This is a genomic window from Tropicimonas sp. IMCC6043, from assembly GCF_004146235.1.
Lineage (GTDB): Bacteria > Pseudomonadota > Alphaproteobacteria > Rhodobacterales > Rhodobacteraceae > Tropicimonas.
In genome coordinates this window covers 167,833-224,394 of sequence record NZ_SELO01000004.1, presented here as the reverse complement: position 1 = coordinate 224,394, position 56,562 = coordinate 167,833, and the positions used below count along the sequence as shown (strand labels likewise).

General features: G+C 67.1%; 51 protein-coding genes (2 of these 51 cut by a window edge). 24 read left to right on the top strand and 27 right to left on the bottom strand.

All coding sequences use genetic code 11. The annotated features are described in order from the left end of the window. From EU800_RS07020 to EU800_RS07000, 5 genes are all read right to left on the bottom strand, one after another. Positions 1-744 carry the 5' portion of an amidohydrolase family protein gene (locus EU800_RS07020; protein WP_129629965.1) on the bottom strand. Its footprint begins 528 nt before the window's first position, so 744 of the gene's 1,272 nt are visible here — the first part of the coding sequence; its start codon is at positions 742-744; its stop codon lies beyond the left edge, outside the window. Between the two features lie 139 nt (positions 745-883). Beyond that, positions 884-1,825 carry an ABC transporter permease gene (locus EU800_RS07015; protein WP_129630032.1) on the bottom strand — a complete coding sequence of 314 codons (942 nt, stop codon included), beginning with the start codon at positions 1,823-1,825 and terminating at the stop codon, positions 884-886. After that, entirely contained in the window at positions 1,825-2,892 is a 1,068-nt protein-coding gene (locus tag EU800_RS07010; RefSeq protein WP_371685590.1) for an ABC transporter permease, read from the bottom strand. The genes EU800_RS07015 and EU800_RS07010 overlap by 1 nt, the downstream gene beginning before the upstream one ends. After that, positions 2,892-4,412, bottom strand: a complete 1,521-nt coding sequence (locus EU800_RS07005) for an ABC transporter ATP-binding protein (RefSeq protein ID WP_129629961.1) — start codon at positions 4,410-4,412, stop codon at positions 2,892-2,894. Before EU800_RS07005 ends, EU800_RS07010 begins: the two co-directional genes overlap by 1 nt. A 137-nt stretch (positions 4,413-4,549) precedes the next feature. After that, complete coding sequence (locus EU800_RS07000; RefSeq protein WP_129629959.1) at positions 4,550-5,545, bottom strand: BMP family protein; 996 nt, start codon at positions 5,543-5,545, stop codon at positions 4,550-4,552. A 381-nt stretch (positions 5,546-5,926) separates the two neighbouring features. Here EU800_RS07000 and EU800_RS06995 point away from each other — a divergent pair, with 381 nt between their 5' ends. Continuing rightward, on the top strand, positions 5,927-6,229 hold the full coding sequence (locus EU800_RS06995; protein ID WP_129629957.1) for a carboxyltransferase domain-containing protein: 303 nt from the start codon (positions 5,927-5,929) through the stop codon (positions 6,227-6,229). Here the strand turns inward: EU800_RS06995 and rfbA are convergent. Genes rfbA through rfbC form a run of 4 tightly spaced genes read right to left on the bottom strand, consistent with a single transcriptional unit; the run spans position 6,215 to position 9,559 of the window. Then, entirely contained in the window at positions 6,215-7,081 is an 867-nt protein-coding gene (rfbA, locus tag EU800_RS06990; RefSeq protein WP_129629955.1) for a glucose-1-phosphate thymidylyltransferase RfbA, read from the bottom strand. The two genes, EU800_RS06995 and rfbA, sit on opposite strands and share 15 nt — an antisense overlap. An 11-nt stretch (positions 7,082-7,092) precedes the next feature. Next, a complete protein-coding gene (gene rfbD, locus EU800_RS06985; protein ID WP_129629953.1) occupies positions 7,093-7,950 on the bottom strand; it encodes a dTDP-4-dehydrorhamnose reductase in 858 nt (285 codons plus the stop codon). After that, complete coding sequence (gene rfbB, locus EU800_RS06980) at positions 7,947-8,987, bottom strand: dTDP-glucose 4,6-dehydratase (RefSeq protein ID WP_129629952.1); 1,041 nt, start codon at positions 8,985-8,987, stop codon at positions 7,947-7,949. The genes rfbD and rfbB overlap by 4 nt, the downstream gene beginning before the upstream one ends. Then, positions 8,984-9,559 (bottom strand): dTDP-4-dehydrorhamnose 3,5-epimerase, encoded by a 576-nt coding sequence (gene rfbC, locus EU800_RS06975; protein WP_129629949.1) that lies wholly within the window; start codon positions 9,557-9,559, stop codon positions 8,984-8,986. Before rfbC ends, rfbB begins: the two co-directional genes overlap by 4 nt. Positions 9,560-10,062: 503 nt before the next feature. Here rfbC and EU800_RS06970 point away from each other — a divergent pair. Together EU800_RS06970 and EU800_RS06965 are read left to right on the top strand one after the other, a co-directional pair. Next, complete coding sequence (locus EU800_RS06970; protein ID WP_129629947.1) at positions 10,063-10,989, top strand: glycosyltransferase family A protein; 927 nt, start codon at positions 10,063-10,065, stop codon at positions 10,987-10,989. Continuing rightward, a complete protein-coding gene (locus EU800_RS06965) occupies positions 10,986-12,932 on the top strand; it encodes a hypothetical protein (protein ID WP_129629945.1) in 1,947 nt (648 codons plus the stop codon). Before EU800_RS06970 ends, EU800_RS06965 begins: the two co-directional genes overlap by 4 nt. Here EU800_RS06965 and EU800_RS06960 read toward each other — a convergent pair. Continuing rightward, entirely contained in the window at positions 12,929-13,999 is a 1,071-nt protein-coding gene (locus EU800_RS06960) for a glycosyltransferase (RefSeq protein WP_129629943.1), read from the bottom strand. The two genes, EU800_RS06965 and EU800_RS06960, sit on opposite strands and share 4 nt — an antisense overlap. 342 nt (positions 14,000-14,341) lie before the next feature. On the opposite strand from EU800_RS06960, the gene EU800_RS06955 reads away from it, so the two are divergent. The 9 genes from EU800_RS06955 (at position 14,342) to EU800_RS06915 (ending at position 26,488) form a co-directional block, all read left to right on the top strand. Further along, positions 14,342-15,736 carry a serine/threonine-protein kinase gene (locus tag EU800_RS06955; RefSeq protein ID WP_129629941.1) on the top strand — a complete coding sequence of 465 codons (1,395 nt, stop codon included), beginning with the start codon at positions 14,342-14,344 and terminating at the stop codon, positions 15,734-15,736. A gap of 104 nt (positions 15,737-15,840) precedes the next feature. Then, positions 15,841-16,833: an FHA domain-containing protein gene (locus EU800_RS06950; RefSeq protein WP_242500427.1), complete on the top strand. Its 993-nt coding sequence runs from the start codon at positions 15,841-15,843 to the stop codon at positions 16,831-16,833. Next, positions 16,817-17,752 carry a PP2C family serine/threonine-protein phosphatase gene (locus EU800_RS06945; RefSeq protein WP_165354581.1) on the top strand — a complete coding sequence of 312 codons (936 nt, stop codon included), beginning with the start codon at positions 16,817-16,819 and terminating at the stop codon, positions 17,750-17,752. The genes EU800_RS06950 and EU800_RS06945 overlap by 17 nt, the downstream gene beginning before the upstream one ends. Continuing rightward, positions 17,749-18,909 carry a hypothetical protein gene (locus EU800_RS06940; RefSeq protein WP_129629937.1) on the top strand — a complete coding sequence of 387 codons (1,161 nt, stop codon included), beginning with the start codon at positions 17,749-17,751 and terminating at the stop codon, positions 18,907-18,909. The genes EU800_RS06945 and EU800_RS06940 overlap by 4 nt, the downstream gene beginning before the upstream one ends. A 114-nt stretch (positions 18,910-19,023) precedes the next feature. Then, on the top strand, positions 19,024-21,099 hold the full coding sequence (locus tag EU800_RS06935) for a dynamin family protein (RefSeq protein WP_129629935.1): 2,076 nt from the start codon (positions 19,024-19,026) through the stop codon (positions 21,097-21,099). A gap of 16 nt (positions 21,100-21,115) precedes the next feature. Next, the gene (locus EU800_RS06930; protein ID WP_242500426.1) at positions 21,116-22,126 is read left to right on the top strand and encodes a dynamin family protein; all 1,011 of its coding nucleotides are present in this window, start codon (positions 21,116-21,118) and stop codon (positions 22,124-22,126) included. 91 nt (positions 22,127-22,217) lie between these two features. Continuing rightward, positions 22,218-22,592, top strand: a complete 375-nt coding sequence (locus EU800_RS06925; RefSeq protein ID WP_129629933.1) for a hypothetical protein — start codon at positions 22,218-22,220, stop codon at positions 22,590-22,592. Continuing rightward, positions 22,585-23,427: a hypothetical protein gene (locus EU800_RS06920; protein WP_129629931.1), complete on the top strand. Its 843-nt coding sequence runs from the start codon at positions 22,585-22,587 to the stop codon at positions 23,425-23,427. The genes EU800_RS06925 and EU800_RS06920 overlap by 8 nt, the downstream gene beginning before the upstream one ends. Positions 23,428-23,539: 112 nt before the next feature. Beyond that, entirely contained in the window at positions 23,540-26,488 is a 2,949-nt protein-coding gene (locus tag EU800_RS06915; protein ID WP_129629930.1) for an error-prone DNA polymerase, read from the top strand. On the opposite strand, the gene EU800_RS06910 is transcribed toward EU800_RS06915, so the two are convergent. After that, entirely contained in the window at positions 26,466-28,130 is a 1,665-nt protein-coding gene (locus tag EU800_RS06910) for a sialate O-acetylesterase (protein WP_129629929.1), read from the bottom strand. The genes EU800_RS06915 and EU800_RS06910 overlap by 23 nt on opposite strands. A gap of 169 nt (positions 28,131-28,299) precedes the next feature. Beyond that, the gene (locus tag EU800_RS06905; protein WP_129629928.1) at positions 28,300-28,482 is read right to left on the bottom strand and encodes a hypothetical protein; all 183 of its coding nucleotides are present in this window, start codon (positions 28,480-28,482) and stop codon (positions 28,300-28,302) included. 546 nt (positions 28,483-29,028) lie between these two features. Here EU800_RS06905 and EU800_RS06900 point away from each other — a divergent pair. The 5 genes from EU800_RS06900 to EU800_RS06880 all read left to right on the top strand — a co-directional run bounded on the left by EU800_RS06900 (position 29,029) and on the right by EU800_RS06880 (position 33,732). Then, on the top strand, positions 29,029-30,204 hold the full coding sequence (locus EU800_RS06900; protein WP_129629927.1) for an acetyl-CoA C-acetyltransferase: 1,176 nt from the start codon (positions 29,029-29,031) through the stop codon (positions 30,202-30,204). A 168-nt stretch (positions 30,205-30,372) separates the two neighbouring features. Then, positions 30,373-31,095, top strand: a complete 723-nt coding sequence (phbB, locus tag EU800_RS06895) for an acetoacetyl-CoA reductase (RefSeq protein WP_129629926.1) — start codon at positions 30,373-30,375, stop codon at positions 31,093-31,095. A gap of 124 nt (positions 31,096-31,219) precedes the next feature. Next, positions 31,220-31,951, top strand: coding sequence for a molybdopterin-binding protein (locus tag EU800_RS06890; RefSeq protein ID WP_129629925.1), 732 nt, complete (start codon positions 31,220-31,222; stop codon positions 31,949-31,951). Further along, positions 31,948-32,691, top strand: a complete 744-nt coding sequence (locus EU800_RS06885; protein WP_129629922.1) for an N-acetyltransferase — start codon at positions 31,948-31,950, stop codon at positions 32,689-32,691. The genes EU800_RS06890 and EU800_RS06885 overlap by 4 nt, the downstream gene beginning before the upstream one ends. Before the next feature lie 6 nt (positions 32,692-32,697). Then, complete coding sequence (locus EU800_RS06880; RefSeq protein WP_129629920.1) at positions 32,698-33,732, top strand: OmpA family protein; 1,035 nt, start codon at positions 32,698-32,700, stop codon at positions 33,730-33,732. Positions 33,733-33,785: 53 nt separating this feature from the next. Here the strand turns inward: EU800_RS06880 and EU800_RS06875 are convergent, their stop codons facing one another. The 3 genes from EU800_RS06875 to EU800_RS06865 form a co-directional block, all read right to left on the bottom strand. Further along, on the bottom strand, positions 33,786-34,691 hold the full coding sequence (locus EU800_RS06875) for a LysR family transcriptional regulator (RefSeq protein ID WP_129629918.1): 906 nt from the start codon (positions 34,689-34,691) through the stop codon (positions 33,786-33,788). Between the two features lie 179 nt (positions 34,692-34,870). Further along, entirely contained in the window at positions 34,871-36,895 is a 2,025-nt protein-coding gene (locus EU800_RS06870) for an NADPH-dependent 2,4-dienoyl-CoA reductase (RefSeq protein ID WP_129629916.1), read from the bottom strand. A gap of 312 nt (positions 36,896-37,207) precedes the next feature. Further along, positions 37,208-37,852, bottom strand: a complete 645-nt coding sequence (locus tag EU800_RS06865; protein ID WP_129629914.1) for a hypothetical protein — start codon at positions 37,850-37,852, stop codon at positions 37,208-37,210. A 173-nt stretch (positions 37,853-38,025) separates the two neighbouring features. Between EU800_RS06865 and EU800_RS06860 the strand changes: the two genes are divergently transcribed. The 5 genes from EU800_RS06860 to EU800_RS06840 all read left to right on the top strand — a co-directional run bounded on the left by EU800_RS06860 (position 38,026) and on the right by EU800_RS06840 (position 43,999). Then, positions 38,026-38,916 carry a CPBP family intramembrane glutamic endopeptidase gene (locus tag EU800_RS06860; protein ID WP_129629912.1) on the top strand — a complete coding sequence of 297 codons (891 nt, stop codon included), beginning with the start codon at positions 38,026-38,028 and terminating at the stop codon, positions 38,914-38,916. 77 nt (positions 38,917-38,993) lie between these two features. Next, the gene (locus EU800_RS06855) at positions 38,994-39,914 is read left to right on the top strand and encodes a CPBP family intramembrane glutamic endopeptidase (RefSeq protein ID WP_129629910.1); all 921 of its coding nucleotides are present in this window, start codon (positions 38,994-38,996) and stop codon (positions 39,912-39,914) included. Between the two features lie 67 nt (positions 39,915-39,981). Continuing rightward, the gene (gene accD / locus EU800_RS06850) at positions 39,982-40,941 is read left to right on the top strand and encodes an acetyl-CoA carboxylase, carboxyltransferase subunit beta (protein WP_129629907.1); all 960 of its coding nucleotides are present in this window, start codon (positions 39,982-39,984) and stop codon (positions 40,939-40,941) included. Continuing rightward, positions 40,938-42,212 carry a folylpolyglutamate synthase/dihydrofolate synthase family protein gene (locus EU800_RS06845; protein ID WP_371685587.1) on the top strand — a complete coding sequence of 425 codons (1,275 nt, stop codon included), beginning with the start codon at positions 40,938-40,940 and terminating at the stop codon, positions 42,210-42,212. The genes accD and EU800_RS06845 overlap by 4 nt, the downstream gene beginning before the upstream one ends. Positions 42,213-42,319: 107 nt before the next feature. Further along, complete coding sequence (locus EU800_RS06840) at positions 42,320-43,999, top strand: alpha/beta-hydrolase family protein (RefSeq protein WP_129629905.1); 1,680 nt, start codon at positions 42,320-42,322, stop codon at positions 43,997-43,999. A gap of 25 nt (positions 44,000-44,024) precedes the next feature. Here EU800_RS06840 and zapE read toward each other — a convergent pair whose 3' ends face one another. The 6 genes from zapE to EU800_RS06810 all read right to left on the bottom strand — a co-directional run bounded on the left by zapE (position 44,025) and on the right by EU800_RS06810 (position 49,073). After that, on the bottom strand, positions 44,025-45,140 hold the full coding sequence (zapE, locus tag EU800_RS06835; RefSeq protein WP_129629903.1) for a cell division protein ZapE: 1,116 nt from the start codon (positions 45,138-45,140) through the stop codon (positions 44,025-44,027). Positions 45,141-45,239: 99 nt separating this feature from the next. Next, on the bottom strand, positions 45,240-46,142 hold the full coding sequence (locus EU800_RS06830; RefSeq protein WP_129629901.1) for an ornithine cyclodeaminase family protein: 903 nt from the start codon (positions 46,140-46,142) through the stop codon (positions 45,240-45,242). Next, positions 46,139-46,759, bottom strand: coding sequence for an HAD family phosphatase (locus tag EU800_RS06825; protein ID WP_129629899.1), 621 nt, complete (start codon positions 46,757-46,759; stop codon positions 46,139-46,141). The genes EU800_RS06830 and EU800_RS06825 overlap by 4 nt, the downstream gene beginning before the upstream one ends. A 54-nt stretch (positions 46,760-46,813) precedes the next feature. Further along, entirely contained in the window at positions 46,814-47,260 is a 447-nt protein-coding gene (locus EU800_RS06820) for a YaiI/YqxD family protein (RefSeq protein WP_129629897.1), read from the bottom strand. Next, the gene (gene fghA, locus EU800_RS06815; protein WP_129629895.1) at positions 47,257-48,090 is read right to left on the bottom strand and encodes an S-formylglutathione hydrolase; all 834 of its coding nucleotides are present in this window, start codon (positions 48,088-48,090) and stop codon (positions 47,257-47,259) included. Before fghA ends, EU800_RS06820 begins: the two co-directional genes overlap by 4 nt. 59 nt (positions 48,091-48,149) lie before the next feature. Then, a complete protein-coding gene (locus tag EU800_RS06810) occupies positions 48,150-49,073 on the bottom strand; it encodes an AEC family transporter (RefSeq protein ID WP_129629893.1) in 924 nt (307 codons plus the stop codon). 93 nt (positions 49,074-49,166) lie between these two features. Between EU800_RS06810 and EU800_RS06805 the strand changes: the two genes are divergently transcribed. Then, a complete protein-coding gene (locus EU800_RS06805) occupies positions 49,167-49,784 on the top strand; it encodes a TetR/AcrR family transcriptional regulator (RefSeq protein WP_129629891.1) in 618 nt (205 codons plus the stop codon). Between the two features lie 19 nt (positions 49,785-49,803). Here EU800_RS06805 and EU800_RS06800 read toward each other — a convergent pair whose 3' ends face one another. The 3 genes from EU800_RS06800 to EU800_RS06790 all read right to left on the bottom strand — a co-directional run bounded on the left by EU800_RS06800 (position 49,804) and on the right by EU800_RS06790 (position 52,972). Beyond that, positions 49,804-50,943: a hypothetical protein gene (locus EU800_RS06800; RefSeq protein WP_129629889.1), complete on the bottom strand. Its 1,140-nt coding sequence runs from the start codon at positions 50,941-50,943 to the stop codon at positions 49,804-49,806. A gap of 95 nt (positions 50,944-51,038) precedes the next feature. After that, a complete protein-coding gene (locus tag EU800_RS06795; protein WP_129629887.1) occupies positions 51,039-51,758 on the bottom strand; it encodes an NYN domain-containing protein in 720 nt (239 codons plus the stop codon). Between the two features lie 101 nt (positions 51,759-51,859). Next, positions 51,860-52,972, bottom strand: a complete 1,113-nt coding sequence (locus EU800_RS06790; protein ID WP_129629885.1) for an S-(hydroxymethyl)glutathione dehydrogenase/class III alcohol dehydrogenase — start codon at positions 52,970-52,972, stop codon at positions 51,860-51,862. A 73-nt stretch (positions 52,973-53,045) separates the two neighbouring features. Between EU800_RS06790 and EU800_RS06785 the strand changes: the two genes are divergently transcribed. Continuing rightward, complete coding sequence (locus tag EU800_RS06785) at positions 53,046-53,480, top strand: I78 family peptidase inhibitor (RefSeq protein WP_207209866.1); 435 nt, start codon at positions 53,046-53,048, stop codon at positions 53,478-53,480. A gap of 77 nt (positions 53,481-53,557) precedes the next feature. On the opposite strand, the gene EU800_RS06780 is transcribed toward EU800_RS06785, so the two are convergent. The 3 genes from EU800_RS06780 to rnr form a co-directional block, all read right to left on the bottom strand. Continuing rightward, on the bottom strand, positions 53,558-54,769 hold the full coding sequence (locus tag EU800_RS06780) for a GAK system CofD-like protein (protein WP_242500425.1): 1,212 nt from the start codon (positions 54,767-54,769) through the stop codon (positions 53,558-53,560). Between the two features lie 122 nt (positions 54,770-54,891). After that, positions 54,892-56,016 (bottom strand): lytic murein transglycosylase, encoded by a 1,125-nt coding sequence (locus EU800_RS06775; protein WP_242500424.1) that lies wholly within the window; start codon positions 56,014-56,016, stop codon positions 54,892-54,894. A gap of 8 nt (positions 56,017-56,024) precedes the next feature. Beyond that, on the bottom strand, positions 56,025-56,562 hold the 3' portion of the coding sequence (gene rnr / locus EU800_RS06770) for a ribonuclease R (protein ID WP_129629881.1). Its footprint extends 1,790 nt past the window's final position; 538 of the gene's 2,328 nt are visible here — the last part of the coding sequence; its start codon lies beyond the right edge, outside the window; its stop codon occupies positions 56,025-56,027.

The following is a 56,562-nucleotide window of genomic DNA, read 5'->3' as shown; positions in this document are numbered from 1 at the left end:
CGAGTGCATCGATGTGAGATGCGAACCGGCGACCCGCCCCTGGAGCCCGAGCCGCTGCGTCTCGTAGGCGAGCGCCTCGACATGGCGCGAATGCGGATCGTCGCTCTCGTCGCAATGCATGTCGACCATCAGCCCGCGCTCGGCGGCAATCTCACAAAGGCGGCGGACGGACTCCGTGCCGTCCGACATGGTGCGCTCGAAATGCGGAATGCCGCCGACCACGTCCACGCCCATGTCGAGGGCGCGGATTGTGTTCTCCATCGCCGTCTTGTCGCGCAGCACGCCGTCCTGCGGGAAAGCGACGAGTTGCAGGTCGAGATAGTCCTTCACCTTCTCGCGGACTTCGAGGAGGGCCTGCACGCCGGTCAGACGGTCGTCGCACGTGTCGACATGGGAGCGGATCGCACCGATCCCCATCGACACGGCAATGTCGCAATAGGCCAGCGCGCGCTCGACGATCTCCTCGACGGTCTGGATCTCCTTCAATTCACCCCAGAGGGCAATGCCTTCGAGCAGGGTCCCCGACTCGTTCATCCGAGGCCGTCCGAGCGAGAGCGTCGCGTCCATGTGGAAATGCGGGTCGATGAAGGGTGGCGAGACGAGGCGGCCGGTGGCGTCGATAGTGCGGGCGGCCTCGGCGGTGATTCCGGGCTCGATGGCAGTGATCGTGCCATTCGCGCAGGCGATATCGGTGCCGGTGGTTCCGTCAGGGAGCGTGGCGTGTTTGATCAGGAGGTCGAGCATAGGAGGCTCCCGGGGCGTGTTTGAGTGAGAAGGGCGGCGCCGGAACCGCGGGGTGGGCGAGAAGCGCCCTCCCGAGGGGAGGGGCGGGCGCGGCGCGGCCTTGCGGCCGGGCGATAGGGGATCGAACGGCGGCCCATTCCTACCGCTGCCCCTTGAACCAGGGTTGCAACAGCGCCCGCGGGTAATCGGCCTTCCGCGCCGCGAGAATCAGCGCGATGATCGAAAGCACATAGGGCACCATCAGGAAGACTTGCCCCGGCACGATGGCGCCGGCCATGGTCTGGAGCCTAACCTGCAACGCGTCGAACATGCCGAAAAGCAGTGCCCCGAGGAGCGCCTTACCCGGCTGCCAGGAAGCAAAGATCACCAGCGCGATACAGATCCAGCCGCGCCCGTTGACCATGCCGAAGAAGAAGGCGTCGAAGGCCGACATGGTGAGGAACGCACCGCCGAGCGCCATCAGCGCGGAGCCCGCCACCACCGCGCCGATGCGCAGGCGGTACACCGAGAGGCCCTGCGCATTCACCGCGTCCGGGTTGTCGCCCACCGCCTTGATCGCGACGCCAAGCGCGGAGCGATCCATCAGCCACCAGACGAGCGCGACCATCAGCAAGGCCAGCCAGGTCAGCGCGGTCTGCTGGAAGAGGACCGGGCCGAGGAAGGGCAGGTCCGACAGGACCGGAATGTCGAGCGCGCGGAAGGGCTCGATGCGCGGGGGCGTGGAGACCTGCGGGAAGGCGGTGCGATAGGTGAAGGACATGAGCGCAGTGGCGAACATGGTTATGCCAAGCCCCGAGACATGCTGCGAGAGGCCCAGGGGCACGGTGAGAATCGCGTGGAACAGCCCGAAGAACGCGCCTGCGAGCGCCGCGGCGATCACACCGAGCCAGAGCGAGCCGGTGAGGTAGGTCACCAGCCACCCCATCATCGCCCCGGCAACGAAGATCCCCTCGATACCGAGGTTCAGGACACCTGCGCGCTCGCACATGAGAGCGCCGAGTACGCCGAAAATGAGCGGCGTGGCGATGCGCAGCGACGCCGCCCAGAAGCTCTCGGAGAGGAAGATCTGCAGGAGGTCCATCATGCGTCGGCCTCCCGGCGGATACGGCGGATCCGGAACCGCGCGAAGAAGCCGCCAAGCAACACGCAGATCAGCGACATCGAGACGGTCAGATCGGCGAGGAAGGAGGAGACGCCCATTGCCCGACTCATGGAGTCGGTGCCGACGAAAACGGAGGCGATGAAGAGCGCCGCGAAGACAACACCAACTGGCGAGAGCCCGGCCAGCATCGCGACGACGATGCCGGTATAGCCGAAGCCCGGCGAAAGGTCGGCGGTGAGGTAGCCCTTGAGCCCGGCCACTTCGGAGACGCCGGCAAGCCCGGCCAGCGTTCCCGAGGCAAAGGCGACCGAGAGGAAGATGCGGCGCACCGGCATGCCCGCATGGCGCGCGGCGGCGGCGTTCTCGCCGACCGCGCGGATCTGCAGGCCCCATATCGTCATCGCCAGGATGACATGGGCGACGAGCGCCATCGCGATGGCGAGCAGGAACCCCGCATGCAGGCGCATCTTGGCGATGAGTTGCGGCAGGGCGGCGGCATCGATGATCGGCTCGGATTGCGGCCAGCCGAGCGACATCGGATCCTTCAGCGGCCCCTCGAGCATCATCTGGACGAAGATCAGGATGATGAAGTTGAGGAGCAGCGAGGTCACCACCTCGTCGGCACCGAAGCGCGTCTTGAGCCAGGCCGGGCCGAGCATCCCGAGCCCGCCCGCGACGGCGCCCGCGACCAGCACCAGCGGAATCATCAGCGCGGCCGGCCCGTCGACCGCGCCCGACCCGACCCACACCGCCGCCATCGCGCCGAGATAAAGCTGACCCTCGCCGCCGATGTTCCAGAGCCGCGCGCGAAAGGCGACGGCCGCGGCCAGGCCGGTGAAGATCAGCGGCGTGGCCCGGGTCAGCATCTCGGTAAAGGCGAAGAGCGAGCCGAAGACACCGGTGACCATCTGGCCGTAGGCCGCGAAGATCGGTGCGCCGGCGAAGGCCAGCGGGATCGCGGCCAGTAGGAGCGAGGCGACGGCGGCGATCACCGGAACGCCGGCGGTCAGCAGGCCGGAGGGGCGGTCCCTTGGAACAATCTCGATCATGCCGCGTGCCCCGCCATGAGCTGGCCGATGGACGCGCGGTCCCGGCTTTCGGTTTCGACAAGCGCGCCGGAATGCATCACCAGGATGCGGTCGGCGAGCGAGAGGATCTCGTCGAGATCCTCGGAGATCAGGATCACCCCGGCACCGCGGTCGCGCGCGGCGATCAGCCGGCGGCTAACCTCGGCGCTGGCGCGGAAGTCGAGCCCCCGCGTCGGCTGGTTGGCGAGGATCACGGCGGGGTCGGTTTCAAGCACCCGGGCGAGGATCAGTTTCTGAATGTTGCCGCCGGACAGAAGCGCGGCGCGGGAATGGATGCCAGGGCCGCGCACGTCATAGGCAGCGCTCAGCGCCTCGGCATTCTCCGCCATCGCGCCGCGCCGGAGGAAGCCCCGGCGCTGCACATCCGCGGAGCCGAGCCGCTCGATCACGAGATTCTCGGCCACGCTCATCGCGGCGACGATCCCGTCATGGTGGCGATCCTCGGGAATGCGCCCGACCCCGTGCGACAGCGCAAGGCGCGGCGTAAGCGCGGTCAGCCGTTCGCCGCCGACTTCGATCGCGCCGGAATCGGGGACAAGGAGGCCTGAGAGCACGCCCGCCAGCGCGCTCTGCCCGTTGCCCGAGACGCCGGCGATCCCGACGATCTCGCCGCGGCGCAGGTCGAGCTGCACCTCCTTCAGCCCGCGCGAGTCGCGCCCCGGCCGGATCGTGACAGTGTCGAGCCGCAGCACCGTTTCGCCGGGGGTGCCCGCCGTCCGTTCCGGCGCGTCATGCGCTTCGCCGATCATCATTCGGATGATCGCGTCGGCATCGGCCTCCGAGGTCACCATCTCGCCGGTCTTCCGTCCGTGCCGGAGCACCGCGATCCTGTCGGAAAAGGCAAGCACTTCCCGGAGCTTGTGGGAGATGAAGATGACCGACAGCCCCCTGCCCACCATGCCGCGGATCGCCGCGAAAAGCCCATCGGCCTCCTGTGGGGTGAGCACCGCGGTGGGTTCGTCGAGCACGAGGATGCGGACGTCGCGGTAGAGCGCCTTGAGGATCTCGACCCGCTGCCGCTCGCCGACCGAGAGTTCGCGGATGCGAGCGTCGAGCGGCGCGACAAGGCCGGATTCGGCCATCAGCGCCTCAAGCTTCTCGCGGGCGGCCCGGCGGTTGCGGCCCGGGCGCAGCAGCGGTTCGGTCCCAAGCAGGATATTGTCGATGACGGAGAGGTTCTCGGCCAGGGTGAAGTGCTGGTGGACCATGCCGATCCGCGCCTCGATCGCCGCCTGCGGCTGGCCGGGCGGAAGGACGTGCTCTCTTCCCTCCGCGTCCCAGACATGGACGCTGCCGGAATCAGCCGTGTACTGGCCGAAGAGCATGTTCATCAGCGTGGTCTTGCCGGCCCCGTTCTCGCCCAGAAGCGCCAGCACCTCGCCGCGGCCGAGTTCGAGGTCGATATGGTCGGCCGCGGTAACGGGGCCGAAGCGCTTGGTCATGCCACGGAGCGAGAGGACAGGGCGGGGAGTGTTCATTGCACGGCAGTCGCACGGCTCGAGGAGGGCAGCGCCCGTCCCGGGGTGGGTGTGAAGCGCCCGCCCATCGGGCGGGGCGGGCGCTGCCCGGCGTTGCCGCCGGGCGACACATCAGCGGCGTCAGCACCGCCATTCTCTCACATGTCCGAAACCGGCGCCTCGTCGTTCACCTCGACGGTGAAGTCACCGGACAGAATCGCCGCCTCTTTGGCCTTCACGGCGTCAAGCACCTCCGCCGGCACCAGCGTCTCGTCGACCACGACCGAGCCGCCGCCATATTCCATGTAGGAATAGACGCCGTAATCCGCGGCCTCGAAGGTTCCCGCGGCGACTTCGGCGATCGCCTTGTCGATGGTCGGCTCCATGTGCCAGATCGCCGAGGCGAGGATCGTTTTCGGGTAGTCCGCCGAGGTATCGATCACGTTGCCGACCGCCGTCACGCCGCGCTCCACAGCGGCGTCCGAAACGCCGAAACGCTCGGCATACATCACGTCGGCGCCCGCATCCATCATCGCGAAGGCGCTCTCCTTGGCCTTCGGCGGATCGTACCAGCTGTCGATGAAGTTCACCAGGAACTTCACGTCCGGGTTCACCTCCCGCGCACCTTCCATGAAGGCGTTCATCAGGCGGTTCACCTCGGGGATCGCGTAGCCGCCGACCATGCCGATCACGTTCGATTCGGTCGCCTCGCCCGCGATCATGCCGGTCAGATAGGACGGCTCGTGGATGTAGTTGTCGAAGACCGAGAAATTCGGCGCCTCGGGTCCGAAGGACGAGCCCATCAGGAAGGCGGTCTCGGGATAGTCCGCCGCCACACTACGCGCGGCGCGCTCCAACCCGAACACCTCGCCGACGATGAGCTGCTGTCCGGCCTCCGCATATTCCCGCATCACCCGCTCGTAATCGGTGTTCGCCACGTTCTCGGAGAAGAGGTAATCGATGTCGCCCCGCTCGGCGGCAGCGTTGAGCGCCTTGTGGATTCGGCTGATCCACTGCTGCTCCACCGGCAATGTGAAGATCGCCGCCACTTTCACCTTGTCCGCGGCAAGCGCGCCGCCGCTGGTGGTGACAAGTGTCAGGGCGGTCGCCCCGGCAAGCAGCGCCCGCCGTCCGATCCGTGTCGTTATTTTCATTCTGGGTACCTCCGTGTCCGCCGGGAACCTGCCCCGTGATCCGCTCGGGATCAGAACGGTCCGCACCGTCCTTGGCAATTCCTCGCTGCAACTTACCCGTATCCGGTCCGCATGGGAAATGGTCTCCGGTCAGGTTGCGCATCCATTGGGCGGAAATCGCCTCAAAATTGTGCAACGTCACGCAGAGCAGCCGCGGGCGCCGAAAGGCGGCGTCGCGCATTTGCCGGAGCCGCCCGGCGCATCAGTCCTGGATGACCTGTTGAGAGTTCCTGTAGCTCTGGTGGAGACCTTGCCCTGTGCGCCGTCCGCGGACAATCGCGTTGAAACTGCCGACGACTTCCGCCCCCTCATGACCGCGTCACCCGGCAACCGGAAACTCCAATGTCCGACGGATCCGCCCTCGATATTCCGCAGATCGCCCCTCTCGGGCTCAAAGGGATGCTCATGCGCTTTTCGAACCATTTTTCGGAAAGCACCAACCGGGCCGCGCTGGCGTTTCGAGCGGAAGCGGAAGCGCTGGACCTGCCCGGTCTCGAGGAAACCGCCTGTTCCCTGGGCGCCGTCTCCCTGCGCCTCGATCCCGCGAGATTGCCCCATGCCGAGCTCCGGTCTACGCTGGTCGTCTGCCGTCGCCTCTGTCGCAATCCGACTGCCTGGAGCGGCCAGAGACTATTCCAGAAGTGACTTCAGATAAGCCCCGTAGTTCGATTTCTTGTACTTCTCGGCGCGGACAGACAGGGCGTCGTCGTCGATCCAGCCCTGCGACCAGGCGATCTCGTCCGGACTGCCCGACTGCATGCCCTGCCGCTCGGTCAGGGTGCGAACGAAGTTTCCGGCATCGAGCAGGGAACCATGCGTGCCGGTGTCGAGCCAGGCGAAGCCACGGCCCATGGTTTCGACATCGAGCATCTCATCTGCGAGATACATCTCCAGGAGCGTCGTGATCTCCAGCTCGCCGCGCTCGGAGGGCTGGACCTCGCGGGCGCGGTTCGGCGCGTCGCCGTCGAGGAAATAGAGCCCGGTGACCGCGAAGCGAGACGGCGGCACCTTCGGCTTCTCGACGATATGGCGCACCTTGCTGCCCTCGAAGGCAACGACGCCATAGCGTTCGGGATCGGCCACGCGATAGGCAAAGACGGTGCCACCTGTCCTTCGGGCGTCGGCCGAGGCCAGCAGGTCCGGCAGGCCGTGACCGAAGAAGATGTTGTCGCCGAGGATCATCGCAGAGGGAGCCCCTGCCAGGAAATCCTCGCAGAGTGTATAGGCCTGCGCGAGCCCGTCGGGCGAATTCTGGACCACCCAGGTGATGGAAATGCCGTATTGGCTGCCGTCACCGAGCGCCCGCTGGAATTGTTCCTGGTCCTGCGGCGTGGTGATGATCGCGATCTCGCGGATCCCTGCCAGCATCAGCACGCTGAGCGGATAGAAGATCATCGGCTTGTCGTAAACCGGCAGCAGCTGTTTGGAGACCGCCATGGTGATCGGGTAGAGCCGCGTGCCGGAACCGCCGGCGAGGATGATGCCCTTGCGTTGCATGTCCTGTCCTTTTAGGTCGCGCCGAGCTCGGCGAGAACCGCTGCGAGGCCGGCTCGCCAATCAGGGCGGGCGATGCCGTGGGTCTCGGCGATCCGCGAGCAGTCGAGCCGGGAGTTGAGCGGGCGCGCCGCCGGAGTCGGGTAGGCGGTGGTGGGAATGTCCTCGACCGCCACGGAGCGTCCGGCCTGAGCGAAGATCTCGCGGGCGAAACCGGCCCAGCTTGCGTCCGGCTGCCCCGAGAAATGGAAGAGGCCGCCAGGGGCCGAGGGGCCGGCTTTCGCAAGAGTCAGTAGCGCTTCGGCAATGTCGGCCGCGGGCGTCGGCCCACCGATCTGGTCGGCGACGATTGTGAGCCTGTCGCGGCTCTCGGCCAGCCGCAGCATCGTCTTGACGAAATTCCCGCCATGGGCGGAGAAGACCCAGGAGGTGCGCAGGATCACGTGCGGCCCACCGGCCGCCGCCACCTGCCGCTCGCCGTCGAGCTTTGTGGCGCCGTAGACGCCCAGCGGGCCGGTCGCGTCGCCGGTCGCCCAAGGCTCGTGACCGGAGCCATCAAAGACATAGTCGGTCGAGACGTGCAGGAAAGGGATGCCGCGCTCTGCCGCCGCCCGCGCCATGGCCCCCGGCGCTTCGGCATTGATCGCCTGCGCCAGCTCCGGCTCGCTCTCGGCCCTGTCGACGGCGGTATAGGCAGCGGCATTGATCACCACATCGGCCGCGGCCGTGCGAACCGCTTCGGCGCAGCTCGTGGGATCGGCAAGGTCGATCTCGGGCCGCGCCAGCGCCTCGGCCGCGATCCCGTGGGCCGCCGCGCGGCGCAGGATCTCGGTCGCGACCTGCCCGGTCCGGCCTATGACCAGCGCTTTCATTTCGCGACTCCGAGCCGCTCTCCCACGCCCGTGCGCGCCTGAAGCTTCCGCCACCAGGGCTCGTTGTCGAGATACCAGCGCACGGTCTGTTCCAGCCCGGTCTCGGGCGTGTGCGACGGCCGCCAGCCGAGCTCCGCCCGGATCCGCGCGGGATCGATCGCGTAGCGGCGGTCATGGCCGGGCCGGTCCGTGACGAAGGTGATGAGGTCAGCGTAGGGCTGCGCGCCGGGCCTGAGCCGGTCCAGGATAGTGCAGAGCATTCGCACGAGGTCGAGATTGGTCATCTCGTTCTCGCCGCCGATATTGTAGGACCGCCCAAAAGCACCCTTCTCCAGCACGAGGAGCAGCGCCTCGGCGTGGTCCTCGACATGCAGCCAGTCGCGGATGTTGTCTCCCTTTCCGTAGATCGGGATCGGCTCGCCCGCCAGCGCCTTCAGGATCACAACCGGGATGAGCTTTTCCGGGAACTGGAACGGGCCGTAATTGTTGGAGCAGTTTGTCAGAACCACGGGCAGGCCGTAAGTCTCGTGCCAGGCGCGCACGAGATGGTCGGAGCCCGCCTTGGAGGCCGAATAGGGCGAGTTCGGCCTGTAGGGGCTCTCCTCGGTGAAAAAGCCTGTTTCGCCCAACGAGCCGAAAACCTCGTCGGTCGAGATGTGGTGGAAGCGGAAACCCTCGGGCTTGCCGCGCGCATTCCAATGAGCGCGGGCGGCCTCCAACAGAACGTAGGTGCCAGCGATGTTGGTCTCGATGAATGCCGCCGGGCCGTCGATCGAACGGTCGACATGGCTTTCGGCGGCCAGGTGCATGATCGCGTCCGGGGCGTGGCGTTCCAGAATCGACGCCATCGCGGCTGCGTCGCGGATATCGGCCTGCTCGAAGGTATAGCCCGACGCATCGGCCACTTCGGCGACATTGTCGAGGCAGGCAGCATAGGTCAGCACGTCGAGATTGACCACTTCGTGGCCATCGGCAATGGCGCGGCGGATCACGGCTGACCCGATGAAGCCGGCGCCGCCAGTGACGAGAATCTTCATGTCGTTGCCTCGTAGGTGAACGGGCTCTCGATCTCGCCGAGCAGCGGTGCGGCGGCATCCTTGCCCGAGAGTTGCGGTTCGTGGCCCGAGAGGGGCCAGTCGATGCCGATCTCCGGGTCGTCCCACCGGATCGCGCCCTCGGTCTCGGGCGCGTAGGTGTCAGAGCACTTGTAGACGATCTCGGTGCCCGGCTCGAGCGTCACGAAACCATGTGCGAAGCCTGCCGGAACCAGCAGCATGTGCCCGTTCTCGAAGCTCAACTCCGCGCCGACCCACTTGCCGAAACTGGGCGAGCCCCGGCGGATGTCCACCGCCACGTCGAAGAGCCGTCCCCGCCCGCAGCGCACAAGCTTGGCCTGTGCCCGGGGCGGCGCCTGAAAATGCAACCCCCGGATCGTGCCCACGCGCTCGGACAGCGAATGATTGTCCTGAACGAATGGTGTGTCGATCCCCGCCGCGGCGAAGCTGTCACGGTTGTAGGTCTCCGAAAAGAACCCCCGCGCGTCTCCGAACCGCTGCGGCGCGATCAGGAGGACCTCCGGGATGGCCAGCGGCGAAATATCAAGTCCCATCAAACAACGTCCAGCTTCTGCGCCCGGGTTGTCCGGGCGAGTGAAATTCCTTCGGCCCGGTCATGGCAACAACCCGGCCCGACTGTCAACCGGAAGCAGGACACCCGGTTCGGGCCGCGCGCCTGAGCCCGCCGAGGTCTCCGCGCTTCGCCGGGCGACATCTTGACATTCGCCGACCGCAACCAGCGCATTCCGGTCAAATGCCGTCTGGTACAGGGCCACTTCGCCGGCACATGGCGCGGGCAGACTCTTTCTCGCCGTCACTTTCAAAGCAGTAAAGACGACGATCTTCGTCTCACACCCCCGGCGATCCTGCCGTGGGTCGACAATGATATTCTGTTGGAGGGCGGACCGGCCGACGCCGCAGCCGGAAGCGGCCGCGTCCGAGCGACCACACCGCAGTGGCGGGGTTGAGTTCCGCCTTGGCATCGCAGAGAATCGACTCGCCGAGCGGCGAGACATCGTCTCCCTCCCGTCCCTTGTTCAGCCCGGAGGCTCCGCACATGACTGACCCCGGTCCAGCCCGTATCGGCATCGTCCTGCCGGATGCGGCGACGCCGGTTCTGGTCCGTCGAGCGCTTGAGAGCATCGCATCGCAGAGTTTCCGCGACTGGCACCTTGTGATCGTGGAGACGGCCAACGCATCCGGAAGCCTGGCGGAGGCGCTTCCCGATCCCACAGATCCGCGCATCACACTGCTGCCGTCCGAAGAGAACGAGGTCGCGGCCGCCGCGATCAATCGTGGCCTTGCGGCGCTCGAAACCGAACTCGCGATCATCCATGCCGAGCGCGACAGTTGGGCACCGGACTTCCTGCATGTGATGGCACGGACCTTTGACCGGATGAACGCGGCGCTGCCTGGCCTGAAGGGCGTCGTCTCCGGCGTGGCCAGTGTGGAGGAGTCCGTCACCGGCAACCATGTCCGCATTGACTCGGTGCGCGACTGGCGTCCGCCAGGTCTTCGCGACGACCTGAGGAATGGTGTGTTCGACATCCGCCGCAGCATCGCCGCCAACCCGTTCCCGGCGATCGCCTTCCTTTTCGACCGACAGGCGGCAGTCGACGTCGGCCTCTACGACACGACTCTGCCGGTCCTTGCCGAGTGGGATTTCCACCAGCGTTTCTGTCTCGAAAATGACGTCTGGGTCCATACCGAGAGGCTCGCCTTCCACCGCTGCGCCACTGACCGGACAGACCCGTCTGAGAGCGCGGCCTTCCGCGCGCTTCTGACCAACCGCTGGATTCGCCGGGAGGGAGCGACGGGGCTCGGCACGCTTCAGGTCCTGCAGGCTCTGGCAGCGCAAGGGACGCCCGAGTCGTCCGCCGGCGGAATGGACAGCGACGTTGCCCTGCCGTCGCAGAAGAAGTCCAGAGGGCCGGTCGGCGACGCGTTGTCCCGGTTCAACCGGCTTCGGAAGCGCTGGGTATGACAGGCTGGGCCGAGCTGACGGAGGATGTCGAGGTCGTGACCTTCGATGTCTTCGATACGCTGCTGCACCGCAAGGTCCGTGCGCCGGTCGATGTCTTCGAACTGGTTCGGCTCAAGGCTTTCGAGAGCGATTTCGCCCTGCAACATCAAGCGTTTCTGGACGGATATGCCGCCGCGCGACGCGATGCGGAACGAGCCGCGCGACGCGCGCGCGAGGCCCGATCCGGGGACACCGAGATCCGTCTCGACGAGATATTCGCGCAGATGCGGGACGATCACGACCTGCCCGACGCGCTGGTGCGCTTCCTCAAGGCGACCGAACTGTCGCTCGAGGACACGCTGCTCTTTGCGAGCCCGGAGGGGCTGGAGCGCTACACGGCCGCACGCACCGCGGGACGCAAGCTCGGTTTCCTGAGCGACATGTATCTGCCGTCGGAGTGGATCCTCGGCAAACTGGAACGGGCTGGCTTTCAGGGCGCAACGGAACTGCCGCTCTTCGTCTCCGGTGAACATCGGGTCACGAAACGCTCCGGCCAACTCTACCGGCTGGCCGCGGCGGCACAGGACTGGCCCCTCTCACCGGCCTGGCTACATGTTGGTGACAACCGACGTGCCGATGTAGAGATGGCGGACGGGCTCGGACTTCGGACCGAATTCGCGACCTGGGCTGACGTCGCGAATACAGCGCAACCCGAGGAGTCAACCTTCGGCGGCAATGCTGTCGCCGCAATCGCCGGCTTTGCCGAGTGCCGCCCGTCGCGCATCTTCCAGCCCGAGGGCACGCTCGAGCAGATCGGCTACCGGTCGTTCGGGCCGCTGCTCTTCGGCTTCACTCTCTGGCTGGCCTGGCAGAGCCGGCGCCTCAGTCTCGGCAAGCTGCTTTTCATCGCCCGCGACGGCCGCCTGCCGTTCCGCCTCTTCGAGATGATCAGGTCGTCCGCCGGATGCGACGCTGTCGAAGCCGAGTATTTCTACATGTCGCGGCAGGTGGGCTATCTCACAGGGATGCGCGAGTGGGACAGCGAGCAGACCCGCCGGATCACCATAGGCCGCCGCCCCAAGAGCGCCCGACGCTCCTTCGGCGCGGTCGGCCTTGACGCCGTGGACCATCTCGAGGAGCTCGCCCGCTTCGGCATCGAAGACATCGACAGGCCAGTTGCACCGTCCGAGTCCTGGCGCGTGGCCAAGGCTCTCGATGCGGTTCACATGGAGGTTCTTCAGAAAAACGCCTCGGCCCGCGCAGACCTGCAGACCTATTACCAGCAGGCGCTCGGGGACGCGAAGCGGGTAGGCTTTGTCGATATCGGCTGGGTCGGCAACATCCAGAGGCTCTTCGCAAATTCCCTGACCGAGCCGGGCGACCGGGACCGGCTGATCGGACTCTATCTCGGAATGCTGCCGGGTGCCGCCTTCAACGAGGCGCGCGGCCTCCAAATGGAAGGCTTCATGACCAGCGGCCCGGAGCGCGACCGGGTGCAGGCGGCGCTCCATGCCGGCGGTCTGCAGCTCCTGGAATTCGCCATGACCGCAGATCATGGCACCACGGTCGGCCTCGAGCGCGACAGCGACGGCCGGATCGTCGCCGTGCTCGAGACGCCTTCGCGGGAAGAGGTGGAGTATGCCGGCAAGGCCATGCGCGTGCAGCAGGGCATCACACGTTTCGTGGAGGAACATCTCTACCTGCTCGACCATTTCTCGCCCGAGACCCTCGCGCGCCAGTGCTGGGGCGAGCCGCTGCTGCGGCTGGTCGAGCACCCGACGCCGGAGGAAGCAAGGGCGCTGGCCGGCCTCACCCATTCCGACGCGCTCGGCTCCAATTCCGAGCGGCTGCCGCTGGTCGTTCCGCTCACCGGCTGGCGGCGTCACCTGCCATCGCAGCGGCGCCAGGCATGCACCGCTTCCTATTGGAAGGGCGGCTTCGACGCGCTCTGCCCAGCCGGTTAGGCGCGGCCTCTGAACCGATTCAGGAAACGGGCGGCGGCGCCCGCCCGCCGTTTCGGTGTCCGCGCGACCGACTCGTCAAGCCCGGCGCAGAAGCTCTCGAAATCGCCTGATTTCGCCGATGCCAGAAGCTCCGCCGTCCTCCGGCCGATGCGGCGGCGCATGTCGGGATCATCGATCTCGTCCGCTTCATGCAGCGCAACGACGCCATCGATGGCCGCGAAGAGGTTGGTGCGAAGGTCGTCCGGACATTTTCGTCCGATCCAGGAGAGCTGCCGCGCCGCCCAGACCAGAAGGTCGCTGCGGAACTCGGCGTCCTGTCCGGTCTCCTCGATCCAGCGCTTGATGATCGCATGGTGCGCGAACATGCGCAGCAGGCGGGCATCCACCGCGGAGGTGGTCTGGCCGATCCGGCCCACCCGATGCCGGCAGAGCCGCGCATCGACCAACGCCGCGCGGTTGGCCGACAGAGTGGTGAACCAGTGGAACGGGTTGTCCTCGTAGAAGAACGGCCCCACCGGAAACCTGATGTCGTGGTCATTAAGAAACCGCGCGGAATAGATCTTACGCCAGGGCACCGCGTTCAGCGCCAGCAGCCGCCGGCGTCCGGCGGTGTCGAGTTCGAGGACACCCTCCGAGGCGATTTCCGCCCATCGGGCCGCGTCGGAGGGAAGGCCGGTCTCGCCAGTCTCGGTGTCCAAGTTGAAATAGGAGCAGATCGCGAGATCCGCGTCGGCCGACACGGCCGCCTCCAGCAGGCGAGCGAACATCGTCGGATCGTAGCGGTCATCGCCGTCGGCGAAGCCGATATATCGCCCGGTTGCCAAATCGATTCCCGCATTGGCCGCCGTCGCAACGCCACCGACCGAGTTCTCCTCCAACAGCACCGGACGGATCCGTGCGTCCCGCGCCGCCCAGTCGCGGATAATGTCGGGCGTCCCGTCGCGCGAGCCATCGTCGACGACGATGATCTCGAGGTCCGGCAGCGTCTGCGCGGCGATATCCGCGAGGCAGTCGTCGATGTACCGCTCGATATTGTAGGATGTCACGACGACCGAGATTTCTGGCATGGCACCTGCGCCCTTGCGCCTCCGGAGGCGACCTGTAACGCGCAGCCTAGGGCAGTTGCCGGAAAGCTTCCATCAACTATGGGCGCAATTTCCGCAATCGCTTCCCGACAGCGCGGATGAGTCCGCGCAGCGAGATTTCTCGTTTCCGCACAGGCGGTTGATCGCAAGACACCGCAGCAGCTACCCCGGACCGACAAAAACACATTAAAATTAGAGACTTAATCCGCCAATCCGGCGAGGAAGTCGCCCCATTCCCGCCAAAGTCGGCGCCAGAATCCGGTATTCGCGACGGCAGGCCAAAGGCCGTGACGACTCTCTTGAACGGAACCGGTGCAAAGGACGATGACAGCGCAGCCACTTCCCATTGGCGCTCCCCCTGACAGCCTGCCCCCCGGCACGCCGCTGTTGCAGGGGCAGTACCTCGTGGAGCGCTTTCTCAACGCTGGCGGTTTCGGCATCACTTATCTGGCGCGCAACCGGCTTGAACGCCGCGTGGTGCTCAAGGAATGCTATCCGTCCACGATGTGCTATCGCAGCGCCGACACGGTCCGCGCGCGGTCGCGCTGCCAGCAGACCGAGTTCGAGACGGTGGTGCGGCTCTTCGGCGAGGAGGCGCGGCGGCTGGCCAAGCTCGACCATCCCAACATCGTCGGCGTGCATGACGTCTTCGAGGACAACGGCACCGCCTACATGGCGCTCGACTATGTTGAGGGGCGGGATCTCTTCGACATCATCGTGCACGAGCCCGCCCGGCTCACACCGGCGTTGGTCGTTGCGATCACGCACAAGATTCTCCAGGCGATCGCCCACGTTCACCGGCTCGACATCCTGCACCGGGATATCTCGCCCGACAACATCCTGCTCGATGGCCGGAACGAACCGATCCTGATCGATTTCGGCGCCGCCCGGGACACGGCGCGCCGCGCCAGCCGGGTGCTGTCGGCGCTACAGGTGGTCAAGGATGGCTACTCGCCGCAGGAATTCTATCTCGCCGGCTCCCGGCAGAACCCCGCGGGTGATCTCTATTCCTTCGCCGCCACGCTCTACCATGTGCTTACCGGCACCGCACCGGCCGACAGCCACACGCGGCTCTCCGCCCTCGCGGAGCAGCGTCCCGATCCCTACCGGCCGCTGACTGGCCGTCATCCGGGCTACGACGCCGCCTTTCTCGCCGCCATCGACACATCGCTGAATGTCTTTGCCAAGGACCGGCTGCAAAGTGCTGAGGAATGGCTCGACATGATCGATGTCGAGGCGCGCAGGCGCGTGCTCTCCTCGGAGGTGGATTCCAATCCGGAGATCGTCGCGCGCATCCGGAAAATGGTCGAGGACGTGAACTCCGTCGTGGCGATCGAGGAGCAGCGGGCCGCACGGGAAGCTCTGCAACGCGAGTATCGCGAGGACGCCGAACGCCGGGAACGCGAAGACGCCCGACGTCGCCTGCGCGAAGCCGCCATCCGCGAGGCCGAAGAGGCCGCGCGCCTGCGCCCAAAGGCCGTTGACGTTGCCACAGAAAGCCGGGCCGAGGACACGGAGACGGGAGAAACGGAACGCGAGGTCATCAATTGTAATGGCGTCATCTTCAACGGGCCGCTTCCCGGCAACGACCCCGCGGCGGCGCCTGCGAGCCCGGGACGGTCGCGGCGCACGCCCGGCCTCCTTCGGTGGCTGCTGCCCGGGTTCCGAAGACGGGATCCGGCCGGACAACTCGGCAGGATGGAGAGGAGCGAGGTATGAATCTTTTCCGCAGGAAACCCGCACGCGAGCAATTTGTCCCATCTACGGAGCCGGTTGCCGCTCCGGCTACGCCTGAGCCTGAGCCCGTACTGGAACCTGAGAACGTGCGGGACAGCGTCGAAGAGGACTCCTTTATCGACGAGGTTCCTGAGGACCCCTGTATCGACGAGGATCCTTATGCCGAGATGGACCGGTTGCGCGCGCTGACCTCAAACAGCGGCGACACGCAATCACGGCACAGTTCTTTCAGATTGGGACCGGTCGCGGATCGGCCGGCGCAGCCGCCGCGCACTGCACCGGCCGCGCTCGAGGTAGCCGGAACGGGCCCCTTCACCGCGGAGTCGCAGTTGGACGGCCAGGCCGGTAGCGCGCCGGTGCGGCGGCGCATCTGGGACATCGAGGACGACAGCTCGGCATGCATTGCACCGGTGCCGACATCGCCACTCTCCCAGTCACCCGGCGCAACGCCGTTGCCGAACTACCCCGGGCCGCAGCCCGCCGCGTGGCCCCGGCCGGAAGCACGCGTCAGCGAGGAAGTCCGCCTCGCGCGCGCCCAGATCGCTCTCATCACCGATGCGGGCCGGGCCTCCGTTCCGACCGGGGCGCCGGCAGACGCCGCCCGCGCGAAAACCCGGCTCCTCGGCTTCCAGACTGCCGATTTCGAGGCGCGCGACCCGCTGGCAGGCCCTCACGCAGCGGCGCCGGGCTCGGTTCCGCGATTCCCCGTTGGCTGGATCGTCGTCGTCGACGGTCCCGGTCGCGGCGCATCCTTCACTCTGCTGAACGGCGTCTCCTCGATCGGTCGCGGCGAGGACCAGGCGATCCGGCTGGACTTCGGAGATATCTCGATCTCGCGCCAGAACCACGCTTCGATCGCGTTCGACGACGAAGTGAACCGATTCTTCCTTGGTCATGGCGGCAAGTCCAATATCGTGCGGCTGAACGGCCGGCCCGTGCTCTCGACGGAAGACCTCGCGGGCGGCGATACGATCCGGATCGGTGAGACGACGCTGCAATTCATCGCCTTCTGCGGCGAGGATTTCAGCTGGGACGGGACCGGCGAAGATGCGGAGGACGACGATGGCGCAACCCGCTGAGCTCTGCCTTGACGCTGCGACGGGGCTCAGCCTCGGCGGGCGGGAGGAGCAGGAGGACGCCGTCCTCAGCGACGTTCTCCAGGACGGCGGCGCTGGCATCGTGGTGCTGGCCGACGGGCTCGGGGGACATGTCGCGGGCGCCGTGGCGAGCCGGATCGCGGTGAGCACGGCCCTCTCCGAACTCGTGGGTCAGCGCGACGCGCGCGGCCGGCTAGGCCCGCACATACCCGACCGCCTGATCGCCGCCGCCGTGTCCGCAAACCACGCGATCCTCGCCCACGCCAACAGCCATCCCGAGACCGCCGGCATGGGCGCGACGCTGCTGATCGCCGTCGTTCAGGACGCCCGGCTCTGGTGGCTGTCGATCGGTGACAGCCCGTTCTACCTGCTACGCGCCCGTCGGCCACGGCTCCTCAACGAGATCCACTCGCTGGCGCGGCAGTTCGACTTTCTCGCCAGCGTCGGCGAGATGGACCCGAAGATCGCCGCTTGCCACCCTGACCGAAGCTGCTTGACCTCCGCGCTCGGCTGCACCCTGCTGCGGCAGGTCGATTGCCCCGACTGTGGCATCGACCTGATTCCGGGCGACGTGCTCCTTGCGGCGAGCGACGGAATCCTGACATTGCCGGAAGCCTCCATCGGCGACGCTGTCGCCGCGACGCCGCGCAGCACGGCGAGTGATCTTGTCGAACGCCTGCTGAGACGGGTCGAGGCCGCCGAAGCTGCCGAACAGGACAACCTCTCGGTCGCCGTCCTGCGCGTTGTGCCGGCCGTTGCCGGCGCCGGTTACCCGCGTCCGGAGTGGCTCAGGCGGCTCGGATTCGTCTCCGGCAGAGGTCCTGCACGACTTGGCCAGGCATTGCGCCGGCTCCGGCAGTCAGGCTGCGCCGCGCCCGAACGCGCAGTTCCGCCGAAATGATCCGTCAGGCCGGCCCCCCCAGCCCGGTCGAGCAACTCGCCGCGGCGCTCGCCTCCGGCAACCTGCCGCGCGGCGCGCGCGAAATGGGTGCGAAAGTGCTGGAGCGGCTGGCGGCGCCGGTCCGACTCGCGGTTCTCGGCCGGCCCGATGCTGACCTGGCCGGAACGGTCAACGCGCTGCTCGGCAACCCGATCCTGCCCGACCGTGCCGGGATGCCACCGATAGACCTCTGCTTCGGTACGCAGAGCGATATTCAGGTGGTCACCGGCGACGGCCGGCAGACATGGGTCGACCACGCAGAGTTCGATCAGCTCGATCCCTGGCAACTTGCAAAGGTCAGTCTCGCCGCACCGGTGCCGCTGCTGGAGCAGATGTCCTTCCTCGTCGTGCCGCTCGAGGGCACCGCACAAGACCTCGAGGCCGCCATTGGCTGGACCGCGCGGCGCGCCGACATGGCGATCTGGTGCAGCGCGACGCTGGATGCCGGCGAACGCGCGGATTGGCAGCGTCTCCCGGACCAGATGATCGACCATGCCTTCCTCGCAGTCTCCGGCCGGTCGCGCCCGGCCACCCGGGAGGCCGACAGCGGGATCGGCCTGCGCTTCCGCGCGATCCATTTCCTCGGCAGCGGGCCCGATCAGACGCTGCGGTTGGAACGGTTCCGCAGCGAGCTGCTGAACCACGTTGAGGCGGCTCGGCGGGAGGACCTCGAGGGCGCGCTGGTCTTTCTAGACCGGTTCAAGCCTGCAACGGCGACGGCGGTCGCTCCCCCTGCGGCGCATTCGCCCCCCGAGCCGCCCGATTTCTCGGACCTGCTGGACCCGGTCCCGGCGCAACGCAGCGCCCACACCGCGCCGGGCGCGGATATCGTGTCCTTCCTCGCCGCCCAGTCCGGGCAGCTCGCCCGGCTCTGCGACCAACCCGGATTGGAGGCACTGGCCGATGCCGCCCCTGCGGTGCTGAGGCTCTGCGCGGAGTCGATCGAGGCCTGTAACGAGATTGCGGCGGCGACGGGCGGCGACCTGGCCGACCTGCTGGCCGAAGCCTCGGACCTGGTGCTGCTGATGCAGGTCGAGGAGACGCCGCAAGCGATGACCGACGCCGTCGCCTTGATGGTCCAGCTGCGGCACGAATGCGAGACGCTGCGCTGCGCCTGAGGGTCCGGAACGTCTCGAATTGCAGCTATTCGCCGCGACTCCGCCACAAATCCGCCCGGCTTCGACCGGTGCCGGGCAGCAGGCTGGAAGGGAACCAATCCGTCAGGAGGGATCATGCAAGGCAAGGGGGCATACGCAATCGGCGATACCGGCCGCGGCCGGGTCGAAGCTTTCCCGGCGCCGCCCGGAATAGCTGGCCCCGGCCCGCTGATGCGGATGTGCCTGGAAGGGCTTTCGCCGCTCGTCGCGCAGCGCGCAGAGGTGCTGGACGTGCTCGACGACCTCGTGGCCTGCGGCGACACGGCCACTGCGGACAGCGCCCGGAAGCTGCGCCGGACGCTCATGGAGCTCGAACCCGCTGTCACCATGATCGGCCAGGTCAAGGCCGGCAAGACCTCGCTGGTCAACGCGATGGTCGGCGAGCCCGGCCTGCTGCCGGCGGATGTGAACCCCTGGACCTCCGTCGTCACTTCACTGCATGTCGGACCGGGCGCGGAAAAGGCGCCCTGGGCAGCGCGCTTCACCTTCTTCGATCCTGAGGACTGGGACCGGCTCACCCGGAAGGGCGGACGGATCGGTGAACTCGCCGGCCGCTCTGGCGCTGCGGAGGAGGCCGAGAAGATCCGCGCCCAGATCGAGGCGATGCGCGAGAAGACGCGCCGCCGGCTGGGGCGAAAGTTTGAGCTTCTGCTCGGCACCAGCCACGACTACGGGACGCTGAGCAAGGACCTGATCGAGCGCTACGTCTGCCTCGGCGACGACTTCGTCGATGAAGAGGAGACCGGAGCGCACGACGAACAGGGTCGCTTCGCCGACATCACCAAGGCCGCCGACCTGCACCTGCCGCGCCCCGACTGGCCCATGGGCCTCTGCCTGCGCGACACACCTGGCGTCAACGACACCTTCATGATGCGCGAGCAGATCACCATGAGCGCGATCCGCGACAGCCGCCTTTGCGTCGTCGTCCTGTCGGCACATCAGGCGCTGAGCACGGTCGACATGGCGCTGATCCGGATGATCTCCAACGTTCAGTCGCGCGAGGTCATCATCTTCGTCAATCGCATCGACGAACTCTCGGACCCCGCGACGCAGATCGAGGAGATCCGCGCCTCGATCCGCACGACGCTGAAGGCGCACCACGGGCCTCACGAGGCACAGATCGTGTTCGGATCGGCGCATTGGGCGGAACTCGCGCTCATGGGCGACCTGACGGCGCTCGACAAGACGGCAGGTTCGGTCCTGCTCTCCTATGCCGAACACGTCGCCCGCAGCATGGAGCGTGATTTCGGGCCGCTCGATCTCATCTGGTGGCTCTCCGGCGTCCCCGCGCTCTACACCACGATCTGGAACCGGATCACCGAGGGCGCCGCACGCGAGCGCCTCCAGTCGGTCGCGCGCAAGGCAATGAACCTTGCCACCGGCCTGTCCGCCGCGGCCGCGGCCGATCCGGTCCATCTCGCCGCCAGTCATTCCGGACGGATCGATACCGGGGCGATGATCGAGGCCCTCGACCGCCTGGAGCACCGGACCATGGACGCGCTCGGCCAACAGTTGGATGCCGCGCTGACCGAAGCCGCAAGGCGGCTCGACCGCTCGCACCAGAATTTCCTCGAACGCGCCACCGCCGCGCTGATCCAGCATCTCGACATCTACGGCGAGGCCGCGCCGTGGAGTTACGATCCGGCGGGCCTCCGGCTGCTGCTGCGCTCTGGGTTCCAGGTCTTCGTTCGGCAGATCCGTGCCGCCGGCCAGGCGGCGGGCGAGCGCGCTGCCGAAGAGGTTGCCGGAATCTATGCGCGGGCACTCGGCCGCGCGCCAGACGCATTCCGGATCCAGCCACCGAGCCTTCCCCGGATGGCGCCACCGGTACTCATCGGCCAGACGATCGCGCTCGATCTCAAGGGAACGTGGTGGCGCCGCTGGTGGAGCCGCCGGCGCGGCTACCAGGCCTTCGCATCCGAGTTCCACAAGATGATCGAGGACGAGACGCAACCCATCGTCAGCGCGCTCAAGCTCACCCATTGCACGCCCTGCGCCAACCAGGTCCGGGCGGCGCTGAAAGCCTTCTTCGACGATCAACGGGCGATCTTCGCCGCGCTCGAGACCCGCAACCCAAGCCTGGCCGATGCCGATTCCTCGACCAAAACACTCGAGAGGGCGGTCTCGCGGCTCGCTCGCTTCGCCGCCTGACAGCAAGGAGAACCCCATGTTTCACAACCCGGATCTCAAGGTGGAACTGCCCGCGATCCCCAACGCGCCGATGCCCAGGCCAGCCTGCGCCGAAGCCGCCATTAGCCACCGGCCGCGCATCGCCATCATGGGGGAGTTCAGCGCCGGCAAGTCGACTCTGACCAACCTGCTCATCGGCTCCGATGCCCTGCCAGTGAAGGTCACCGCGACGCACCTGCCGCCGGTCTGGCTCAGCCACGGCAACGCGACGCCCCGCGGGGTCGGGCTTGATGACGTGGAATTCGACATCGACCTCGCCAACCTCTCCACGATTCCGCTCGAGCGCACGCAGTTCCTCCGGGTCGAACGGCCGGCGGGCGTTCTGGAACTTTGCGACATCATCGATTTCCCCGGGATCTCCGACCCGAACATGCCGGCCGAGATCTGGCAAAGGCTGATCGCGCGCGCCGATGCGGTGATCTGGTGCAGTCACGCCGTTCAAGCCTGGCGGCAGAGCGAGGCCGCTGTCTGGGATGTCATGCCGCCGGAACTCCGCGAGCGCAGCTTTCTGCTGCTCACACGGATGGACAAGCTGACCTCCGAGCGCGACCGCAGGCGCGTGCTGGCGCGGGTGCGCCACGAAACCGACGGTCTGTTCGCTCAAGTCTTCCCGGTGTCGCTGACCGAGGCGCTGGCCGCCGGCGATGATGCGTCCGCGTGGGAGCAGAGTGGAGCCCGCGCCTTCATGGACGCGCTTCTCGATCTCGTCATGACCTTGTCGAAACTGCTCGGCCGGGAGATCCCGGCGGTCTCCGCGATCAACCCGGCGGATGACGATCAATGGGACGAGGAGGACGAGTTCATGCCGATTCGGCCCGCGACGATCGAACCCCTGCACGGCTCGCGCCTCAAACAGGCCGCGCCGACGGAGGCCGCGCGACCGGGGCGGATCGTGCCGAGGCGCGTCCATGCCAAGGGCACCGCCCGCCGCCCGCCGCGACCGCAGGCGCCGGAGGACGAGTTGGCGGATATCTTCCGCCAGGGCTGAGCGAGATCCGCAACGAGTAGCAAAGCCGAAAGGTTTTTGCGCCATACCGGGACGCAGGCATTGCCCGTTCGCAGCCCGGAGCGCCCGTTCGATGAATCTCGTGGAACACCTGACCAGGATACACCGGGAAACCCCGGGATGCCGGTCGGTGATCTTCGGTGATGTCCGGACACGGACGGTCCTGCGGGCGTCGGCGGACGAAGATTTCCGCCAGGAGGACCATGACCGCTGCCTCAGCGAGGCGGCGATCTGTCTCGGTCCCGCAAGCACGGATCTCTTCGCCATGGTGTTCGGCGACGGGGCCGAACCGCCCACCGGCGCGGTGCTGCGCAACGCCCGGCGCACGAGTCACTACGTCCTCCTCGACGCCGAACGGAGCGACGTGGTCGCCGCCACGACGGAGAACGGTCTGCCGCCGACGGCTATGGAAACGGCGCTTCTCTTGCTGGCGCAGGCCGATGACTGACAGGGCGGACGTGTCGACCCTGGCCGAAGATTGGCGCTCCCGCCTCGTCACGCTGCATCGCATGATCGACCGGCTCGGCGCACCGTGCATCAGCGTCGGACAAGGCGCGCGTTGCCTCGATGGAAGCGGTGCGGAATGTCTGGCCGGGCTTATCGACGAGATTGACGAGACGGTGTTGCCGCGTCGCCTCGTGGTCCGGAACGCGCGTCGCGAAGGGCTCGAACTCGAGCTGCGCATCCGCCGCCTATTCCACGCTCTCTTCGTGGGTCCCGAGACTTCGGATCCCGCAAGGCCGCGAACAGAGAGCCTGCTGCTCAACCAGGCCGATGCCGGCCAGCTCGCCGCCTTCGGCAAGGTGCTCGGGGCCTTCTGCGACGGAGCGCCTTTGACACTGACGACCCTGCCCGCCGCCAGTGAACCTGCCCTGGACGAATCCGGGGTTACCGCGGCGACCCTGCGCCATATCCTCCAGGATCCAGCCGGCGGAGACGCGCGCAGCATCCCCGCCGGTGACGCGCTCCGGGACTACCTCGCCGACTGGGCGCCCCGATGCCGCGCTCTTGTGCACGGCGCCGGGCCGGATCTGGTCGAACAGGGAGAGGTCGGGCTCGCCCTTGGCCTCGCGCGGGCGCTTGAATTCTTCGGCGAGCGGCTCGATGCGCTGGCCGGCGGCGAGCCGCTCGCCCTTTGTCTCGCCTCCGGAGATCCTGCGCTCGAACGGATCGCCTTTTTCGCGGCGGGCGCGACCCGGGCTGCGCTTCTGGTCGCGCCGGAGGTTCAGGACGCGCTGTTCGCGAGCTGGTCGGACTGGCTGGCCGGACAGTCCGGAGCGTGACGTCGGCGGACAGCGCCGACTCCACAAGGGAACAAAAGGTGAATAAAATGCCCTCTCAAGCCGAGTCGCCTGGCATGCGGGGCGACCTAAACAGGGGCACGGAGGCGGGCGCATGGGCTTTGCGGAGCTCTCGGCGACATCGAATTTCACCTTCCTGACCGGCGCCTCCCATCCGGAGGAGCTGATGGAGCGCGCCGCGCTCACCGGCCTCTCCGCCCTGGTCATCGCCGACGAGAACTCGGTGGCCGGGATCGTGCGCGCCCATGTCCGGGCACGCGAGATCGCCCGGCAGGTGGCCGTCCGCGCCGCCTCCGAAGCCGCAACCGGCCTCATTGGCCCGCCGCCCCCACCCGGCCTGCCGCCAGCGCCGGGCGTCGACATCCGAAATACGCCTCGACTGATCCCCGGTGCCCGAATCGTCACGAGAAGCGGATTCGAGCTCACCGCCCTGCCGCGCGACCGCGCCGCCTGGGGTCGGCTCTGCCGGCTGATCTCGCTCGGCCGCCTGCGCGCAGAGAAGGGCGCCTGCGATCTCGCGCTGGAGGACCTGCTCGACTGGGGCGATGGCATGGAGCTTCTGCTTCACCCCGAGGACTCGCTCCCCGGGCAACCAGCGAAGACGTCGCCGCGCGGCGCGGGTGCATGGCGGACACAGGCGGACCGGCTGACGCGCCGCTTCGGACCGGCCGTGCATCTCCTGCTCGCTCCCCGCTATGACGGGCAGGACCGGGCGCGGTTCGACCGGCTGGCCGGGATTGCCGCCGGCCTCGGGATCGACAGTGTCGCTTCCGCCGCGCCCCGCATGCATGCCGGCCGCCGCCGCAAACTCGCCGATGTGCTGACCGCCATCCGCACCGGTTGCCGCGTGGAAGAGCTTGGCCGCAGCGCGCTCTCCAATGGCGAGCAGCGCCTGCGCAGCGAGACCGAGATGCGCCAGATCCTCGGTCCGCATGCAGAGGCTGTCGACCGCGCCGGGGAGGTCGCCGCGCGCTGCACCTTCTCGCTCGACGAGTTGCGCTACGAATACCCCTCCGAGGTCACCGGCGGCGAGAGCGCGGCCCAGAGACTCGCCCGCCTCGCCCGGTCCGGCCTCCGCTGGCGCTATCCCGCCGGCGCGCCCGAAAAGGTCCGCCAGCAGCTCGCCCACGAGCTCGCCCTGATCGGCCGGCTGGGCTACGAGCCCTATTTCCTCACCGTCCACGACATCGTCGATTTCGCCCGCGCCCGCGGCATCCTCTGCCAGGGCCGCGGCTCGGCGGCCAACTCCGTCGTCTGCTACTGCCTCGGCGTCACGTCCGTGAGCCCCGAGATCGGCACCATGGTCTTCGAGCGCTTCGTCTCCGAGGCCCGCGGCGAGCCGCCCGATATCGATGTCGATTTCGAGCATGAGCGCCGCGAGGAGGTGATCCAGCACATCTACACCCGCTACGGCCGCCACCGGGCCGGACTCTGCGCCACGGTGATCCATTACCGCGGCAAGCGCGCCATTCGCGAGGTCGGTCGTGCCATGGGGCTCAGCGAGGACAGCGTCTCCGCCCTCTCCAGCCAGATCTGGGGCTGGGGGTCGCTAAAGGGCACCGAAGCCCGCCGCATGCGCGAGATCGGGCTCGACCCCGGGGACCGCCGCCTGGCGCAGACGATGGAGCTTGTTGCCGAGATCCAGGGCTTCCCGCGCCACCTCTCCCAGCATGTCGGCGGCTTCATCGTTACCGAGGGCCGGCTCGACGAGCTCTGCCCGGTGGAGAACGCGACGATGGAGGACCGCACGGTCATCCCCTGGGACAAGGACGACATCGACGCGCTCGGCATCCTCAAGGTCGACATCCTCGCCCTCGGCATGCTGACCTGCATCCGCAAGGCCTTCGACCTTGTCGCCCGCCACCACGGGACCGATTACACGCTCGCGACGCTCCCGCCCGAGGACCCGGCGGTCTACGACATGCTCTGCAAGGCGGACTCCCTGGGCGTCTTCCAGGTCGAGAGCCGGGCGCAAATGAACTTCCTGCCGCGAATGAAGCCGCGCAGCTTCTACGACCTCGTCATCGAGGTCGCCATCATCCGCCCCGGCCCGATCCAGGGCGACATGGTCCACCCCTACCTGCGCCGCCGCAATGGCGAGGAGGCGGTGGTCTTCCCCTCCGACGCGCTCGGTGCAGTGCTGGCCAAGACGCTCGGTGTACCGCTCTTCCAGGAGCAGGCGATGCAGATTGCCATCGTCGGCGCCGGCTTCTCGCCGGAGGAGGCGGACCGCCTCCGCCGCTCGCTCGCCACCTTCAAGAAGCACGGCAATGTCAGCGAATTCCGCGACCGCTTTCTCTCCGGCATGCGCGCCAATGGCTACGAAGAAGACTTCGCCGCCCGCTGCTTCAGCCAGATCGAGGGCTTCGGATCCTACGGTTTCCCCGAAAGCCACGCCGCGAGCTTCGCGCTCCTCGTCTACGCCTCTGCCTGGCTCAAGCGGCACCATCCCGGCATCTTCGCCTGCGCGCTGTTGAACTCCCAGCCGATGGGCTTCTACGCCCCGGCCCAGATCGTCCGCGACGCGCGCGAGCACGGGGTGGTGGTCCGCCCGGTCGACATCAACCTCTCCTACTGGGACAATTCAATGGAACCCGACGGGCGCGGCGGGCTGGCGCTGCGCCTTGGCTTCCGGCAGATCCGGGCGATGCGCGAGGAGGAGGCGCATTGGGTGGTGGCGGCGCGCGGCAACGGTTACCGGAGCGTCGAGGATGTCTGGCGCCGCGCCGGGGTGCCACCGGCGATGCTCGAGGCGCTGGCCGAGGCGGACGCCTTCGCGCCGCTCAAGCTCTCCCGCCGCGAGGCGCTCTGGGAGGCCCGCGCACTCCGCGCCGCCCGGCCCCTGCCGCTCTTTGCCGGCGACATGGACGGCGAAGGGCTGGCAGAGCCAGCCCCCGACCTTCCGGCGATGTCCCTCGGAGAAGAGGTCGTGGAGGACTACGTTTCCATGCGGCTGACGCTCAGGGCACATCCGCTCGCCCTGCTGCGTCCCCGGCTGACGCCGGGAGCCGCACCGGTGCTCATGCCTTCGGAACCGAGATGAGCGAGGTCATCTTGTAGTTGCCATCGGAAGCGATGGTGACCGCATGCCCGGGCGCGTCAACAGCAAAAAGACGGTCCGCCGCGGCGGAACCGAAGCGGTCTCCGTAATCGGTCCATTCCAGCCGCTCGTCGAGCCCGGTCCAGTCGACATTGTTGCTCGGCGGGTTGATCGAAATGGCCACCCCCAGCACAGCCCCCTCCGCCAGGGCATCGATGGAATTCGTGGTCTCGGTGCCGTTGGACACGACTGCCGATGCGGCGTCGGCATTGCCAAGACACCACAGATGCATGCCGGTCCGCGACTGGGACACATCGTGGGTGACGACGACATCGACGAGGCCCGACGGCGCATTGGCGAGATAGCCGAAGCGGATCGCGTTGCTGAAATACTCGTTCCGGCTCAGAAGCGTCGCCGCCTGCCCGCCGATGGTGATCCCCGTGATCGCACCCGAAGAGGTGCCCCGACTGGTGCCGGCGACGACAACGGCGCCTCCCGACCCGAGATCGATACCCGCGAAAATGTGCTGCGAGCCGTCTGTCGTCGTCCCTGCGAATCCGGTGGCCTCGATCGTGACGGCCCCTTGCTCCGGCGTCGCACCGGCAACCGGCGACACCGGGCCGCTACCCACCGCGTTGACCGCCGAGACCCGGTAGAAATGGGTCGTGCCGTTCGCCAGCCCGGTATCGACATGGCCCGGCACCGGGCTGACACCATCGTCCAGAACCGTCCAAGCGACTTGGTCAAGAGAGCGCTCGATCAGGTAGTCGGTAATCGGCAAGCCGCCGTCCGCGGGCGCGGTCCAGCTTAGGGAGACCTGCATGTTGCCCGCGTTGGCGGTAAGGCCCGGTACGGCGTCCGGCGCCGACGGCCGGTGCGCCTGCGCCACCGGCAGCGCCTCGAGATAGCGGCTCCCGAGAGCCCGCAACGAGGCGGCGTCGAAATGGGTGTCGTCGCCGAGGTCGGTCAGCCGGCTCGGCAGGTGCGATCTGACGACGGCGGTATGGAACAACCGGTTCGGCGAATCGAGGATGATGTCGTTCAACGCTGCCCGATCGGCAGCGCCATCGATGAAATCCGGCGCGAGTTCACCCAGCAGGAAGGGCGTTGTCTCGCTGGCCGCCAAGATGTCGTTCCGGAGGCCGGCGATCATCGCGTCGAGATCGGCCATGTATCCTGCATAGCCCGGGTCGTGCTCGCCCTGGTGCCAGAGGATGCCGCCGAGACGGAAATCCGGGTTGGCCGCGAAGAGCGCGTTGGCACGATCCACGAGGCTGGCATAGAGCCAGCCGCCGATCCGCCACTCGCCGGAAGAGAATCCGGTGCCGCCCATCGCCGCCGGCAGCAAGACGAGATCGGTGTCGGGGTTGGCTGTCCTGAAGCCGATCGCGAATTGCAGCGCGAGGCCCATGTCCCCGTCCTGAGCATCGTAATGATCGAGCGGCGTCGTGGGGGCCTCGAGCGCTCCGGCACGCGTGTATTGCAGGACGCCATCCGGAAAACCCGCGCCGCCGTCGAAATCGGCCCGGCCCACCATGTTGCTCTGGCCGGCAAGAATGAAGACCCGGGTCGCCGCGCGCGCGCCCGAGATTGGCTGCACCATCCCGCGCACGAGAGGTCGGAGAATGGAAGTGACGTTGGACATCTGGTGCCTCCTTTGCACAGGGGATTTTCGCGAAAAGCGTTAACGATCCGGAAACGAGGCGGTCGCACCGGAGGCAGGACGCGCCGGCACCCTTGCTGCTGGAGGTTATGGCGAGGAAGGAATCAGGTCCGCGGGCAGATCCATTTGACCGCGCGATCCAGGCCGCGATTCAGCGGTTGGCGACGAGTGCCCGGACGACGGCGGCGCCGGAATTCGACGACCGCAGATCGCGGATGTCCTCCTGCCGTCCGCGGAGCGGAAGCCACATCCCAGTCCAGGTCTCCCCGCCGAGAATGAGGAGCATGCCACTCAGACCGGAGTGGGTCAGGACCTGAGCTATCGAACGTGCCATTGCGGGCTCCCTCTCGCACCATTCTGCTACTGACCGCACTTCCCTAAGAAACAGTTAACCTGAGGTCACCGTGAAGACTCGCACTCTGGCGGAGCGGGGTCCCGGGGCGGACGCGGTGATCTCAGGTCGAGCGGAAGGCCGTACCCAAAAAATCCGGTCTTTCACGCTTCTTTCAAGCCTTGCTGCGCAGATCAGGCGTATCCTGATCCGCGTGCTCGAAGATATCGGGCCGGAGATCCCGGCCGCCGAATTCATCCATGCCTGCGAAACGCCCGAAACCCGCCGACCACCGCGCGGCAACGGATTGATTCGTGCCGCGGAGAGCTGCGCAGGGCCCGACTCCGTGACTCCGTCGGGGCGCGGTGAATGTCCGGGCGCTTTCAGTGGTTTTCCGCCCCGGAATGACCTGCCCCAGCGGCAAGGTGGGACTTTCTGTCCGTTGCCACTGGACAAACCACCCCCTAACCAATCAAGCACACAAGGGGGCGCGGAGGGAGTCAGCCGGATCGGCGGCAGCGTCCCCAGGATGAATTGAGAGGGACCAACATGACCAATGTCGTTATCGCCTCGGCCGGCCGAACCGCAGTCGGCTCGTTCCTTGGCTCATTTGCCAACACACCCGCCCACGACCTGGGCGCAGCCGTGCTGAAGGCCGTGGTGGAGCGCGCCGGCGTGGATCCTGCCGAGGTCTCCGAGACCATCCTCGGCCAGGTGCTGACCGCCGCGCAGGGCCAGAACCCGGCCCGCCAGGCGCATATCAATGCCGGCTTCCCGCAGGAATCCGCAGCCTGGGGCATCAACCAGGTCTGTGGCTCGGGCCTGCGCACCGTGGCGCTCGCCGCACAGCACATCATGCTCGGCGACGCCACGATCGTCGCCGCCGGCGGCCAGGAAAGCATGTCGCTCAGCCCCCACGCCGCCGCCATGCGCCAGGGCCAGAAGATGGGCGACATCAAGTATGTCGACACGATGATCAAGGACGGCCTCTGGGACGCTTTCAACGGCTACCACATGGGCCAGACGGCCGAGAACGTCGCCGAGAAATGGCAGATCAGCCGCGAGATGCAGGACGAATTCGCCGTCGCCTCGCAGAACAAGGCCGAGGCCGCCCAGAAGGCCGGTAAATTCGTCGACGAGATCGTCCCCTTCACCGTCAAGACCCGCAAGGGCGAGACGGTGGTGGACGGCGACGAATACATCCGCCACGGCGCCACGCTGGAGGGCATGCAAAAGCTGCGCCCTGCCTTCACTCGGGACGGCACCGTGACGGCTGCCAACGCCTCGGGCATCAATGACGGCGCCGCGGCCGTGCTCTGCATGTCCGCCGACGAGGCCGAGAGGCGCGGGATCGAACCGCTCGCCCGCATCGCGTCCTACGCGACCGCCGGTCTTGACCCGTCGATCATGGGCGTCGGCCCGATCTATGCCTCGCGCAAGGCGCTGGAGAAGGCCGGCTGGTCGGTCGGAGACCTCGACCTCGTCGAGGCAAACGAAGCCTTCGCCGCCCAGGCCTGTGCGGTGAACAAGGACATGGGCTGGGATCCGTCGATCGTGAACGTGAACGGCGGCGCCATCGCCATCGGCCACCCGATCGGGGCCTCGGGATGCCGCGTGCTCAACACGCTGCTCTTCGAGATGAAGCGGCGCGACGCCAAGAAGGGCCTCGCCACGCTTTGCATCGGCGGCGGCATGGGCGTCGCTCTCTGCGTCGAGCGCCCGTAACTCGCAAAGCGACAAACCTGACCTGCAAGGGGCGCCGTCACCGGCGCCCTTTTCTCTACGATCCGGATAGTCCGCCGCAGCGCCCGGAACGGCGTAATATTGTTGCGCAATGCGGCTCGGGCTAATACACAGAATTGCCGAACAAGACGCCAGACAGGGAGGAACATCATGGCAAGAGTTGCACTCGTTACCGGTGGATCGCGGGGCATTGGCGCCGCCATCTCGAAAGCATTGAAAGACGCGGGCTATTCCGTTGCCGCAACCTATGCGGGGAATGACGAGGCCGCGGCGAAATTCACCGAAGAGACCGGTATCAAGACCTACAAGTGGAACGTCGCCGATTACGACGAAAGCGCTGCGGGAATTGCCAAAGTCGAAGAGGATCTCGGCCCGGTCGACATCGTCGTCGCCAATGCCGGCATCACGCGCGACGCGCCGTTCCACAAGATGTCGAAGGAGCAGTGGCACCAGGTCATCGACACCAATCTGACCGGCGTATTCAACACCGTTCATCCGGTCTGGCCCGGCATGCGCGAGCGGAAGTTCGGCCGGGTGATCGTGATTTCCTCGGTCAACGGCCAGAAGGGGCAGTTCGCCCAGGTGAACTATGCCGCCACCAAGGCCGGAGACCTCGGCATCGTGAAGTCGCTTGCGCAGGAGGGTGCACGCGCCGGCATCACGGCCAACGCTGTCTGCCCTGGCTACATCGCCACCGAGATGGTGATGGCGATTCCGGAGAAGGTGCGGGAGTCCATCATCGCCCAGATCCCCGCCGGCCGACTGGGCGAACCGGAGGAAATCGCCCGCTGCGTCGTCTTCCTGGCGTCTGACGACTCGGGGTTCATCAACGGCTCGACCATCTCCGCGAACGGCGCCCAGTTCTTCGTCTGACCTTTCGTGACCGGCTCCAGCAGGAGAGCGTCCCGACGCTCTCCTGCGCCCGGGGCGAGAGGGTTGGAAATCGTTCCGGCGGAAGCCTATACCAGCAGGCGAGTCCAAGCCGAAGGAGAGCGCCATGGCAAACCCGACAGCCGCCATGCTGGTAATCGGAGACGAGATCCTCTCGGGACGCACCCGCGATTCCAACATGCACCGCCTTGCCTGTGAATTGACCAAGCACGGCATCGACCTGACCGAAGTGCGCGTGGTTGCAGACGACCGTGCGGCGATCATCGCTGGCGTGCGCGCCCTGGCGGCGACGTATGACCATGTCTTCACATCCGGCGGCATCGGCCCCACGCATGACGACATCACTGCCGAGGCGATCGCAGCCGCCTTCGAGACACCGATCGGCATTCGCGCCGATGCCCGCGCGATCCTGGAGGCGCATTACGACTCCACCGGGCAGGAGCTGAACGCAGCCCGCCTGCGCATGGCCCGCATCCCCGACGGCGCCACGCTCATCGACAACCCGATTTCCGCCGCGCCTGGGTTCATTCTCGGCAACGTCCATGTCATGGCCGGCGTGCCCGCGATCTTCGAGGCCATGCTCGCCTCGGTCCTGCCCGCGCTCACTGGCGGCGCGCCAATCCTCTCGCAATCGATCCGGATCGACCGCGGCGAAGGCGAGATCGCCGCCCCGCTCTCCGAACTCGCGGACGATTTCTCCGACCTCTCCATCGGGTCCTATCCCTTCATGCGCGATGGCGTGCACGGCACCCATGTCGTCATCCGCGGCACCGATGCCGCGCGGATCGACGCCGCCATGACCCGCCTTGCCGAAGACCTGTCCGGAGGGCCGGCGTGACCGAACCCGACGCCGCGGAGCTTCTTGCCGCCGGCGAAGCGACATGGCCCGCCGCGCGCAGGCTCGATATCCCCGGCTGGCGCATCCGCGATGGGGCTGGCGGCGGGCAGCGGGTTTCCTCGGCCACGGCCCTCGGACGCGCGCCATCGGTGCCGGCGATGGAGGCCGCACAGGCCCGGCTCGGTCAGGTCCCGCTTGTCATGGTCCGCCCCGACGAAACCACGCTCGACGCCGCGCTCGACGCCGCGGGTTATCGGATCAAGGATCCGGTGACGATCTACCTTGCGCCCGTCGCAGCGCTTGCCGAAGCGCCGCCGCCGGTTTCGGCATTCCATGTCGCCTGTCCGCCGCTCCGCATCCAGGAGGAGATCTGGGCGGAGGGCGGCATCGGTCCGGACCGGTTGGCCGTGATGGCGCGGGCACAGGGTCCGAAGGCCGCCCTGCTCGGCCGGACAGCCGACCAGCCGTCCGGCGCCGCCTTCGTCGCGATCCACGGAAACATCGCGATGCTCCACGCGCTGGAAGTCACGCCGCAGCTGCGACGCAGCGGCACGGCACGGCACCTGATGCGCGGCGCGGCGATCTGGGCCGGATCGCGCGGCGCGGCCTGGCTCTCGGTGCTTGTCACCCGCGAGAATGCGCCCGCCAATGCGCTCTACGCGAAGCTGGGAATGTGGGCCGTGGGCAGCTATCACTACCGGGTGAAACAGCCCGTGCCGTCCAAGGAAGAGAAACAATGAGCTGGGATGCAACTTACGCATCGTTGGCGGGTCGTGCCGCCTGACAGGATGAGACCACTTGCCCGCCTGCTGATTCCGGTTCTCGCCCTCGCCGCGGGACCTGCTGTCTCGGACCTCGCCGGGCTGCCGGTCGGTGCGCGGCTCGCGGCCGAGGAGCGCGCGGCGCTGGCCAGCGTCAGCCTTCCGGCTGGCCCGATGCGGTCGACGGACAGCGAGATGCTTTCGCTCGAGGGCGAGATGTCCCGTCAGGCCTGGCAGGTCTCGGGCTCGGACCTGACAACCGAACAATTGCTCGCTCCCCTGCGCGACGGGCTTGCAAAAGAGGGCTTCGCTATCCGCGCCGACTGCGCCGACCGAGCTTGCGGCGGCTTCGAGTTCCGTTACGCGCTGGACCTGCTTCCGGAACCGGCAATGCATGTCGATCTCGGAGATTTCCGCTACGTGCTGATGGCACGAGGAACCGGCGCACAGGCCGAATATGTCGCGCTGCTAGTGAGCCGGACCGAAGAACGCGGCTTCATCCACATCACTTGGGTCGGCCCGTCGGACCCGCAGGCTGCTGGCGTCAAGAGCTTGGACAACCCGGCCGCCGGAGCACCGCGCGCCCGTCCGCACCGCGAATACGGCGCGCTCGCTGCGCCGTCCTCCAACATGCCGCCGCCGGGCGACCTCGCAGACAGTCTCGATCGATCCGGCCGCGCGGTGCTTTCGGACCTCACCTTCGAGACCGGGTCTTCGCGCCTCGCAGCGAAACCCTTCGCGTCGCTCGCCGCGCTTGCCGACTGGCTCACACGGCACCCCGGGAAGACGGTCGTGCTGGTCGGCCATAGCGACACCGAAGGCGCGCTCGACAGCAATATCGCCCTTTCGCGCAAGCGCGCGCAGGCGGTTGGTGAGCGGTTGCGCGAGGAATTCGGCGTCGACGGGTCGCGCGTCTCGGCCGAGGGTGTGGGCTATCTCGCGCCCCTGGCCTCGAACCGGACTGACGCGGGCCGCAGCGCCAATCGTCGGGTCGAGGTGATCGTCGACGGCGAGGGGTGAACAAAAAATGGCCGGGTCTTCCCCGGCCAGGTCTTCTCACATCAACGCGACTGCTACCAGACTTCGGGAGCCTTCTCCGCAAAGCTGCGGACCAGGAAATCGATGAAAGCGCGGACCTTTGGCTGGGTGAACCGGCCGGGCGGATAGACGGCGTAGATGCCGAGTGGTTCGCGCGGCAGATCCGGGATCGCCTCCTCGACCAGCCCGGCACGCATTGCGTCGGCATAGAGGAAGCTCGGCAGATAGGCGATGCCTAGGCCGGACACGGCCGCGTTCAGCAGCGACTGCCCGTCATTGACGGTCAACCACCCTGCGGTGCGCACCTGGCGCTTCTCGCCGGAGGGCGCCGTCAGCTTCCAGACATTGCCGTTCGACTGGTTCGAGTAATGCAGAAGCTTGTGCTCGTTCAGATCGTCGATCTTCTCCGGACGGCCATATTTCGTGAAATAGGCCGGGCTGGCGATCATCCGCTTGCTGGTTTCGGTCAACTTGCGGGCGCGCAGCGTGGAATCCTCGAGTTCGCCGATCCGGATTGCCATGTCGAACCCTTCAGAGATCAGCTCGACGTAGCGGTTGTTCAGGATCATGTTGACGGTGATGTCGGGGTATTCCTGGAGGAAGTCGCCAAGGATCGGCGAGAGATGATTGACCCCGAAATCTGTCGCCACCGATATGCGCAAGAGCCCCGAGGGCGCCGACTGCATCGAGGTGACGAGCGCATCGGCCTCGCCGGCATCGTTGAGAACGCGGCGGGCCCGGTCGTAATAGGCCAGGCCGATCTCGGTCGGCGATACGCGGCGGGTGGTGCGATTGAGCAGGCGCGCACCGAGTCGCGCCTCGAGCGAGGAAACATGTTTCGACACGGCCGACTTGGAGATTCCCATCTTCTTGGCTGCATCGGTGAATCCGCCCTGGTCCACCACGGTGGCAAAAGCTTCCATTTCGGTCAGGCGATCCATCAGGTGGTCCTCACGCGGTCATGACGTAACGCCCCGGTTATCGGTTCGGATTTCGGCACGATTGGGGCGATCAACCGACAATGTCTGGATTTCATCGGGCATCGTCGTGTCTCCGGAAACACTTGGGCAACTTCGAGGCGCTTTTGGGTCCCGGTGCCGAAGGACGGCTCTGCGCGGCGTCAGAGCCTCGCGGCGAGCCGCGTGCCCTGGTCGATGGCGCGTTTCGCGTCGAGTTCGGCAGCGACATCGGCACCGCCGATGACATGCGCCGGCTTTCCCGCCGCTTCCAGCGTATCGGCGAGGGTGCGCTCGGGGACCTGGCCGGCGCAGAGCACGATCGTGTCGGCCGCGATCCGGCTCGGCGCCTCTGCGTCGTTCGAGGAAACCAGCAGGCCGTCCGCATCGATCCGCTCATAATTCACCCCGCCGAGCATCTTTACGCCCAGCCGCTTCAACTCGGCCCGATGGATCCAACCCGTGGTCTTGCCCAGCCGCTTGCCGGGCGCCTCGGCCTTGCGTTGCAGCAACACGACCTGCCGCGCCGCGATCTGCGGCCGCGGCCCTTCCGGTGCCAGCCCGCCTCGGCTTGCCTCGGGATCGTCGACGCCCCAGATCGCGCGCCAGGCCGCGAGATCCTCGCTCGGGCTCGCGCCCGAATGGGTCAGGAACCGAGCCACGTCGAAGCCGATCCCACCGGCGCCGATAATGGCGACCCGCCCACCGACCTCTGCGCCATCGCGCAAGACGTTTATATAGCTCAGAACGTTCCCGCCATCCTGTCCCGGAATCTCCGGATCGCGCGGCCGAACGCCGGTCGCGACGATCACCTCGTCGAAGCCGAGCAGCATCTCCACCCCGGCCGGTGTCCCGAGCCGGAGCTCGATCCCCGACGTCTCCACCATCCTCTGAAACCACGCGACGAGCCCGTGAAACTCCTCCTTGCCCGGCACCCGCTTCGCCATGTTGAGTTGCCCACCGATCTCCTCGGCCGCCTCGAACAACGTCACAAGGTGCCCGCGCTCCGCTGCCGTCAGTGCCGCGGCGAGCCCAGCCGGCCCCGCGCCGACAACCGCGACGCGCTTCGGTGTTGCTGCCGGCTCGACCACCAGCTCGGTCTCGTGGCAGGCACGCGGGTTGACGAGGCAGGAGGACAGCTTGCCGCCGAACTTGTGGTCGAGGCAGGCCTGGTTGCAGGCGATGCAGGGCGCGATTTCCGACGCGCGCCCCTCCGACGCCTTCTTCACGAACTCCGCATCCGCAAGGAAGGGCCGCGCCATCGAGACCATGTCGGCACAGCCCTCCGCCAGCACTGCCTCGGCCACCTCTGGCGTGTTGATCCGGTTCGAGGCGATCACCGGGATACCGACTTCGCCAATCAGCTTTTTCGTCACCCAGGTGAAGGCGCGGCGCGGTACCGAGGTCGCGATGGTCGGGATGCGCGCCTCGTGCCAGCCGATGCCGGTATTGAGAATCGTCGCGCCCGCCGCCTCGACGGCACGCGCTAGTGCCACCACCTCCGCCCAGTTCGAGCCCCCGGGCACAAGGTCGATCATCGAGAGGCGGTAGATGAGGATGAAATCCGGTCCCACCGCGCCGCGCACCCGGCGCACGACCTCGACCGGCAGCCGCATCCGGTTCTCGAACGGCCCGCCCCAGCGGTCGGTCCGCCGGTTTGTGCGGGTGACGAGGAACTGGTTGAGGAAGTAGCCCTCCGATCCCATTACCTCGACGCCGTCATAGCCCGCGTCTTGCGCACGGGTTGCGGCGGTCACGATATCGGCGATCTGTTTCTCGATCCCCGCCGCGTCGAGTTCCTTCGGCGAATAAGGCGAGATCGGCGACCGGATCGGGCTCGGCGCGACGCAATCGGGGCCATAGGCGTATCGGCCGGCATGCAGGATCTGCATCGCGATCTTGCCGTCCAGCGCGTGAACGCGATCGGTGACGATCCGGTGGTTGGCGACGTCCCGGGCAGAATACAGCCCCGCGGCGTTGGGGAAGACACCGCCCTCGCGGTTGGGCGCCATGCCACCGGTGACGATCAACCCGACACCGCCCGCCACCCGCGCGCCGTAGAAGGCCGCGACGCGCTGCCAGTCCTGCAACTCCTCGAGCCCGGTATGCATCGAGCCCATCAGCACGCGGTTCCGCAGCGTGGTAAAACCGAGGTCCAGCGGCGCCAGAAGATGCGGATAGCTGGCCATGAAACCCTTCCTCTCTGGCGCGGCAGGATAGGCCGCGACGGGGCGATGTCACGCGCAACGCCGCGTCATGGATTGACGCAAAGGCAAGGCGCCGATCAGTCGGCCGTTTCGAATCAATGGCGACGGAAGGCGCGCTTCAGGAGGTCCGGCGCGCCGGCGAGATTGGCCAGTCGCTTCCATTGGTCCAGCGCGCGGGCGCCCGATCTGCTCGCTCACACCAAAGGCCATGTCGATTTCCGCCAAGCTTCGCGCCTGGTGTTATTGCAAACCCCTTCGAAGCTGCAACGACCCGTCGGATCTCCCGGCCGGGTCCTAGCGGACGGGACTCGCGGCCCGGATCTCCTCGACCAGCTCACCCACCGCGCGGAACCCTTCATCGGCGGTCACCGGAAAGCCGGCGAGGTCCCGGAAGGTGGCAGTGACCATCCGTCCGTTCAACTCGAAGACCGCGCGCCAGCTCCGCCCGCCGAATGCCGGGTCGCCGCCGGTCTCGCGCGCCTGAAGGAAGAACACCCCGTTGCGACTGAAACTCGCGCCGAGTTCGGTCGCGGCGGCGTCGCCCGAGCGTGCAAGCGCAGCACGCCCTGCTTCGGAGGCGAAGTAGCGGCCGAGTTCACGCGGGCTGGGCAACTCGTTTCGGCTGCCGTCTACGCTGGCCGTGAGCAGGCCGCGAATCGCCGGGTGTGGCGCGCGACGATCGCCGGTGACCGAGTGGCAGGAGGCCATGAGCACAAAAGCCGCCCGCGCGCCCTCGATCGAGGCCAGGGGATCGATGCAATAACCGCGCGGGGCGGCGACCACGACGGAGGATCCGGTGACCGGCAGGCGGGTCTGCGCCGCCAGCCCGTCGCTCTCGCCGCGCAGCGTCGCAGCCTGAGCCAGCGTCGCGGCACAGATAAACGACAGGCCCAGCAGAGCCGCCCAGAAAAGATCGTGGTGATAGAATCCGGCCGTCATGTCCGTTGCCCGCCTGTCTGCCTGTCCACTGCCGTTTCGGGACGCTACAGATTTCAAAGGCGCGGAGCAACGGATCACTGCGAGCATGCGCGGCTTCCGGCTCAGGCGATGGCACGGGCCACCGTTGCAAGGCTGCGCGGAACCGCCTACCTCTGGCTCCAAAGGGGGCCGCGATGCGCTACGATGCTCTGAAATACTTCGTCGCCCCCGCGATCGGCACGTCCGAGTTGTGGCGCACCGGCCTCGGCGTCGCCCTCACCTTCATGGCTGGATTGGCGCTCTACCAGCTCTTTTTTGCGCTGCTCTCGAACGTGATCGGGCCCGACCTGACCCGGGCGCTCATCGACGCCACCAGTTTCGACACATCGAGTCCCGCCGCCACGCTCTACATCCTTGCGACCTTCGCTTTCTTTGCGCTCGGCCTGGCGATGGTGACCACCACGATTCATCGACGCAGCCCGGCGACGCTTTTCGGCCCCCTCGCCGCCGTGGCCTCGGACGCGCTCCGGGTGACCCTCGCGGTCGGCGCGCTCTACCTCCTTCTGACGATCCTGCTGCCGCAGAGCGTCGAGCTTGTTCGCAACGACGGCCTTTCGCGCCGAAGCTGGATCGCGCTCCTGCCGATCTCGCTCACCGCCATCGCATTGCAGGCAGGGACCGAAGAGCTGGTCTTTCGCGGCTACCTCCAGCAGCAACTTGCCGCCCGCTTCCCCGACCTGCCGCTCTGGATGGTCGGGCCCGCCGCGCTGTTCGCCCTGTCGCATCTCTCGCCCGCGACGGCGGGCGACAACGCCACGCTCTTCGCGCTCTGGGCGTTTGCCTTCGGCCTCGCGGCGGCGGATCTCACCGCACGGACCGGCTCCATCGGAGCCGCGTTCGGCTTCCATTTCGCCAACAATGTCATCGCCGTTCTCGTCACCTCGCTGGCGGGGCCGGGCTCCGGGCTCGCGCTCTACCACCTGCCGATGGCGATGGACGACCCGCGCATCGCCTCCACCATGCTCCCCGAATTCGCCACGCTGCTCTGCGGCTGGCTGGCGGCACGGCTGGCGCTCAAAGTCTGAGTGCGGATTGCGCCCCGGCCGGCCCCACGCTACCTCTCGACCGCGACATCGACACCGACACCGCCGCGGAGCCCGCCATGCGCAATGGACAATTCGAAGCCTCGATCGAAGAGGCAAAGCTCTATCCGCAGCTCTGGCGGCTGGGCCTCGGCCTGCTCCTCATCGGCTTCGTCTTTCTCTCCGCTGCGGCAATGCTGATCGGTGGGGTTGTCGCCATCGCCGGTCTGATCGACCCGATGAACACCGTGGCGACCACGGCCGCGCTGACCCGCATCCAGGCCGCGGCGCAGGGCTATGGCGGTATCGACACGCCTTTCGCCGTGTTCCTCGTCCTCATCACTTTCGCCGGGCTGTTCGTCGGCCCGATGCTCGCGGCCGCCGCGTTTCACTTCCGCGGTCCGGGCTCGCTCTTCGGTCCAACACGCGACTGGTTCGACGGCTTCCTGACAGCGCTCGCCGTGCTGGTGCCGATCTACCTGGCGCTCATCGGCCTGGGCTTTATGCTCGAGGACCCGGCACCCAACCTGCCGCTCGAGCGCTGGCTCGGCTACCTGCCCTTCGCGTTGCCGCTGATCTTCGTGCAGACCGCCGCCGAGGAGCTGCTTTTCCGCGGCTACCTGCAACAGCAGCTTGCAGCCCGATTCGCTGCGCGCTGGATCTGGATGGGCCTGCCGGCGCTCGTCTTCGCCTCGTTGCACTACTCGCCCGCCGCCGGACCAGCCCTGCCCTTCATCCTGGCCTCGGCGCTGGTCTTCGGCCTCGCCGCCGCCGATCTCACCGAGCAGACCGGCAACCTCGGTGCCGCAATGGGCCTGCATTTCGGCAACAATCTCTTCGGCCTGCTCGCGGTCGCAACGGGCGATACGATCACCGGCCTCGCGCTTTATGTCTCGCCCGCGCCCGACGACGCGCTAAGCCCGCAGGCGCTCGGCCTCGCCCTGTCGCTCGGCTTCCTGCTGCTGGTCTGGTGGCTCACCCGACGCTTGCTTACCCGCTGAGCAGAGCATTTGCATTTGTCGCCGCAGGGTCCTATCTGAGGGCGGCAACCGGCGAAGAAAGACCCCGATGAACTGGATTTCCAACTACGTTCGCCCGAAGATCAACTCGCTCTTCTCCCGCCGCGAGATGCCGGAGAATCTGTGGAGCAAATGCCCCGAATGCGGGACGATGCTGTTCCACCGCGAACTCAGGGACAATCTCAACGTCTGCACCAGTTGCGAACACCACATGGCGATCACGCCGCGAGACCGCTTTGCCGATCTCTTCGACGGCGGCGTCTATACCGAGGTCGCGGTGCCCGAGCCGGTTCCGGATCCGCTTCATTTCCGCGACCAGAAACGCTACCCCGACCGACTGAAAGCGGCCCAGAAGAAGACCGGCGAGCATGAGGCGATGCTGGTCGCCGAAGGCGAGATGGGACGCACGCCGGTGATCGCCGCGGCCCAGGACTTCACCTTCATGGGCGGCTCGATGGGCATGTATGTCGGCAATGCGATCATCGCCGCGGTGACGCGTGCCGTCGAACTGCGCCGGCCGCTGATCCTGTTCTCCGCCGCCGGCGGCGCGCGGATGCAGGAAGGGATCCTGAGCCTCATGCAGATGCCGCGGACCACTGTCGCGGTGGAGATGCTGCGCGAGGCGGGCCTTCCCTATATCGTCGTGCTGACCGACCCGACCACAGGCGGGGTGACCGCCAGCTATGCCATGCTCGGCGATGTCCAGATTGCCGAGCCCGGCGCGCTGATCTGCTTCGCGGGGCCGCGGGTCATCGAGCAGACCATCCGCGAGAAACTTCCCGAAGGCTTCCAGAGCGCCGAATACCTGCTCGAACACGGCATGCTCGACCGCGTCACCCATCGCAAGGCGATGCGCGACGAACTGATTACCATTACCCGGCTGCTGCTCGGCCTGCCGCCAGCGGTCAAGGGCGACCTTCCGGCACCGACCGATGTCGCCGCGTTGCCGCCGGCCCAGAGCCCTGCCGAACCGGCCGAGCCCTCCGCGGAGCCGGAACAGACAGCGTGACCACGACCAATAGCGCCGCCCTGCTGGCGCAGATGACGGAACTGCACCCGCGCGAGATCGACCTTTCGCTCGACCGAACCCACCGCCTGCTCGCCGCGCTCGGCCATCCCGAGCAGAGGCTTCCGCCGGTGATCCACATCGCCGGCACCAACGGCAAGGGCTCGACCCTCGCGATGATCCGCGCCGGGCTCGAAGCGGCGGGTCTCAAGGTCCACAGCTACAGCTCGCCGCATCTCGTCCGCTTCCACGAACGCATCCGGCTCGCCGGCGCAGAGATCTCCGAGCCGGCGCTGTGTACCCTGCTTGCCCGTACGCTCGAAGCGAACCAGGGCGCATCGATCACCTTCTTCGAAGCGACCACCTGCGCCGCGTTCATAGGCTTTGCCGAGACCCCTGCCGATGCATTGCTGCTCGAGGTCGGCATGGGCGGCCGGCTCGACACCACCAATGTCGTCGATGCGCCGCTGCTGACGATCATCACGCCCGTCGCGCTTGACCACCAAGCCTTCCTCGGCTCGACGATCCCCGAGATCGCCGCCGAGAAGGCCGGAATCCTGAAGCGCGGCGGGCCCTGCATTGTCGGCCGACAGGAGGAGGCTGCGCTGGAGGTGATCGAGGCCCGCGCCAGCCGGCTCGGCGCACCGCTCCTCGCGCATGGCCAGCACTGGCATGTCTGGGAAGAGCGCGGCCGGCTGGTATTCCAGGACGAGACCGGCCTTCTGGACCTGCCCCTGCCCCGGCTCGTCGGCCCGCACCAGGTCGAGAATGCCGGCATGGCACTCGCCGCGCTGCGCCGTTTGGGCCATGACGAGGCCACCTGCGAGGCCGCCGTGACCCGTGCTGACTGGCCAGGACGGATGCAGCGGCTGACCCGCGGCCCTCTCCGGGAGGCCGCGCCGGACGCCGAGCTCTGGCTCGACGGCGGTCATAACGCGCATGCCGCTGAGGCGCTCGCGGCGACGCTGCGGCGCGCTCCGACCCGACCGACGCATCTCATCTTCGCGCTGATGAACACACGCGATCCCGCGGCCTTCCTGGCCCCGCTCGCGCCCCTCGTCGCGAGCGTCACCGCCGTGCCGATCCCCGACGAGCCCGGCGCCACGGCCCCGGCGACTCTTGTCGAAGCGGCTGCGGCCCTCGGCCTGACGGCAACAGAGGCACCGGATGCCGCGACCGCCATCCGCGCCATCGCCGCACGGGAGCCACGCGCGCGCATCCTGATCTGCGGCTCGCTCTACCAGGCCGGATGGGTGTTGCGCGAGAACGGCTGACCACCGGCGGCGAAGGGCAACCACGTCGTCCAAACCATCTCGTATCCTTGACAAGCCGCCCCGACCGGACGTCCAGTTTCAACGGACGCAACAAACCGGACGGCGCCATGACCCTCTCCAGACAGAACGAATCCGACGACACGTTCACGCCGCGCTTCTGGTGGGTCTCCGGCTTCGGCCTTTTCGTCGCAAGCCTGTTCTTCGCAGCGTCTCTTACGCCGTCGCTGATGCCGCGCCCTCCTGTCATGCAGGGCGCGCTGTCCGGAATATCGGCCGCGCTCGGCTACACGATCGGCGCGTTCCTTCTCTGGCTCTGGCGCGTGATGCGCCTGCCCGAGGCGGGAGGACGCGCCGAACGTCAGATACGGACCATGTTCGTCGTTCTGGCGCTCGGTGTCTCGGCGGCGGCTCTCTGGAAGGCCGCCGACTGGCAGAACGCGACGCGAAAGGTGATGGGTCTCGAGTTCCTCGATACCGCGGATCCGCTGGTCGTGTCGGGCGTCTCCCTGGTCGTGTTCATTCTGCTCTGGTCCCTGGGCAGCCTCTTCCTGTTCCTGACCCGGCGCGCCGGAGCCGTGCTCGGCCGCGTCATGCCCGGACGAACAGGTGTGGTGCTCGGCCTGCTTGCCACAGTCTATCTTTTCTGGGCGGTCGGCGACGGTTTCCTGATACGCAAGCTCATGCAGGCCGCCGACGCCTCCTTCGCGGCGGGCGAGCAGGTTTTCGACCCGCTGATGCAACGACCGTCGGATCCCGAAGAGACTGGCTCGGACGCCTCCCTGGTGAAATGGGACGACCTCGGAAACCGCGGCCGCGACTTCATCGGACGGACGCCCTCTGCGGAGGAGATCGGGGAATTCTACGGCGCCGGTGCGCAGCGCCCGATCCGTGTCTATGTCGGCCGCGTGTCGGCCGGCAGCGCGCGGGCGCGGGCGGAACTCGCGCTCGAAGAACTGATCCTTCAGGGCGGCTTCGACCGCGAGATCCTGATCGTGACCACGCCCGTCGGAACCGGCTGGATGGACCCCGGCTCGCATGATGCCGTCGATTTCATGTGGGGCGGCAACACCGCCCATGTCGCGGCGCAATACTCCTATCTCACCTCGGTCCTCTCGATCCTGACCAATGTCGAATACGGGCTGGACCAGGCCCGCGCGCTATTCGACGTCATCTATGAACACTGGACCAGCCTGCCCGAGGACAGCCGGCCACGCCTCTACATCCATGGCCTCAGCCAGGGCGCGCTCAACAGCCAGGCGACGATCCCCTTCTTCAGCACGCTCGCCGACCCGGTGGATGGCGCCTTCTGGGTCGGCTCGCCCTTCATCAGCCCGATCTGGCGTCAGGTGATCGACGCCCGCGAACCCGGGAGCCCGGTCTGGCGGCCACTGTCCGGCAACGGGTCGCTTGTGCGCGTCACCAACCAGGAAAACACGCTCGACGAGCCGGGCTTCGCACCCTGGGGGCCGATCCGCTTCGTCTTCCTCAGCTACGGCTCCGATCCGATCGTGAATTTCGATACGGCAACGATCTGGCGCGCGCCGGAATGGCTGACCGGAGAGCGGCCACCGGACGTCTCTCCCGAGATGCGGTGGTATCCCCTCGTGACGGCGTTCCAACTCATGCTGGACATGACCACGGCGCTCGGCGTCGAAGGATTCGGCCATTTCTACATTGCCGACGACTACATCGACGGCTGGGCCGCGCTTACTGACCCGCCCGGCTGGACCGAGGGGCGCGCCGATGCGCTGCGCGAGGTGTTCCACCGCCGGCCACCGCCCTGGTGACACCAACGCGACCGGCCGGGACGGCTCAGCAAGACGCGGCGACGCTTTCCTGCGCAGTGCTCCAGTCCGCAGCCTGCATTTCCCGCAGCCGGCTGGCGGTGCGCTCGAATTCGAAACTCCCCTCGCCCTCGAGATAAAGCATCTCCGGCTCTGCTGCGGCCGAGCAGATGAGGCGCCGCTTCGCCTCGTAGAGCGCGTCGATCAGCGTCACGAAGCGCTTGGCCTCGTTGAAGTTCGACCGCCCCAGGCAGGGGATGTCTGTGAGCACCAGAACACGGGCCACATCGGCAATAGCAAGGTAATCGGCCGGCCCCAGAGGGTGCCCGCAGAGGTCGAAGAAGCCGGCGCGCGCCACGCCATTGCGGAAGGCCGGGATCTCGACCGGGCGCGCTTTGATCGTCAGCACCAGAGGCGGCGCGTCGCCGCCTGAGAGATCGTCCCAGATCGCCTGGATCGCCTCGCGCGCCGCGTGATCGTTGGGCGTGAAATAGACCGGCGAGCCGGCGAGTCTGTCCTGCCGGAAGTCCCGGCCCGCGACCAGCTCGTGCACCACCATCCGATCCTTGATCATCTCGATGAAGGGCAGGAAGAGCTCGCGCTGCAAGCCGTCCTTGTAGAGGTCGTCCGGCACCCGGTTCGACGTGGTCACCACCACGACGCCGGCCGCGAAGAGCCGCTCGAAGAGCCGTCCGACGATCATCGCGTCGGCAATGTCGCTGATCTGCATCTCGTCGAAACAGAGCAGGTCGACATGCGCGATCACCTCCTCGGCCACCGGCAGGATCGCGTCGGCCACCTTGCGCTTGCGCGCTTCGTGGAGACCGGCGTGGATTTCCTGCATGAAGGCGTGGAAATGGACCCGCCGCTTGCGCTCGGTGCGGACGGCCTCGAAGAACATGTCCATCAACATCGACTTGCCGCGCCCGACCCCGCCCCAGAGATAGAGGCCGCGGACCCGTGCAGGCTCCGGCGCCTTGGCAAAAAGTCCGCGCAACCCTCCGCGCGGCGGCGTGGCCGGGCGATGTGCCAGCTCGTGGAGGACGCGCTCCAGCTCCGGCAGGGCCACGACCTGGGCGGCGTCGGGGGTCAGCTTTCCCTCGGCGATGCGCGCGTTGTAGATATCGATCAGACTCTCGGACATCGGTGGCGTGTTTAGGCGGCGGTTACAGGATTGGAAAGCCTCGATCGGTTCTGCCTCCATGCCCCGCGCGCCTGCATGCCGCCGGGCACCGTCAGCCTATCAGGCGTTCCAGGCGTCGAGGATATATCGGCTGGTCATCAGGTCGAGATGCGCGCCGCCACCGTTCTTGAAGAGCGTGATGGCCCCGGATTCCGGGCGAAAGGCGCCGAGATCATAGAAATCGGCCTGAATGTCCGCGCGGTCGATCGCGCCTGATGTCAGCGGCAGGATCAGCTCGCCGATATGCTCGAGCGTCGTGTCGACGCTGTCGACAAAGACGCGGGCGCGCGCTATCGCAGCGTCGTCGGCCTCGCGCATGTCGGGACGGAAGGCACCGATCAGGTTCACGTGCTGCCCCGGGCGCAGCCAGTCGCCCCGCAGCACGGGCTCGGTCGCCATCGTTGCCGACACGATGATGTCGGCGGCCTCCACCGCGGCGGGAAGGTTGCGGACCGCCTCGGCGTCCACCTCCCGCGCGAGCGCCTCGGCGCGCGCGGCGGTGCGGTTCCAGATCCGGATCTCCGCCTGCGGGAAACCGGCCCGGAACGCGTCAACCAGCGACATCGCGACCTTTCCCGCACCGAGGATCAGGACGCTGCGCGCGCCCGGATCGGCGAGCCGGCGGGCCGCGAGGAGGCTGTCCCCGGCGGTTTTCCACTTCGTGACAAGGTGGAAATCGACCATCGCCTCAGGCTCGCCGGTCGCATCGGAATAGAGCGTGACCGAGCCGTTGACCGTCGGCAGGTTGCGCGCCGCGTTGCCAGGAAAGACAGTTGCCACTTTGACCAGCCCGCCAAGCCCGTCGATCCAGGCGGAGCGATTGAGTAGCGTGTCACCGCCCCGGTAGAGAAAGCTGTCGGCGATCTCGGCCCGCGGCCGCGCATGACCCTCCGCGAGTGCATCGGTCAGGGCGAGCCAGTCGAGCCGGGCCTCCGCGTCGGCGGGAACGAAGGGCAGGCTCATGACGCTTCGGCCCGGTCAAGCAGACCCTCGGCGACCAGCCGGTCGGCCCAGCCCTCGGGCCCGTCGAAAAGGTGTGTCTGCCAGCCGCGCGCCTCCGCCACCGCGGTATTGGCCGGGCGATCATCGACGAAAAGTATTCCCGCGGGCGCAAAGCCGCAGCTCTCTTCCACCATCTCGTAGATCTCCGGCTCCGGCTTGATCCGCTTCATGTAGCCGGAGATATGACGCCGGTCGAATTCCTTGAGATAGGGCCACTTCGCCTCTGCAACCGCGAAGCTGCCGATGCCGAAATTGCTCAGCGCCTGCACAGGAACGCCCTTCGACCGGAGCGCACGCAGGAGCCGCACCGAGTGATCGATGGTCGGCCCGGCGATGTCGGTCCAGCGGTCGTGCCACATCCGGATCTCGTCACGCCAGTCGGGATTCTCGTCAGCCAGCGCGTAGACGATCTCGCGAAAATCCGCGCCGCGATCGAGCTGGTCGTTCATCCCGTGCAGATCGACGGCCGCGAACATCGACTCGCGTCGAGTCTGCCCGATCTCGGCATCGTAGAATCGTTCGGGGTTCCACTCGATCAGCACATTGCCGATATCGAAGATCACAAGTTCAACGGGCATGGCGCACACTCCGGCTACTGACTCGCGCACAGCCTCACCGATTGCCCGCCAGTGTCAACGTCCGCGGGTGAGGACCCGGTCCAACGCCTGTGCAAAGCGGGCGCGGTCGGCCTTGGAAAAGGGCCGGCCGCCGCCACCCGTGCCAAGCGGATCGGCGCTGCGAAGCTCGGTCATCAGGTTCCGCGAGGCGAGCGCATTGGCGATGTTGCGCTCGCTCAGCACCTCTCCGTCATGCTTGAGCACCAGCGCGCCGGCAGCAATGCAATCGGCGGCAAGCGGGATGTCGGCTGTTACCACGACGTCGCCAGGTCCCGCCTCCCCTGCGATCCAGCGGTCCGCCACGTCGAGGCCCTGATCGACATAGACCACCCGCACCAGCGGATTCTCCGGCGCCCGGATCCCGCCGTTGCAGACGAGGACCAGCGGCGTGCGATGGCGAGTGGCGACCCGCTCCGCCTCGGCCTTCACCGGGCAGGCGTCGGCATCGACATAGATCGTCACGAGAGCCCAAGCGCCGCGGCGTGGAAGGCGACGTGGTCGCCCATGAAGGTGGAGACGAAGAAATAGGAATGGTCGTATCCCGCCTGCACCCGGAAGGCGCCCGGCTGCCGGCGCGCCGCCATCGCCTCGGCCAATGCCTCGGGCTTCAGCAGGTCGAGGAACTGGTCCTCGCTTCCCTGGTCGACGAGCACCGGCACGTCGAGCCCGACTGCGCGCATCTGCAACGTCGAGTCATGTGCCGCCCAGCCCGCCTCGTCCGCCCCGAGATAGGCCGTGAGCTGCTTGCGGCCCCAGTCCGAGGCGGAGGGATGGGCGATCGGCGCGAGGGCGGAGACAGAGCCGAACCGCCCCGGCAGGCCCATGGCAAGCGTCAGCGCACCATGCCCGCCCATGGAATGGCCGGTGATCCCCTGTCGCTCCATGTCGAGCGGGAAATCCGACGCGAGCGCCGCTGTCAGATCCTGCGCGATATAGCTCCACATCGAGAAATTCGGCGCCCAGGGCTCGCGGGTCGCATCGACGTAGAAGCCCGCACCCTGCCCGAGATCATAGGCGTCGTCATCGGTCACCTCGTCACCGCGCGGCGACGTGTCGGGAAAAACTAGCGCGAGGCCGTGACGCGCCGCATGGGCTTGTGCGCCCGTCTTCACCATCGCGTTTTCATGCGTGCAGGTGAGCCCGGCGAGGAACCAGAGCAGCGGAACTGGTCCGCGGGCAGCCTGCGGCGGCAGGTAGAGGCCAAAGGTCATGTCGCAGGCGCAGGCGTCCGAGCGATGCGTATAGACCCCCTGCGTGCCGCCGAAGCAGCGGTTTTCGGACAGTGTTTCCATACCGGTCTCCCTTTGCCGTCGCCCAAGGCCTAGCCCGCGCGGCCGCGCCCGGCAACCCGTCAGGAGACCCAGGCGATGACCGCCGAGACGGTGATGACGGAGGCGGCGGTCGAGACCAGGATGGAGGTCGAGACACGGTGCGGCACAACATTGTAGTGCCGCGCAAGGATGTAGACGTTGCCGGCGACCGGCAGCGCGGCGCAGGCGATCATGACGTCGGCGGCAAAGGCCTCGACCGGGAAAACGAGAAGCGCCGAGACGGCGACCGCCGCGGGGTGCAGCACGAGCTTGGCGAAGGAGAGCCAGGCCGCGACCGAGAGCCGCTCGGCGCTCTTGGAGGCAAGCGAGGCGCCGATCGCGAAGAGCGCGCAGGGCGTTGCAGCGGCGCCGAGCAATTCCAGGAACTCGTTCATCGGCACCGGGATCGGCAGTTCCAGCGCCGACCAGATGAAGCCGGCAGCGATGGAAACGATCATCGGATTGCGCGTGAGCCCGCGGCCGACCGAGAGGAGCACGCCCGGCGCGATGCGCCCGTCCCGCGTTCCAGTGATGACCATGACGATGAGCGAGCTGAAGACCAGCAGGTCGACGGCCAGCACCATCATCACCGGGCCGATGGCCTCCGGTCCCATGAGCAGCGACAGCATCGGCACGCCGAGGAAACCCGCATTGCCGATTACCGCGCATTGCGCCTCGACGGCGCTGGCATCCCATGGAAGCCCCCGGATCCGCGCGACCGCGGTGGCCAGCAGGTAGACGCAGACCGTGGCCGAGAGATAGGCCCAGATGAAGGTCCAGCTCAGCACCTCGGCAAGCGAGAGATTGGCCGAGAAGCGAAAGAGCATCGCGGAGAGCGCGAAGTAGAAGACGAATTTCGTGAGGTAGGATGTCGCCTCGTCGGTGAAGAAGCGGGTCCGACCGGCAAGGAAACCGGCAGCGATAATGCCAAAGAACGGCAAGGTTTTCAAAAGGACAGGCAACATGTTCGCGGCCTAGCATGGGGTGGCGGGCGCGTCACGGCAAAGCTTGCGCGCACCTGAACCATATGGTCTGATTTTGTGTCAGGAGGACTGCCGATGGATGTCGCCGAGGGCAAGATCAAGCGCGGGCGCAAGTTCGATCAGGTCCTTGAGGGTGCGCGCGAGATCTTCATGCGCGACGGGTTCGAAGGCGCGAGCGTCGACGACATCGCGCGGGCGGCCGGTGTGTCGAAGGCGACGCTCTACAGCTATTTCCCAGACAAGCGGCTGCTCTTTATGGAGGTCGCGACCGGCCAGTGTCAGCGGCAGGCCGAGGAATGCATCCAGAGCATCGACCCCAACGGGCCGCCGCGCGAGGTTCTACGGAAGGCCGCGGAGCGGATGATGCGCTTCTACCTGTCGGATTTCGGCCAGGCGGTCTTCCGCATCGTCGTCGCCGAGACGGCGCGGTTTCCCGGCCTCGGGCGCGAGTTCTGGGAAGACGGCCCGGCGCGCTCGCGCGAGGTGCTGATCGCCTACTTTCGCGAGGCCACCGCGCGCGGGACGCTCCGCGTCGAGGACCCGGGGCTCGCCGCAGACCAGTTCACCGAGCTCTGCAAGGTGGACCTGCATCCGCGGATGCTGATGGGACTCGGCGTGGAGGCGGGTCCGGCCGAACGGGCGCGAGTGGCCGAGGGGGCGGTGGAGATGTTTCTGGCAAGATACGGGACGTGAGAGCCGTCGGGACCCGCACTCAGGCGTTGGCAATCGCGGATTCGACGATATCCCGAACATATGCCAGACCATCGGGCGGCAGGTTGCGTGCGATGATCTTCTCGCCTTCGTCCGTTTCAAGGACGACGCTTCCCGTTCCGGCCTTCACGCGTTCGACATCTCCCAGCATCACCGTTTCCTGCACAGCGCCGGCGACCACGTAGGAGAGCTGCTCCCGGGTAATTCTGAGTTCAGTGGGATGCGTCCTGGATCGCTTCATGACCCGGAACAGAAGATACGCAAAGCCGAGGCACAGGAGCGCGACGAAGATCTGACCCTGGAAAACACCGAACAGGGCCGCCGCGACAAGGCCACCACCGATCACGCGTGCCAGCATCGGGGAGATCGGTTGCTCGAACATCTCCAGATGGATTTCCTGCGCCTGCTCCGTGCCTCCGACGTGACTGACACCTATTCCCTGAGGCGGCGGGCGATCGTCCCATTCCGTCGAAACCTTGCCGTCTCGAGCGAGTTCCCGGATGTTCTTGTCCACATCCCCGGCCGCCCTGACCTGCACGTCGTCATCCCGGGCGTCGATTGCAGGCAAGTCGAGCAGCGCGGAAAATTGCTCCCACAGCTTCCGCGGTTCGTCACCGGCGGTTATCCACTTGTCGAGCGGAACGAAGATCCTGTCGTCGGGATGCGCGAGATCGATGATATGCAGGTAGTCCCGATTTCCGCCCGAGTTGTTTCGCCGATTGAGGATGCGCTTGCTCCACCGAACGCCGGCAAAGGATGAAAGCGGCTCACTCCAGGATTTCCGGCCGAAGAGCCTGGGCTCCACGACCGTGACCTTGTCACGGGTGATCTCGATATGCCCGGACTCGAGCCTCGGCTTCACGGCCTTCGCGAGTTGCCACAACCCCGCTACCACCGCCAGCATCGGAAGGATGGGCCTGAGCCTTTCGTAGGTTCCAAATTCGATGCCGAACGAATCTCCTGCAATCATCCACGCGGCGACAAAGCAGGCGCCGGCAGCGACGCCTCTGATCACGGAGTCCGAGGTGCTTGCCTTGTTCTCGATCCGAAGCGGCAATTCGCCCTCGGGGCTGACCACCTCGAACCAGCGATTCCGCAAGCGCCTCTCGGCGCGCCATGTGTCGAGTTTGCCCGATTGCATCCTTTTCTCCCCTGTTCGCGGGGAAAGTGTGCCAGATGAACCGCCCGATTAGAACTCTTGGACATTCCGGCCCCATGGCGGGACCGCGCGCCGCCTCAGTCCAGCCGCCGCACCTGCAACTGGTTCGACGGGCTGCGGCGGGTCTCGAAGATCTTGATCGCCTGGACCAGCTCCGAGAGCTTCTTCTTGCCGTAGGTGCGCGTGTCGAAATCCGGGTTCGCGGCGGTCATGAACTGGCCGAGCTGGCCGAGCGTGTACCAGTCGTCCTCCTGATCGATGCCGTCCATCGCCTTCAGGATCAGGTCGCGCGCCTCGTTCAGCGAGCGCGGCTTGGGCGGCTTGCTCTCGGTGGCCTTCTGCTCCGGGTCGGGATCGGCGCCGGAGAGGTTCTCGATATAGATGAAACGCTTGCAGGCCTTCCGGAAGGCCTGCGGGGTCTTCTCCCGGCCTATACCGAAAACGTCGAGCCCCTGCTCGCGGATGCGGCTCGCGAGCCGAGTGAAGTCGCTGTCCGAGGAGACCAGCACGAAGCCGTCGAAGCGGCCGGTGTGCAGAAGGTCCATCGCGTCGATCACCAGCGCGATGTCGGAGGCGTTCTTGCCCACCGTGTTGGCCGGCTGGTGGAACGGGACGAGGCCGAAATCGGCCTGCACCTTGGACCAGCCCTTCATCTGGGTGGAGGAGAAATCGCCGTAGACCCGGCGGACGGACGCCTCGCCATAGGCCGCGATCTCGTCGAAGATCGCCTTTGCGTGTTGCGGCGAGGTGTTGTCGGCGTCGATCAGGACGGCGAGGAGGGGTGGTTGGTCAGACATGTTTGCCTTTTTTTTTCGGCGGACCGGGGGGCTGCGTGCCCCCGGACCCCCGAGGAGATTTTTGAACGGAAGGAAAGGCGGAAGCGCCCTCCTTAAGTGAATTAGTAAACGACGACCGAGCGAATCGACTCGCCTGCATGCATGAGATCGAAACCCGAGTTGATCTCGTCCAGCGTCAGCGTGTGGGTGATCATCGGGTCGATCTCGATCTTGCCCTGCATATACCAGTCGACGATCTTCGGCACGTCGGTTCTTCCGCGCGCGCCGCCGAAGGCCGTGCCCCGCCAGACGCGGCCGGTGACGAGCTGGAACGGCCGCGTCGCGATCTCCGCTCCGGCCGGTGCGACCCCGATGATGATCGACTCGCCCCATCCCTTGTGCGCCGATTCCAGCGCCGCGCGCATCACGTTGACATTGCCGGTGGCGTCGAAGGTGTAGTCGGCCCCGCCCTTGGTGAGGTCGACCAGATAGGGCACGAGGTCGCCCTCGACCTCCGCCGGGTTGACGAAATCGGTCATCCCGAAACGCTCGGCCATCGGTCTCTTGTCCGGGTTCAGATCCACGCCGACGATCTGGTCGGCACCGGCGAGCCTGAGCCCCTGGATGACGTTGAGCCCGATGCCGCCGAGCCCGAAGACGATGGCACGGGCGCCGATCTCCACCTTGGCGGTGTTGATCACCGCGCCAATGCCGGTCGTCACGCCGCAGCCGATGTAGCAGATCTTGTCGAACGGCGCGTCCGGGTTGACCTTCGCCAGCGCGATCTCCGGCAGGACCGTGTGGTTCGAGAAGGTCGAACAGCCCATGTAATGCAGGATCGGGTCGCCATCGAGCGTGGTGAAGCGCGAGGTGCCGTCGGGCATCAGCCCCTGGCCCTGCGTCGCACGGATCGACTGGCAGAGATTGGTCTTCGGGTTGAGGCAGTATTCGCATTCCCGGCATTCGGGCGTGTAGAGCGGGATAACGTGGTCGCCCGGTTTCACCGACGTCACGCCGGGTCCGCATTCGAGCACGACGCCCGCGCCCTCATGGCCGAGAATCGCCGGGAAGAGCCCCTCGGGATCGGCGCCGGAGAGAGTGAACTCATCGGTGTGGCAGATGCCCGTGGCCTTGATTTCAACGAGAACCTCGCCCGCCTTGGGGCCGTCGAGATTCACCTCCATCACCTCCAGCGGCTGTCCCGCCTGCAATGCCACAGCGGCGCGCGTTTTCATTGCTCTATCCTCTCGTTAAACTGCGGCCAAAGGGTGGGCGATGCGCCACCGCATTGCAACTGCGAGGATGAAGATGAAGACGAGAATTCTGGTCACCGGGCTGGCCCTGGCGGGACTGGCTTCCTGCGGGGCGCCGACGAGCAACCCGGTCAGCGAGGAGATGTTCATTGCCGAGCCGGCAACGATCTCGACAATGCCGCTCTCCGGGCCGAGCCAGCCGGCGCCCGGCGGGGTCGACCCGGCGCTCGCCCTCGTCGAGGAGGATCCCTACGACCAGACGATCGAGGGCGGGCCAAGTGGGTTGACCGAGCGCCTTCCGGACACCTGCAAGCTCGAGAACTTCCAGCAATACAAGGGACTGACCAAGCCGGAGATCGATGCGGCGGGGCTGGCGGTGCCCTATCGCGTGGTCGGCCAGACCGATATCGTCACACAGGAATACAACCCCATGCGGGTGAATTTCTACACCGACGACGCAGGCCGGGTGGTGCAGGTCTCCTGCGGCTGATCTCGGCCCCATCCGTCCGGGGTCAGGATCGATCCGGGGTGCGACGCCGGCAAAAGAGGATTTGCCGGCCGCCGGCGTCAGGCAAGGGAGACCAGCGCGTCACACAGCCTTACCGGGTCATAGCGCTCCGGGTTCTCTGCCTGCGCCAGGTCAGCCGTGATACAAAGCACACCGTGACGTGCGGTGATCTCCCGGGCCGTCGCCGCCCCAACATGGCCCGAATCACAGAGCACGAGGGAGATCAACCGCTCTGTCGGACAGTCCGCCCCGAGATCGGCGCGGAGCGCGGCGAGCAGCGCGCCGACCTGGTCGGGAAGCGTCATGCCCAGGCATTCAGGGTCGGTCCCGAGGCTCGGCACGTAGACCTTCGGCACGCTGCGCTGCGCCACGCTCCGGCCCACGCGCTCCGGCAAAAGGTTCGCGATGACCGAGGAATAGAGGCTTCCCGGCGGGTAGACGATAAGGTCCGCCCGCTCGATCAGCCGACGGTTCCGCTTCGGTAGGCGGACGCTTCGGGCAGGGATTTCCCGCGCACCGTCGGAGAGGAACAGCCGCCGGATCGGTTCGGTGAGTGGCGGGGCCTCCTTGCCGGTCAGGTTTCTCTGGCCGATCACCCGGTCGCCGCTTGCTAGCTCGGCGCCGATCTGAAGATTCACGTCCGCCACCGCCCGAACCGTGCCGAGAACTGCCACCATCTTGGACATCAGGAACAGCGCCGGCTCCAACTCGCGCGCGGAGGAGAAATAGCCGCCGGCGAGGATCAGGTTGCCGATCGCGGCGCGGCGGAAGTCGAAATCCGCCGGAAGGTGTTCGGAAAAGCTCGCCAGCTGTTGCAGAATCAGCCGCCGCATCGGCTGCGAAACGGCCCGCATCAGCCTGTGCGTACCCGCTTCGATCTCGGCAAACTCGGCCTGCGCCGCGCGCGCGTCCTGCGCCGGGAGCCGGTGCGAAAAGAGCGCAACGATCTCGGGATGACCAAGCTCGGTCTCGTCGGCCAGCGCCATCAGCCGCGAGCGTAGGTCGCCCACAGCAGGCATGTCGAACGCCTCACGCAGCACCTGGCTCGAGCCGCCGGAATCGAATGGCGTGATCAGATGCGCGGAATTGTGGGTGTATTGCTTCAGCGCGCGCGCTGCCTCGTTGAGCGCGCTGCCACCTGAAAAGAACAACAGCCGGGGCCCGAGCCGCGGCGAGGCCTTTGCGCGAGCGATCCGGAGCGCGTCGGGGATCTCGGCGCTGCGCGTAACTGTCAGGTTCGGCACTGTCTTCTCGCCCGGCATGCTCGGCATGAAGCCTCCCTCAGACGGTTATAGGAGGGATTTACGATGACAGCGACCGGCTTTCTCGCGCCGGTCTGGCCGAGACGGCCTCGGTGCTCCTGTGCCCGTGACAGCAAAGCCGGCGCCCGAGGTCAGCCGAGGAGCCGCGCGAGCAGTTCCTCCGAGGGGAATCCGTCGGCCGGCAGCCCGTTTGCCGTCTGGTAGGCGCGGATCGCGGCAAAGGTGTTTGGCCCGGCAAGCCCGTCCGCGCCCGAAGTGTGAAACCCGGCCGCCGAAAGCGCCCGCTGCAAGGCCAGAATCTCGTCCCACGTGAGCGCGCGCTGATCGGCCGGCCAAGCGGCGCGGAGGCTCTCGCCACCGGCGATCCGATCGGACAGATGTCCCACTGCGAGCACATAGGCATCGGCTGCGTTGTAGCGGCGCAGGGCCTCGAAACTGTCGGTCACGAGGAAGGCGGGCCCGCGGTGGCCGGCAGGCAGCAGGATCGCGGCCGGGGCCTCCTGCGGGAACGCGCGGCGCGGCAGAACGACGCCGTGCGCGGCCCAGTCGCCCACCGGCCTGCGGACATCCCGACCTGCCAGCGCGAGGTCGAAACCAGGCGGCAGGGAGATCTCGGCGCCCCAGCGAAGACCTGCTTGCCAGCCCTTCGCGACGAGACAAGCGGCGGCGGAGGCCAGCGCGTCGGTTGGGTTGTCTGACCAGATGTCCGCCCGCCCGTCGCCGTCGAAATCGACCGCATTGGCAAGATAGGTGCTTGGCATGAATTGCAGATGCCCCATGGCCCCCGCCCAGCTCCCCAGCATCTCCGGCCGCGCAACCGCGCCGGCCTCGACGATCCTCAACGCCGCGATGAGCTCGCGCTCGAAGAGCGCGGCGCGGCGACCGTCGCAGGCCAGTGTCGCCAGCGCGCCGATTACCGGAACATCGCCGCGCACCCGGCCGAAATCGCTCTCCATTCCCCAGATCGCCACGAGGATCTCCGCAGGGACGCCGAATCGCGCCGCGATCCGGCTCAGCAAGGGCGCCTGGTCTCGCAGGATCTGCCGGCCCGTCGTCACCCGCGCCTCCGACACAGCCCGACCGAGATAGTCGGCGATGGCCCGGGTGAACTCGGCCTGATCCCGGTCCCGCCGGAGAACATCGGGGAGTTCCGCGACGTCGTCGAAGGCCGCGGCAAGACAGGCGTCGGAAATCCCAGCTGCCTGCGCCCGCGCGCGGAAAGATTCGCACCAGGATCTGAACGCGCCCTGCGCCATCGACCCGGTCACCGCCGCTTGCGGGTCACCTTGCGCCGCGCGGTCGACTTGGAGCGGGAGCTCTTCGGCCCTCCGCGGCCGGGCTTCGCGGCGCCGGGCTTGCCCGGGCCGAGCTTGGCCGATTTGGCGCGCGCCTTGCCCGGAGCGCGCCGGACCGGCCGTCCCCGGTCCGGGGTGCGACCGGGCGCGACCTGCTCGCCCTCGATCTCCAGGAGTTCCAGCATCAGACCGCCGGTCACCGGCACCGCCTCGGTGAGCCGCACGGTGACGCGCTGGCCAAGCGTGATGACGCGGCCCGAATCCGAGCCCATCAGGCTCTGCGCTTCACGGTCGTAATGAAAGAACTCGTTGCCGAGCGAGCGGATCGGGACGAGCCCGTCGGCGCCCGTCTCGTCGAGATTGACGAAGAGGCCGAACCGGGCGATGCCCGCAATGGTTCCGCCGAACTCGTTGCCCACGCGCTCTGAGAGATAGGCGGCGAGATAGCGGTCGGTCGTGTCGCGCTCGGCGGCCATCGAGCGGCGCTCGGTCTCGGAGATGTGCTCG

What these genes read in the sequence shown, in the direction of transcription:
- EU800_RS06925 (WP_129629933.1), top strand. Translation starts at nt 22,218, where the DNA reads ATGAATCTCGTGGAACACCTGACCAGGATACACCGGGAAACCCCGGGA.
- EU800_RS06940 (WP_129629937.1), top strand. Translation starts at nt 17,749, where the DNA reads ATGATCCGTCAGGCCGGCCCCCCCAGCCCGGTCGAGCAACTCGCCGCG.
- rfbD (WP_129629953.1), bottom strand. Translation starts at nt 7,950, where the DNA reads ATGAAAGCGCTGGTCATAGGCCGGACCGGGCAGGTCGCGACCGAGATC.
- EU800_RS06840 (WP_129629905.1), top strand. Translation starts at nt 42,320, where the DNA reads ATGACCCTCTCCAGACAGAACGAATCCGACGACACGTTCACGCCGCGC.
- EU800_RS06775 (WP_242500424.1), bottom strand. Translation starts at nt 56,016, where the DNA reads ATGGCGCAGGGCGCGTTCAGATCCTGGTGCGAATCTTTCCGCGCGCGG.
- EU800_RS06905 (WP_129629928.1), bottom strand. Translation starts at nt 28,482, where the DNA reads ATGGCACGTTCGATAGCTCAGGTCCTGACCCACTCCGGTCTGAGTGGC.
- EU800_RS06790 (WP_129629885.1), bottom strand. Translation starts at nt 52,972, where the DNA reads ATGAAAACGCGCGCCGCTGTGGCATTGCAGGCGGGACAGCCGCTGGAG.
- EU800_RS06945 (WP_165354581.1), top strand. Translation starts at nt 16,817, where the DNA reads ATGGCGCAACCCGCTGAGCTCTGCCTTGACGCTGCGACGGGGCTCAGC.
- EU800_RS06910 (WP_129629929.1), bottom strand. Translation starts at nt 28,130, where the DNA reads ATGTCCAACGTCACTTCCATTCTCCGACCTCTCGTGCGCGGGATGGTG.
- EU800_RS07005 (WP_129629961.1), bottom strand. Translation starts at nt 4,412, where the DNA reads ATGAACACTCCCCGCCCTGTCCTCTCGCTCCGTGGCATGACCAAGCGC.
- EU800_RS06825 (WP_129629899.1), bottom strand. Translation starts at nt 46,759, where the DNA reads ATGCCCGTTGAACTTGTGATCTTCGATATCGGCAATGTGCTGATCGAG.
- EU800_RS06810 (WP_129629893.1), bottom strand. Translation starts at nt 49,073, where the DNA reads ATGTTGCCTGTCCTTTTGAAAACCTTGCCGTTCTTTGGCATTATCGCT.
- EU800_RS06920 (WP_129629931.1), top strand. Translation starts at nt 22,585, where the DNA reads ATGACTGACAGGGCGGACGTGTCGACCCTGGCCGAAGATTGGCGCTCC.
- EU800_RS06880 (WP_129629920.1), top strand. Translation starts at nt 32,698, where the DNA reads ATGCAACTTACGCATCGTTGGCGGGTCGTGCCGCCTGACAGGATGAGA.
- EU800_RS06780 (WP_242500425.1), bottom strand. Translation starts at nt 54,769, where the DNA reads ATGCCGAGCATGCCGGGCGAGAAGACAGTGCCGAACCTGACAGTTACG.
- EU800_RS06875 (WP_129629918.1), bottom strand. Translation starts at nt 34,691, where the DNA reads ATGGATCGCCTGACCGAAATGGAAGCTTTTGCCACCGTGGTGGACCAG.
- EU800_RS07000 (WP_129629959.1), bottom strand. Translation starts at nt 5,545, where the DNA reads ATGAAAATAACGACACGGATCGGACGGCGGGCGCTGCTTGCCGGGGCG.
- EU800_RS06965 (WP_129629945.1), top strand. Translation starts at nt 10,986, where the DNA reads ATGACAGGCTGGGCCGAGCTGACGGAGGATGTCGAGGTCGTGACCTTC.
- EU800_RS06785 (WP_207209866.1), top strand. Translation starts at nt 53,046, where the DNA reads ATGAAGACGAGAATTCTGGTCACCGGGCTGGCCCTGGCGGGACTGGCT.
- EU800_RS06860 (WP_129629912.1), top strand. Translation starts at nt 38,026, where the DNA reads ATGCGCTACGATGCTCTGAAATACTTCGTCGCCCCCGCGATCGGCACG.
- phbB (WP_129629926.1), top strand. Translation starts at nt 30,373, where the DNA reads ATGGCAAGAGTTGCACTCGTTACCGGTGGATCGCGGGGCATTGGCGCC.
- rfbC (WP_129629949.1), bottom strand. Translation starts at nt 9,559, where the DNA reads ATGGGACTTGATATTTCGCCGCTGGCCATCCCGGAGGTCCTCCTGATC.
- rfbB (WP_129629952.1), bottom strand. Translation starts at nt 8,987, where the DNA reads ATGAAGATTCTCGTCACTGGCGGCGCCGGCTTCATCGGGTCAGCCGTG.
- EU800_RS06955 (WP_129629941.1), top strand. Translation starts at nt 14,342, where the DNA reads ATGACAGCGCAGCCACTTCCCATTGGCGCTCCCCCTGACAGCCTGCCC.
- EU800_RS06870 (WP_129629916.1), bottom strand. Translation starts at nt 36,895, where the DNA reads ATGGCCAGCTATCCGCATCTTCTGGCGCCGCTGGACCTCGGTTTTACC.
- accD (WP_129629907.1), top strand. Translation starts at nt 39,982, where the DNA reads ATGAACTGGATTTCCAACTACGTTCGCCCGAAGATCAACTCGCTCTTC.
- EU800_RS06935 (WP_129629935.1), top strand. Translation starts at nt 19,024, where the DNA reads ATGCAAGGCAAGGGGGCATACGCAATCGGCGATACCGGCCGCGGCCGG.
- EU800_RS06915 (WP_129629930.1), top strand. Translation starts at nt 23,540, where the DNA reads ATGGGCTTTGCGGAGCTCTCGGCGACATCGAATTTCACCTTCCTGACC.
- EU800_RS07015 (WP_129630032.1), bottom strand. Translation starts at nt 1,825, where the DNA reads ATGGACCTCCTGCAGATCTTCCTCTCCGAGAGCTTCTGGGCGGCGTCG.
- EU800_RS06830 (WP_129629901.1), bottom strand. Translation starts at nt 46,142, where the DNA reads ATGAGCCTGCCCTTCGTTCCCGCCGACGCGGAGGCCCGGCTCGACTGG.
- fghA (WP_129629895.1), bottom strand. Translation starts at nt 48,090, where the DNA reads ATGGAAACACTGTCCGAAAACCGCTGCTTCGGCGGCACGCAGGGGGTC.
- EU800_RS06970 (WP_129629947.1), top strand. Translation starts at nt 10,063, where the DNA reads ATGACTGACCCCGGTCCAGCCCGTATCGGCATCGTCCTGCCGGATGCG.
- EU800_RS06995 (WP_129629957.1), top strand. Translation starts at nt 5,927, where the DNA reads ATGTCCGACGGATCCGCCCTCGATATTCCGCAGATCGCCCCTCTCGGG.
- EU800_RS06930 (WP_242500426.1), top strand. Translation starts at nt 21,116, where the DNA reads ATGTTTCACAACCCGGATCTCAAGGTGGAACTGCCCGCGATCCCCAAC.
- EU800_RS06900 (WP_129629927.1), top strand. Translation starts at nt 29,029, where the DNA reads ATGACCAATGTCGTTATCGCCTCGGCCGGCCGAACCGCAGTCGGCTCG.
- EU800_RS06805 (WP_129629891.1), top strand. Translation starts at nt 49,167, where the DNA reads ATGGATGTCGCCGAGGGCAAGATCAAGCGCGGGCGCAAGTTCGATCAG.
- zapE (WP_129629903.1), bottom strand. Translation starts at nt 45,140, where the DNA reads ATGTCCGAGAGTCTGATCGATATCTACAACGCGCGCATCGCCGAGGGA.
- EU800_RS06960 (WP_129629943.1), bottom strand. Translation starts at nt 13,999, where the DNA reads ATGCCAGAAATCTCGGTCGTCGTGACATCCTACAATATCGAGCGGTAC.
- EU800_RS06865 (WP_129629914.1), bottom strand. Translation starts at nt 37,852, where the DNA reads ATGACGGCCGGATTCTATCACCACGATCTTTTCTGGGCGGCTCTGCTG.
- EU800_RS06890 (WP_129629925.1), top strand. Translation starts at nt 31,220, where the DNA reads ATGGCAAACCCGACAGCCGCCATGCTGGTAATCGGAGACGAGATCCTC.
- EU800_RS06855 (WP_129629910.1), top strand. Translation starts at nt 38,994, where the DNA reads ATGCGCAATGGACAATTCGAAGCCTCGATCGAAGAGGCAAAGCTCTAT.
- rfbA (WP_129629955.1), bottom strand. Translation starts at nt 7,081, where the DNA reads ATGCAACGCAAGGGCATCATCCTCGCCGGCGGTTCCGGCACGCGGCTC.
- EU800_RS06795 (WP_129629887.1), bottom strand. Translation starts at nt 51,758, where the DNA reads ATGTCTGACCAACCACCCCTCCTCGCCGTCCTGATCGACGCCGACAAC.
- EU800_RS06800 (WP_129629889.1), bottom strand. Translation starts at nt 50,943, where the DNA reads ATGCAATCGGGCAAACTCGACACATGGCGCGCCGAGAGGCGCTTGCGG.